Raw genomic sequence first — 57,671 nt, 5'->3', positions numbered from 1 at the left:
CACCAATCTTTTTACTTTCAATGGCATCGATAAAATCATCTGTATTTATAAGTGAACCTCTAGCTGTATTTATAATAAATACACTATCTTTCATTTTCTTTATTGACTCTTTATTTATAAGATGATAATTATCCTCTGTTGCTGGGGCATGCATAGTAATAACATCGCTATTTTTAAACAATTCATCTAAAGAAACATAATCCACATATTTCTTCATTTTTTCGTTTTCATATATGTCGTAAGCTATTATTTTACAATCAAATCCACTTAAATTTTTAATTACAGTTTGTCCAATTCTTCCTGTTCCAATAACCCCTATAGTTAAATTATGTAATTCTTTGCCTTGAACGCCTATTAAAGAATAATCCTGTACTCTACTTCTCTCCATAATAGGTTTCATTTTTCTTGTAGCCATAAGAATAAGCATAGTGGTGTAATCAGCAACACTCCTTGGAGAATATGTAACATTTCCAATATGCATCCCCAATTCCTTAGCTTTCTTAATATCAATATGATCGTATCCTATTGTTCTTGTTGATATGAATTTAACCCCAATTTCATAAAATTTTTGCATTAATTCAGCATTAATAGGTGTAGTTATAATACTTAAAGCATCAAACCCCTTTGCCAAATTTACAGTTTCTAAATTTGGTGCTTCCTCCGTAAGTGTTAAATCTACATTATACTTTTCTTTAAATTTGTTAAAATATTCTGTCTCATCTGACCTATGGCTATATGCCAATATTTTCATGGTCTAAGCCCCCTTCTTATAAATATAACTAATACGTAATAGTTGTCAATTCTATTATATCACCTTTTTAATGAATAAATCTTAATTTATTCTATTAAAGCCAAGGTTTTAAATAAGCTTCTCTGTTTTAATGCACATCATTTTTTACACTTTTTATACTCAAAATTATGCCTAAAATAAAGGTTATAATTAAAACAATTTCTCCAAGTGAATAATTAGTGTAAGTTCGTCCATCTAAGTGAGGACCCAATATAGTTGGAACTGTCCATGGAAATAAAGTATTAAACGGAGTATTTAATATTAAAAGATTAACACAAATTGAAGCAACTCCAAGTATTAAAGAAGGAATCATGCTTTTATTGTAAATGCTTAAAAATGCCATTATAGGAACCAATGCAAAATGCATGATAATCATAAGCACATATGCTTTGCCATATGCAAGTAAAATATTTGCAGTAAGCGGTTCATGTTTTATAATAATTCCCGAAGTCATCAATAAAACAAATGAAGTTATAGTAGTAATTGAAATCAAAATTAACATTACAATCAATTTTCCAATAAAAAATTGAACTCGGCTTATTGGATATGTGAACATAACATTCACTGTATTTTCGCCATATTCTCTTGAAAATATAAATCCAGCTATTAAAGCAAAAAATCCAACTGCCATAAGTAAATTAAAAAATGTAGCAGCATTTGAAACATATTCATTCCAATCAACTATTGGATATTTTTTATTAAATGCATACATAGAAAATATTAAAGCATCTGGCAAAATAGCACACAATGGAATGCACCATAAAATCTTACACTTTTTTAATTTTATAAATTCTGTACTGATAACAGCTGGCAAACTCCAAACCTTATTCATTTTTGTCACCTCCAACCAAGTTAAGGAAATAACTTTCAAGACTATCTCTCATTAATAATATTTCTTTAACCTCAATGCCATTTTGTATAAGCGTTTTATTTATATTGGAAGTTTCATTAAGCTTCTCATAAATTTTAATTTCTCCAGCCTTTGATATTAAATAATCTTTTATACCTAGCTTTTGCTCCAATATAACAACAGTTTCCCTATCATTAGCAACTTTTAAATCTATATAATGCCTGTTCTTCTTCTTTAAAGTTTCCGAATCCACCTCTTCTAAAAGTTTCCCTTTATGCATTATGCCAAGTCTTGTGGCAAGCTGCTGGACTTCACTTAAAATATGACTTGATATTAAAACAGTTATGTGCCTTTTTTTAGATAAATCAAGTATAAGATTTCGTATTTCCATTATTCCCATTGGATCTAATCCATTGGTAGGTTCATCCAATACTAAAAATTCTGGATTATGCAAAAGTGCTCTTGCAATTCCAAGCCTTTGCTTCATTCCAAGTGAAAAATCCTTTGCCCTTTTATTTGCCGCTTCTGTAAGCCCTACAATTTCAAGCACTTCTTTTATGCAGTTTTCCTCTGGAATACCCATAAGCTTTCTATGAATATTTAAATTTTCTACAGCAGTTAAATTACCATAAAAACCAGGGAACTCTATTATTGATCCAACTCTTGCTAAAATATGCTTTTTGCCTTCCGTTAATTTCTCACCAAATAGTTCAACGCTCCCGTTTGTTGGTTTTATAAGTCCCAAAATCATTCTCATTATAGTTGTTTTGCCTGCACCATTTTCACCCAAAAGTCCATAAATATCACCCTTTAATATATTCATGTTTAAATTATCAGCTGCTGTATTTTCTTTATACTGCTTAGTTAAATTACACGTTTTAAGTACACTCTCCAACTTTAAAGCCTCCCAACTTTAATTCTTTTGCCTTATTACATAAAAGATAATATAACTTAACTTTTAAGCAGCTTTTACAAAAACCTTACAAAAGTCTTAAATCTAATATAACGGCAGTGAAAAGGAAAAGGTAGTTTTCTCATTGCTGCAAACCGAAACTTCTCCATTTAACTTTTCTACAAGACTTTTAACTATAGCAAGCCCCAGTCCACTTCCTTTAACTTCTTCGTTTCTTGAAGGTTCTGCTGTGTAAAGCCTATCAAAAACATATGATATATCCTTTTGTGGAATGTTTTTCCCCATATTCCATATCTCAATCCAGGCATTAAGTTTTTCCTTCCGCATTCTTATGCCAATAACTTTTCCATCTGCTCCGTATCTAAATGCATTGTTCAAAAGATTAGAAAGTATTCTATCAACAGCCTTTACATCCGCTAAAACAAATAAATCCTCTTTAGGCAGCTCAATACTAGGCTCAATCCCCCTATTTACAAATTCTTGATAAAAGCTAGCTATAGCTTCTTTAACTGTATCTGTTAAATTAACTTTTTCTTTCTTAATAGCTATGTCTCCAGCATCCAGCTTTGACATTTGAAAAAAATCTTCAAGAAGCAAATATAATTTTTTAGCTTTTGAGTATGCTATCCCCCAATATTTGTTTTTTTCTTCTAAGCTTAAGTTCTCATCTTTTTTTACAGCCTCTAAATATCCTAGTACCGAAGTTAATGGTGTTCTTAAATCATGTGATATATTAGCTATCATTCTTTTTCTTGATTCTTCAAGATATTCTTTCTTATCATAAATTTCTTGAAATTCTTCCATAATTGCATTCATATTAATTCCTAGTTCTTTTATCCTCCTGTCACCTGAATAAAAACGCAGCCTGGCATTAAAATTTCCTTTTCTTATAAGGCTCAAAGTTTTATTAATCTCGTTTATTTGACTTGAAATATAAATATCTCTTAAAATTAAAATCATACAAATAATTCCTATCAAAATTGATATACATATATTCAAAATTTAAGCTTCCCCCTTTTAATCACTTAATTTATATCCTATACCCCAAACAGTTTTTATATATTCATGCTTCTCTGTATTTTTATTTATTTTATTTCTAAGACGGCTTATATGAACCATAACCGTATTTTCATCAGTCATATATTCTTCCTGCCAAACAACATTAAAAATTTGTGATTTAGTAAATACTTTATCTGGATATTGCATAAAAAGCTTCAATATTTCAAATTCTTTTGCAGTAAGCGTAATATCTATACCCTTGACTGTTAACTTATATGTACTTAAATTCAATATAAGTTCTTCATACTCCAAAATTTCATTTTCTTTAACTTCACCCTTATTAAATTCTATATACCTTCTTAACTGTGCTTTAACCCGGGCTAACAATTCTCCTATTTCAAATGGTTTAGTCATATAATCATCGGCTCCAAGTTCTAAACCAAATATTTTATCAGTTTGTTCATCCTTTGCTGAAAGTATAATAACCGGAATTGTATACTTATTTCTTATTTTTAAAAGAACCTCTCCGCCACTTAACTTTGGCAGCATTAAGTCTAAAATTACTAATTGATATTCTTCATTTTCTAATTTTTCCACAGCTTGTACCCCATCGAAACTGCATTCTACATTGTAGCCTTCTTTTTTTAAATAACTTGAAATCAGATAATTGATTTCCTTATCATCCTCAGCAACCAAAATATTAACTTTAATCACGTTATCCCTTCATTTCTTAAGTAAAATATTATATTTTATATTCTATTCTTACTTTGTATTACATTCAATATAAAAATATCGCAGAATAATAATATCTTCTAATACTATTATCCTGCGATTACTGTTATTATTAAAAAACTAAAGTTAAAAACTACTATCACTCAGCAATTTTTCAATTCCAAGTCCAGGTCCTTCATTTAACGTAATGCCGCTGTTATTATAAATTGCTCCTCCCACAACATCATCTCTGCTGCATAAAACCGGGCCATCAAGATCAATTTTTGTTATTACTTTTTTAGCCGCTGCAAGATGAACCGCAGCAGTAACACTGACTTTTCCCTCAAGCATGCATCCAAGCATACATTCCATTCCATAAACTTCTGCTAATGAACATATCTTTAATGCATTGTATATTCCACCAGTCTTCATAAGCTTTATATTTATTAAATCTGATGCTCTCATTTCCATTACCTTTGCTGCATCCTTTGGCGAAAATACACTCTCATCCGCCATAACTGGAGTATCTACATTATCTGTAACCAGCTTTAGTCCCTCTAAATTTGAAGCTATCACGGGCTGTTCTACAAGTTCTATATCCACAGCTGCATCTTCAATTTTTCTAAGTGTCCTTACAGCTTCTTTAGGCTCCCAGCCTTGATTTGCATCTATTCTAAGCTTAACATCATAGCCAACAGCTTTTCTTATAGCCTTCATTCTTTCTATATCAAGCTTTGAATCCTTTCCAACTTTTATTTTCAAAGTTTTATATCCAAGTTTTACAGCTTCTATGCTATCCCTAGTCATTTCTTCTGGGGAATTAACACTTATTGTAATATCAGTTTCAAGCTTATTTCTGCAGCCCCCAAGAAGCTTATATAATGGTGCTTTATAAAGTTGTCCATATAAATCATAAAGTGCAATATCTACTGCTGCTTTGGCACTCGTGTTTCTTACAATGCAGGAATTTAATTTTAAAAGTATACCTTCTAAATTTTCAATATCCATTCCAACTATAGCTTTTTTTATATAACTTTTTATGGCACCTTCTATGGATTCTGTTGTGTCGCCAGTTACAAGTGCTGTAGATGCTGCACTTCCAAAACCAATGTTTCCTGTATCTGTAATTATCTTAATAATGACATCATCTACGCTATTTACACTTCTAATAGCCGTTTTAAATGGCTTTTTTAACGGCACAGACATATGTCCTATAACTATATCTTTAATAATCACACTACGCACTTCCTTATCGTATTCTTTTCATTCTTGTCGACATCCTTGTATTTTCAAGAAACTCTTTTACATCCTCAAACATACATCCAGCTACTGAAGTAAATAATATGTCTATAACATTTAATTGAGCTATTCTTGAAGACATGGCTCCACTTCTAAATGTGATTTCTGGAGACAAGACAAATAAATTTATGTCACATAAATTACTTATAGAATTGCTTCCAAACTTAGTTACACTTATTGTAGTTGCCCCTGCATTTTTAGCAACCTCAATAGATTCAAAAGTATCCCTTGTTTCACCAGAATATGAAATAGCAACAGCAACATCATCTTTTTTAAGGTTCGATGCAAATTCCATTTGTAGATGTGTATCAGAAGTGGCTCTCACATTTTTGTTTATTCTTGTGAACTTTTGAAATGCGTCTAAAGCTACTATATAAGATGCACCTACACCATAAAAATCTATTTTATCAGCTTTTGAAATAACTCTAATAGCTTCTTCTAAAGATTTCTTCGATAAAACCTCCATAGTATTATCTATAGATTTTTTATTATTATAGCTTATGTTTTTTATTATAGTATCTATGCTGTCTTGCGGATTTATATCAGTATACATATCTTCATCTTTATTAACTGTTACAGTATCTTTCGCTATAGTTATCCTAAACTCTTTATAACCCTTGTAGCCTAAAATTTTACAAAGCCTTACTACGGCCGATTGAGAAGAATTACTTTTATCAGCAAGATCTTTTATTGATAGATCAGATATTTCCTTGGGATTAGTTAAAATATAATTAGCTATTTTCTTTTCTGATGGATTTAAATCGTTAATTATCTCTTTTACACGAATTAGACTCCCGTACATCAAATTATCCTCACTTTTGCTCTTATTTTTAGTCTTTATTTTAAATAAGCATTGGTTTCTACTCTTGTTTAAAACAAAGTTTCATCATAAATCTTTATTAAAATTCTTTTAAAAAATAGTTTGCTTTTTACAACAATAATATCATGTTTTAATTCACAATGCACTATAAAAAAAGCCATATACAAGCTTTGAAAGCTTTCCTATAATATCCTTTGAAATATAATTAAATTCCGAATTTCGTACAAATATACCTAGTATATATTCGTTATCATTAATATTAAAAATTCCAATGTCATGATTCAAATTATCTAAATCTCCAGTTTTGTGAGCACACTTAACATCACTTGGTAAATACCTTAGCAGCATTTCATGATCAGTATTTTCACTCAAAATTTTTATCATTAAGTTGCACATCTCTCTGTCTAATATTTCATGGTTATAAATTTTTTGAAATAAAATCAGCATATCAGAAGCACTTGTAAGGTTTTCTCTACCACTTTTTACTGCAACTACATCCATCATTTTTCTTTTTAAAATAGTAGTTTTTAATCCTATCTTTTTAGCGTAGTCATTTATTTTTTCCATTCCAAGCAAATCTATGAGTATATTTGAAGCAGTGTTATCACTGGATATTATCATGAGAGTTAAAATATCAATAAATTCATAAGTACTGTTTTCAAGACATGTTATTATACTATAAGGAGTTCTATCAGAAGCTTTTACCCTAATTTTCTCATGTAAATCATGTACACCGTTAATAACTTGATTTAAGGCTTCTGCCATTATAATTACTTTTATTGTGCTTGCAGAGGGAAAAGTTTCATTTTCATTAATGTATACGTAATTTGAAGTATTTTTGAGATCTAAAAAAACCACAGAAACATTTTCTTTTCTTAAATTTATAAACCTTTGTATACTCTCCTTTAAGCTTTTAATTTCATACAACTTACATCACTCTCTCTAATATAAATGATACCTTTTCTTTAATTTTTTGAACTTTACAACTTCTTCCTGCCACTGCTTATATATCTTATTAACATCTATTTCATTTTTCCTAAGAATGCTATCTCCAGCTAACAAATCAATTCCATATACTAGTTTTTTTCCTTCAAATGTAATAAACTGAAACTTATTTTTGCTTTCCTGTTTTATAATCTTATAAAGAAAAAGTGCTGTTTTAACAGGCTTATATGTTTTTCTGTCCGTCACATGAATTTGCACTCCTTCACAAAGTTTACCTGCATATTTTGAAAAAGTTGGGGTAAAAAATATTGGTCTAAATTTAACACCGTCAAGTTTTAATTCATTCATTATATTTGCAATTTTAAAGCCATCAAGCCATGGTGTTCCAATAATTTCAAAGGGTCTAGTTGTTCCCCTTCCTTCTGAAATATTTGTTCCTTCAAAAATGCAAGTTCCAGGGTAAACTACAGCTGTATCAACAGTTGGCATATTAGGTGATGGCATTATAAAACTTAGTCCAGTAGCTTCATAATACATTTCCCTTCTCCAATTCTTCATAGGAATAACCTTTAATTTACAGCCTATTAAAAACTCTTCGTTAAAAAGCTTAGCTGTTTCTCCTATTGTAAGACCATATCTTTGAGGAATTGGATATCGACCAACAAAAGAGCTGTAATTTTTATTCAAAATATTACCTTCAACATCATTTCCATTGATTGGGTTGGGTCTATCAAATACAACAAATTCCTTATTAAACTCCTCACAGCTTTCCATAGCATACGACATAGTATAAAGGTATGTGTAAAATCTTGCGCCCACATCTTGAATATCAAAAGTAAGTACATCAACATTTTTAAGTATTTCTTTAGATGGCCTTTTGTTTTTTCCATACAAGCTGTACACCTTTATTCCAGTTTTTAAATCAATATAACTTTCAACTTCTTTTCCTGCCTGTATATCCCCTCTTATCCCATGTTCTGGTGAATAAAGTGTTGTTAAATTTGTACTTTTCCTTAAAATATCTATTGTGCTTTTAAATTCACTATTATATCCGGTATTATTAGTAATGAGACCAATTCTTTTATCTTTAAAAATGCCTATATACTCATTTATATTATCTATACCAGTTTTAACTTTTTCCATTTACAATACCTCTTTAGATGCCTTTTTATATTGCTTCCAGGGCATAAAATTAAACTTTCCATAAAAATCAAGCAAATCTCTATCAACCCAATCTATAACCATTTTATTTACATGCCTTTTTTGTAATATTTCAAGTGATTTGCAGAGTATAAGCATACCAAGCCCACGTTTTCTATAATCCTTATCTACTCCTATAGGGCCTAATCCACCATAATTTCCACCAAGAAGTCCTCTCCAGTATATAGACGGTCCAATAAATTTGCTTTTGTTGTCATATATATGTGCAAAGCCAATTACAGTGTTTTTGTCTTTTAAGACCACTACATCCCTATCTTCCATTCCTATATCAAAGAATTCCATAAATTCCTCATACCATCTTCCAGAAAAATTTTTTTCTAAAAGAGCCATAAGACTTTTTCTATCATCAAATTTTAAAATATTTACTTTGTAACCTTCAAAATCGCTTAAAGCTTTAAATTTTATTTTAGATATATCACATATTAAATCATAAAAACTATCTTCTATTTTATAATTTCTTTTCTTAAAAAACTCTTCCGAAACTAAACATTCTAGAGGAATTCCAGGAAAAAAGTGATAAGTATCGCTGCCTAAACGTATTATTTTAACTCCTAAATTAATTAAATCTCTTTCTGCCATATCCAAAAGTTTGGTTCCTATTCCTCGATTTCTATAATTTATATCTACAATTATCGAATTTATATATCCTATTTCATCATTTGGATTTAATTTGCCGCTTTTATAGCTCCACTGTTTATATATTACAAAACCTATTAAAATTTCATTTTCAAAAACACCTAATATATTTTTGCTTTGTTTGTCATTTTCATAGTTCTGCTGAAAAAGTTTTAAATCCATGGGATATATAGCTTCCATATTTGTATTCCACAATTTTACAACATTCCTTAAATCATGAACTTTTTCAAACTCCATTTAATCACTCTCACCTCTTGCTATAAGTACAGCTCCAAAAGCAGAATCATTTTTCATAGGTATTACACTAATTTTAGGATAAAATTCATTTACGTTGTTTTTAAATTCGTCATATAAATATTTAATATTGTTAATAGCTCCTCCTGCCGTTGTCAAAAATATACTTGTATTACCCATATTAAGCCTATTTATAACTGCTTTCACACTTAAAAATAGTTCCTTTGCCGCATATTTAAGTATTTTTTTAGCCACCTCATCTCCTAACTCATATGTGTTAGCTACGACCTTTGTAAGACTGGCTATTTCCTTCTTTCCAGCACCACTTCTATATATATAGTCTATTAAATCCTCATGATATTTTAAATTGAAATGCTCTAATACGCTGCTTTCAAGAATAGTTTTTGGTCCTCTGCCATCATAACTTTTAAGTGCTGACTTTATTGCATTTATCCCTATATCATATCCGCTTCCTTCATCACCTATAATATGTCCCCAACCGCCTGAACGGCAGCTCTTTCCTTCTTCTGTTCTACCATAACAAATAGACCCTGTTCCGCTTATAACTATAATACCACTTCTTTTGCCAATACCGCCTGCCAACGCCACTTCAGCATCATTAACTACTATAACCTTTCCGTTATATCTCATATCTTTTATCATATTTTCTATTATGATTTTATCTTCATCTCTATCAGCTCCTGCAGCACCAATACAAATTGCACTGCATTCACCCAAAGATGCTCCTATGCTTCTTATTCCTTCATATATTAAATCCCGAAATGCTTTTTTAACCTCTTCCTCCGCTGCAGAATTTATATTTGATGGTCCTTTAGTACCTTCTGCAAGAATATTTCCATTCAAATCAGAAAGTTTCATATGAGTTTTAGTTCCTCCACCATCTATTCCTATTACATATTTCATAAACTCACCTCAATCACTTATAGTTTAACTGGCGATACACCTTCTGCCTTTATTTTACCTGTTAAAACTTTAATAGTGCTTTCTATTGATAATTCAGTATATTCATAGGCATTTATATAAGTAGAAATTTCTTTAAAACACAAAATGTCATATGGATTTCTGAGAGAAACCAACACTACGTTAGGATTTATTTCGTTAACTCTTCCCACAAGTTCTATCTGATTTTTATTTAAATGTGCATTGTAACACCCTATTACGACTCTATCGGCATGCGGGCATTCTCCCATTATAGTATCAATTAAACTCTCATCTGGATTCATTGGAATTTGAAATTCAACGCCTTTACATATGCTGTTTAATTTATGGCAAAAAGAAGCAGCAACTTTAATCTTATCATCGGCTCCTGTAAGTGCAATTGCTCTTGGTGATATAGAAACCACTTTTCCTTTAAGAGGTATTAATTTTCTATGATCCTTTAGAACAGTTATGCTCTTACTGCTTATTCTCTCTGCAAAATTTCTATTTTTTTCACTGCATGAATTTTGCTTCAAATTACAGGAAATATTATATTTATCCTTTATTTTCAATATCTTTTTTACAGATTCATTTATTCTTTCTTCTAAAATCTCTCCACCTAATACAGCTTTTTTAATAGCAGCAATACATTTTTTCTGAACATCTTTACTATGAGATATACAAATCAAATCGGCTCCAGCAATAATTGCCTTAACGGCTGCATTATCACTCCCATAAAAATCTGCTATTGCCTTCATTTCCATACAATCTGTAATTATAAGCCCTTTAAACCCCATTTTATTCCTTAGTAGTTCTGTAAGAACGTTATACGAGAGAGTAGCAGGAAGTTTTTTCGGCTCTACCTTAGGTAAAAGAACATGAGCCGACATTATAGCATCAACTCCTACATTGATTGCATTTTTAAACGGCAAAAGTTCAACTTCCTGAAGCCTTTTAATATTATGATTAACTACAGGTAAACTAAGATGGGAATCTACAGAGGTATCTCCATGTCCAGGGAAATGCTTTGCTACCGCAATTACCTTTTTTTCTTTAAGTCCTTTTATGATATCAATTCCAAGCTTAGAAACATTCTCAGCATCGTCCCCATAAGAACGACATCCAATAACGGGATTTTCAGGATTGCAATTAACGTCCATAACAGGAGCTATGTTCATGTTTATGCCAAGGCTTCTAAGCTCTTCTCCTTCTATCTTTCCCTGAATAAAAGTACTTCCTTCTTCTTTTGCCGCTGCAAAAGCCATATTAGAAGGAAATATTGTAACCCCTTGATGTATCCTTGTTACCATTCCACCTTCTTGATCAGTAGAAATAATTCCAGGTATTCCAATGTATCTTTCAAGGCTTTTTTGAATATTGTCTGTAAGTTTTATAATTTCATCTTTATTTCCTATATTATCTGCAAATAATATGAAATTCCCTATTTTTTCATCTCTAATTAACTCTTCTATATTAGCATCATAATACTTCGAAGAAAAACCAGCTATTATCATTTGGCCTATTCTCACATTCAAGGGAAGCTTTTTTACATCCATCATATAAACTCCTCCTTAACATATATATAGTAAAACTTTGTACTCTAACCAAGTGTGGCCAGCACAGCATTACTAAAAAGCCTTCTAAATCTTATTATATTAAGATTATCCCTCGTAGGATGAACTCTATTTGTTAAGAGTATTATATATATATCATTTTTTACATCAACCCAAAGTGAAGTCCCCGTAAACCCAGTATGTCCAAAAGCTTCTGGAAATGCTATATCTCCTGCTGAAGAATTTTTATCTCCTTTGATAGACCAACCATATCCCCTATTGTCTTCAAGGCCAAAAGTATGATTAGTGGTCATAGCCCTAAAAGAGGCATAAGATATAAAATTATTTCCCTTATTTATAAGCATATTTGAAAATTTACATAAATCATCTATGTTAGAAAATAATCCAGCATGACCTGATATACCATCAAAAAATCTTCCATTTTCATCGTGACAGATGCCAATAAAAGGCTTTTTAGTGCTGCCATCTATTTCTGTTGCAGCTATATTATCCCCTTTAGGATTAAAGGCTGTATCTCCCATTTGAAGAGGTTCAAAAATATATTTTTTGCATAAAACATTAAGCCTTGCACCGCCTATCTTTTCAAGTATATAGCCAAGTAAAATGTAGCTAAAATCGCTATATATGCATCTTGTACCAGGCTTATAATCAAGTTCAAGCCAACATATATAGCCTATAGCATCCTCGTAATTACTGCAGAGCTCATAAAGTGGCTTAAATGGTACAAAACCAGCAGTATGCGTTAACAAATTAAATATAGTTACATTCTCCTTATAGGTTCCTTTAAATTCACTTAAATAATAATCTACACTATCATAAACCGAAATAAGTCCTTTTTCTAAAAAAATCATAAATAAAGTATTCGTAGCCACAACCTTAGTCAAAGAAGCTAAATCAAACAGAGTGTCTTTGCTCATAGGCAATTTTTCTGGGTATAAGCACCTGCTTCCAAAGTTCTCCACTTTTATTATACCTTCTTTATTTCCTACAGCTGCTACTGCACCTGGAAAATCTCCTTTTAAAACTCCATCGTTTATAAGCTCAAAAGCTTTATTAAGCTTATCCATATTGATAAACATAAAATTCACTTCTTTCTTTAAAGTCACTCTTTATTTCACCCAAAATTTCATAAGCAAAAAGGCCAATAATACGAATACCGCAAAAATAGCTAAAAAAATAGGTACCAACACTTGGATTGACGCAATAGTCAATGCTAAAAAATCTTTAAAATGAATTTTTATTTTATTAATGGGTATATCCTCATTACTCATACTTTTTTCAGCGTTTTGAATTTTAATAACAAACACCTCCTAATATAAATGGCATGCTACAAAATGATTTTTATCAATTTCCCTATATTCAGGAATTTCATTTGAGCATCTATCAGTAGCATAATTGCATCTTGTGTGAAATTTACACCCAGAGGGAGGGTTTGCTGGACTTGGTATATCACCTTTAAGAATTATTCTATTTCTTTTAAATTTAGGATCTGGAACTGGAACTGCTGAAAGAAGAGCTTTAGTATACGGATGCAGTGGATTTTTAAATAATTCTTCATTTTCTGCAAGTTCAACCATATTTCCTAAATACATAACTCCAACCTTTTGGCATATATACTCCACAACACTAAGATCATGTGATATAAAAAGACACGAAAATCCCTTTTCCCTTTGAAGTTTAATAAGTAAATTTATAATCTGCGCCTGTATAGAAACATCTAAAGCCGATACTGGTTCGTCTGCAACTATAAATTTAGGATTTAGTATAAGTGCACGAGCTATTCCTATTCTTTGTCTTTGACCACCAGAAAATTGATGTGGAAATCTTTTTATATGATATGGAGCAAGGCCACATGCTGTTATTATTTCTTTAACTCTTTCATCAACTTCACTTTTTGAACAAAGTCCATGATCTAAAAGTGCCTCTCCAACAGTTTCTCCTACAGTCATTCTTGGATTTAATGAGCTGTATGGATCTTGAAATATCATTTGCATTTCAGGTCTCAATTTTAGTATACTCTTCTTATCCATACTAAAAATATCCTTGCCATTATATAAAACCTCTCCCCCTGTTTTTTCCATGAGCCTTAGTATAGTTCTACCTGTAGTTGTCTTGCCGCAGCCCGATTCACCAACTAAACCCATAATCTCATTTTTTCCAATATCAAAAGATATATCATCAACACTCTTCACATATCCCGTAGTTTTTCTAAAAAATCCACTCTTGATTGGAAAATATTTTTTTAAGTGTCTAACTTTTAAAACAGCCTCTTCCAATTATTTTCCCTCCCCATAAAGCCAGCATGAAACGCTGTGTCCTTCTCCAACTTCCTTTAAACTTGGTCTCTTCTTTCTACATATGTCTTTTGCCATTTTACATCTTGGATTAAAATAGCAGCCTTCAGGCATTTCCAGCGGATTAGGTACTTGGCCTTTAATAGAATATAGTTCACTTTGTAATTTATTTATCACAGGTTTCGACTTTAAAAGTCCTATAGTATAAGGATGCTTTGGATTTTCGTAAAGTTCAATAACGGGTGCCTCTTCAACTATTTTCCCAGAATACATTACAACTACATAATCTGCCATTTCAGCAACTACTCCAAGATCATGAGTTATTAACATAATAGATGTATTTATCTTTTCTTTAAGTTCCCTCATAATATCTAATATTTGTGCTTGAATGGTAACATCTAATGCTGTAGTAGGTTCATCTGCTATTAAAAGTTTAGGATTGCAAGCTATTGCCATAGCTATTACCACTCTTTGTCTCATTCCACCGCTTAACTCGTAAGGGTAACAATCTACTATTTCCTCAGCCCTTGGTACCCTTACCATTGAAAGTAATTTTATGGTCTCCTCTCTTGCTTCTTTTTTTGTAAGCCTTTTATGTAATATGAGTACTTCTTCAATTTGGTATCCTATAGTAAAAACTGGGTTTAATGAAGTCATTGGTTCCTGAAATATTAAAGATATTTGATTTCCTCTTACATCTCTTATATCATTTTTATCCATAGTAAGTATATCTTTACCTTCAAATATTATTTCTCCGCTCTCTATTTTACCTATAGGCTTTGGAACTAATCGCATTATAGACATTGCAGTAATACTTTTACCACATCCTGATTCTCCGACCACTGCCAAAGTCTCTTTTTTCTTGATTTTAAAACTTACATCATCAACAGCCTTTACTATCCCTTCTTCCGTATGAAAATATGTTTTAAGATTTTTAACCTCAAGCAAATCTTTTGACATTCTATCTCCTCCTATCTTTTTAGTTTTGGATCTAAAGCATCTCTAAGCCCATCACCAAAAAGATTTATAGCTATAACAGTAAATAATATACATATACCTGCCGGCATCCAAAGCCATGGATAATGTTGAAGCTTATATAAATCACTTACTGATTGAACCATATTTCCCCAAGATGGTGTTGGTGGAACAACTCCTAAGCCCAAAAAGCTAAGAGAAGATTCTGTTAAAATTGCACTACCAATATTAAGTGTAGCTGATACAATAATTGATGGAATTGTATTTGGAAGAAGATGTTTAAATATTTTCTTTCTATCCTTAAGTCCTAAACAGTTTGTGGCAAGCATAAATTCTTGTTCTCTTAAGGTAAGTATTTGCCCTCTTACAATACGGCTTAATCCAGGCCAAGAAAGTATTCCTATTATAAACATTAAAAAAGGAACTTTATATTGAGATTGAATCTTTAAATCACTAAAAAGCGCCGCAAGAGTAATTAATATTGGAAAAAATGGAACACACATGAAGATATCTGCTATTCTCATAATTATGTTATCTATTATTCCGCCGTAAAATCCAGAAATAGCACCAAGCGCACTTCCAACAACTATTTCAACAACAACAGCAGCTGCACCAACTGCCAATGATATTCTTCCTGCATACATAAGTCTTGTAAGCACATCTCTCCCAAGTTCATCTGTTCCAAGTAAATGTTTAAGACCTGGGCCCACAGTTGGATTATTATAATCCATAGTTTCAGTAGTATATGGAGATATTATAGGACCTACAACTGCAAATAAAATCATAAATATAATTATAAACAACCCTGCTAACGCAAGTTTATTCTTTTTTAATCTATTCCATGCCATTCTTGCAGGGCTTATAATTTTATCATCAACGTTTACTGTTTTTATATTAGCATTTACTTTACTTTCCACTACAATACCCCCTTATTCTTCAAGCCTAATTCTAGGATCAACAACGGCATAAGTAACATCTGCAACTAAATTTCCAAGAAGAGTAAGTACTGCAATTAGCATATTAAAACCCATGAGGAGAGGATAATCTCTATGACTTACTGCCTGAAGTGCCACTCTACCGATGCCCGGCCATGAAAATATTTGTTCTGTTATTATAGCTCCACAAAATAATCCTGGAATCCACATTCCAAGTATTGTTATTACAGGAATCAAACTATTTTTAAGAGCATGTTTATATATAACAATGCTTTCCTTCAACCCCTTTGCTCTAGCCGTCACTATATAGTCCTGTCTTATAACCTCAAGCATACTTGTTCTCATATATCTCATAAGACTTGCAACGCTTTCAAAGGTAAGTACTATAAATGGTAAAAACATATGGTAAGCTATATCTCCTAATCTTTTTATACCTACAGCATTGCTGCCAGAGGTTGTCATCCCTGATACTGGAAATAAATTAACATCAATACACAACCATTTTATAAGAAGTAAACCTGTAAAAAATGCTGGTATTGATATTCCTATAAGGGCTATAACTGTAAAAACAGAATCAAAAATTGAGTACTGCTTAGTAGCAGATATAATTCCTATAGGTATTGCAATAAGTATAGCTGCTATAAAAGCTGCAAAGGAAAGAGCAAATGAGTTCCATATATAGCTTTTTATAACTGTACTTACAGGTTGTCTATAATCAAGTGAATATCCGAAATTTCCGGTTAAAGCCTCCTTTAGCCAATACAAATACTGCATAGGTTTTGACTGATCAAGATGGTACAAATGCCTTAATTGAGCTGCTTTGGCTGTAGTCATATGACTATTTACACCCATATTATCAACTATGTCTCCTGGTGCAAGTGAAAATACTAAAAATATAAGTATTGAAACTCCTATAAGTATAGGAATCATTTGAAGCAGCCTTTTCACTATATATCGTAACATTTATAATCCTCCTTTTTATTCTACGTGCTATTTTAATATGTAAAAATCTATGTAATTTCATCCTAAATAATAAATATGTTTAAGCAGCAAGCAATAGAATGTTTATAAATTTTATTACTTGCTACTTAAAAAATGTTCTACTTTACTTCTGCTTTAAAGAGGCTATGAGGGTAAGATTTATAAGGTAAAAATTTAATTCCACTTACTCTTGAATTACATGCCCATACGGTTTGTGGTTGGTAAGTAAATATAAATGGTAAATCCTCGTTAATAGTCTTGAATATCTTTTGTTCAATAGCAGTTCTTTTAGTTTCATTATTTTCTTCATAATCCTGCCCGATAAGTTCATCTACTTTTGAGTTTGAATAGGACATATTGTTACTTGGAGCACCTGTTTTAAAGTTTGCAGCTAAATTTGAAGATAAAGCATCAGCTCCCAAGGAAGTTCCCATTAAGTATGCTTCAAAATCTTTTTTATCTGTTTTGCTTAAAAGTGTATTAAGATCCATAAGCTGAGGCTCAACATCTATGCCAAGCTTTTTATAATTATCCTTTATAATTGGTATTTCTAGTTTGTGCGCAGCATTAGTTGATGAAGACATCAAATGAATTACAAATTTTTTGCCATCTTTTTCTCTTATACCATCAGAACCTTTTTTCCATCCTGCTTCATCAAGAAGTTTATTTGCCTTATCAACATTATAATTGTAGTTATTAACATCTTTTGTGTAAGATGGATTTGCTTTAGACTGTGGTTCATTTATTATATAAGCATTTCCTTTGAAAACTGTCTTAGCCATTTGTTCTCTATTCAATCCATATTCAAGTGCTTGACGTACTTTTTTGTCACTAAACTTTGGATCTTTACAATTTACACCTATATAAAAAATACTTGAAGAAGGAAAAGTTGTTAAATCAACAAATCCCATTGATTTTAACTGACTTATATTTTCAGGAGTACCATCAAATGTATCTATATCAGTTTCCCCAGAAGCTAAATTCTGCATTTTGTTTTCTTCAGTTGTGGCTTTAAATATCAAATTTTTAATTTTAGGTGTACCTTTCCAATAATACTTATTAGCTGTAAGATCAACTTCCTGTCCAGGTACATATTTAGTAACTTCATATGCGCCACAGCCTACAGGATTTTGAAGTTTTGCTTCAACTCCTTTAGTATTTCCTGGTGTATAATCTTTGCCAAAATAATCCTTTGAAATAATGGTTGTACCTATGAGATATAGTATTGATGAATTAGGTTTTTCAAGTGTAACCGATATTGTATATGGATCTTTAACTTTTATCCCTTCAATATCCTTGGCAGTTCCTTTATTAAAGACTTCTCCACCCTTAATTGGTATCGCTGTGTGATCTACTGCCCCTGAGAAACTAGGATCAAATACTAATTGTAAGGAAAACTTAACATCTTCAGCTGTAAGTGGTTTACCATCACTAAATTTAACATCATCTCTTAAATGAAAAGTATAAGTAAGCCCATCACTTGATATATCCCATTTTTTAGCTATACCTGGAATTGGTTTTCCATTATCATCCCAATCTACCAAACCATCAGTAACAGCATCACTAATATAAGCATCAGTAAGCGTTTGAGCATAAAAGCTTACAAAATTTCCTCCTGGCACTCCATTTCCTATTATTAAAGTATCCTTTCTTTTCTTGGCTGCTTCAGGAATTTTACTCTTATCTGAAGCTTTAGTTACTTTTATAACATTTTCCACCTTAGGTTCAGCACTATCCTTTACAATAGTAGTCTTGCTTCCACATCCGGTAAGTGCTATCGAAGAAATCACAGCTGCAATCACGGAAAAGGCAATTAATTTATTTTTCATATTTTTCCCCCTTAATTTAATTGTTTTAGTATTTATATAAATGCCTTATTTAAAATATGCTTCTATGGCTTTTGTCACAAATCCATTTTCTTTTTGTAGTAATTCTTTAGACTTATCCTTCTCTTCACCAGTCTTTAACATTACAATGGCAATTTTAGGATTAAAATCTGATTTTTCTAAATATTCTTTAGCCTTCTCGCTTTTTACATTTGCAGCGTATTCAATTATTCTGACTGCTCTATCCAACAACTTTTTATTGGTAAGTTGAAGATCAATCATAAGATTTCCATATACTTTTCCAAGTTTCACCATCGAGGCGGTAGTTATCATATTAAGAATAAGCTTTTGTGAAGTTCCAGCTTTCATTCTTGTGGAACCCATAATAACCTCTGGTCCTACAATAGGATTAATTTTAATGTCCACTTCTTCATTTATCATGGAATTTTTATTATTACTTATTCCTATAGTTGTAATTCCATTTCTTTTAGCCGCTTTCATAGCTCCAATTACAAAAGGAGTTCGTCCACTTGCTGTTATTCCTATTACAACATCTTTTGAATTTATGCCTCTTTCTTTTATAATACTTTTTCCTTTATCCTCATCATCTTCAGCTCCTTCAATTGATGTAAAAACAGCATTACTTCCACCAGCTATAATTCCTTGTACTATTTCTGGATCAGTACTATACGTCGCGGGACATTCCGAAGCATCCAAGATTCCAAGCCTTCCACTAGTTCCTGCCCCAATATAAAAAAGCCTTCCATTATTTTTTAATTTTTCACTGACAATATCAACAGCCTTAACAATACTTGGGATTTCCTTCTTAACAGCATAGGCAACTTTAATATCTTCATTATTTATGGAATTAAGTATTTCAATTGTACTCATAGTATCAATATTCTTAGTGCTGCTGTTTACTTGCTCTGTGATAAGACTCTCTAAATATGAATTCATTTCTACACCTCAAACCCTTTTAGATAATTTTGAAACTTTATTTTATAATTATATTATCATTCATAAAATAAAATGTCAACATTATTGATAAAATTATTGCTTATTTCTTAACAATTTATTATCTAAATTGCTTTATAATTATTAATATAGTGCAAAAATAACATTTTTACAAATTTTCCCAAAATATTTACTTCAAAAAAATTGCAGGTAAATTATTTTACCTGCAATTTTTTACTTTAAGTTATTGTACTTCATTAATGACATGAATTTTTATGAACATTCTTTTAAAACATAGCTTAATTTTTTTAGATACTGTCCTTAGCTAATAATAGACACCCTGTAATACCTGCATTATCACCAAGTGCTGGAGGTACAATATATTCATCTAAATTAGGCATAGAAACATAATTGGCCATAAGCTTTTCCAATTCTTTTCTTACAAGTGGAAATAATTGAAGCTGCTTCATTACACCACCACCTAAGATAATACGTTCTGGGCTCAATATTAGCGTATATGTCATAAGAGCTTGTGCAAGATAATATGCTTCAATTTCCCATACTTCATCTTTATCTGTTAAATCATATGCTTTTTTGCCCCATCTTGCTTCTATGGCTGGACCAGCTGCAACCCCTTCTAAACAAGTCTCATGAAATGGACAATTTCCAGCATATTTATCAGCTTCATGTTTTCTAACCAATACATGTCCCATTTCTGGATGACCATATCCTTCAAGGAGCTTACCATTAACCACTGCTCCCCCACCTATTCCTGTTCCAACAGTTAGATAAATACAACTGTCTAGTCCAACAGCAGCACCTTTTTTTAATTCTCCTAAAGCTGCTGCATTAACATCTGTAGTCCAACCTATTGGTACATTGTATCTTTTCTTCATAGCCCCTACAAAATCATAGTTGGCCCAGCCTTTTTTTGGAGTGTTGGTTATATAACCATATGTTTTAGACTTTTTATTTACATCAATAGGACCAAAAGAGCCTATGCCAACCGCTTCCACTTTAAATTTGTCAAAAAATTCAAACACCAAATTCATAGTTTCTGCTGGGACTGTTGTTTTAATGCTTACTCTTTCCAAAATATTTAATTTTTCATCACTTACAGCGCAAACAAATTTTGTTCCACCAGCTTCAATAGCTCCATACATCAAATTAATTCCTTCTTCCATTAAATTTTCGTTTTTGTTTATTATTGATTGAATTCTATCACTTTTAAAATACCATCTTGTCTAAACGTTGTCAATAAAATTTACAAAGTTTCATTTTATAATAATTAATGATATAATTATTTATTGTCGTTAATTAATGACTAATAAAAAACGTAAGGTGAGGATATTAAAATGCGAAATGAAAAATTAGAACACTCCATAACTAAACTTGATACTGATATTGCCGCACTAAACATTGCTAGAAACTACTTATCAAATGTAGAAGAAATAAATAAAGTAAGAGATACTTTAAATAACAAAAGACAATTATTAGCTAATGAAATATATCTTGAAGATCATAAATGTTATTCAGAATGCCATGAAGCTATAGAAAAAATCCTAAATAAAGAGTTAGAAAAAGAAGAACAAGTAGAATTGCTTGAAATGATAAGAGAAAGTTTTGGTAGGAAAGCACCAAATGTAAGCAAAAAAAGCAGTGGTCTTAATGCTTGGTTAAAAGAACTTAATATTGAGCATAATTGGATTCCCGATGAAGAAACTGATTGGGATAAATTGATTATAACTGGATTTGGATTATATAAGCAAAGCTAAATAAGGCTGAATTATGAATTAATTCTAATAAAATTCTACTCTCTACTCTGTTACAAATTTTAATTTAACAGGATACATTTGGTACTTATAATTTCTATGTTTCAAAGTGGTTTATCTTTATAGATAAACAAGCTGAAATGTTTAAATTACCAATGCCAAATTTATCCTTGCAGACCACAATTTGTCAAGCTGAGTGAAGGGTTTTAATTCGCCCTGCTCATTAAAAAACTAACTTTTTCACTTATGTGAAAAAGTTAGTTTTTTAACAAACGAAGTGAGTTAAAACCCTTCACTATAGTGCTCGACAAATTCCAGTTTATCAGGATAAATTTGGAGATTGCAATTTTAAAGTTTCAAGTTGTCTATCTATAGTGAAACTACTGCGAAACTTGAACTATATTAAATTTGCTGCTTATTAAATATTGAAATAGAACCTATAACACAAACTAATATTAACACACCTGATATAAAAATTGGATAATATAGCTCTGATATCTTTACTGAATTAGTAAGTAAAGCTACATTATTAGAAGAAAGAGAAAAAGGATTGTACTTTTGCATTTTAGGAAACGCATTAAGAATCATCAAAATCACAGCAGCTGTACCTGTTATAAAAAGGCATCCATAACTGCTTTTTGCAAGAACCCCTCCTAATAAAATTACTGCTAATAAAAACACTCCAAAGAGCCATAGACAAAATATTGAAAATAACAAATTATGCATTTGATGATTTTTAAATAAATATGCTGTATATATGAAAGCCATTGTAAAGGCTAAAGCATAGCTTGTAGTCCAAATTATTATCATAGCAGTAAATTTTGATATTATAACTGTACTTCTATTTAAACCCTTCGTAAGCATATTTATTAAAGTCCCTCTAGACAGCTCATTTGCTAAAACTCCACTAAATATTAAAGCAGTAACAATTATCCCCATCCCCGAAATATTCTTAAAAAATTGTTTCCAAGAATCAATTGCAGCTGGCTCTGGCATAGATATCTTCATTCCATCCTTTTGTGCATAAGAAATAAGCTTTGGCATTAGTTTTGCTGCAAGAGGACTCATCATTCCAAAAGCAAAAAAAACAGCTATAATAACAAAAAACTTGTATGTCCTAACACTTTCGAGAAGCTCTTTTTTTAAAAATGCAATATAATTCCTCATTTTACCACCTCCATAAACAAGCTCTCCAATGTTGGTTCCATCATTTCAAATTTAACAGGTGTTATTTGCTTTTTTGATAATAAGTCAATAAAAAATTGACCACCATTTTTTATATTTGAAACCTTAGCTATAATCTCAGATCCATCTCTTTTTAGCTGTACTTTTAAAGCTTTTAATTCTTCACACTCATAAAAACAAACCGCATCCTTCTCACTTATGAAATCTATAATAAAAGAATCTCTTCTATACTGCTCTTTTATCTCCGAAAAAGTACTTGAAAGTGCAATTTTCCCTTTATTTAAAATGGCAACATGATCACAAATACGCTCAACATCAGAAAGAATATGCGTTGAAAATATTACTGTAGCTTTTCCTTTTACAGACAGCAAAATATCAAGAATTTCCTTTCTACCAATCGGATCAAGTGCCGAAGTAGGCTCATCACAAATTAATAGTTTGGGCTCATTTAAAAGTGCCTGTGCAATTCCAAGCCTCTGCTTCATGCCGCGGGAAAACTCTCCAATTCTCCTATTTACATTTGAAATTCCAACTAAAGAAAGGAGTTTTCCGCTTCTTTCCTTAATTTGATTTTTTGATAAGCCAGTGATTTCACCACATAGCTTAAGATATTGCATAGGTTTCATATATCCATAAAATTCAGGTACATCTGGAAGATAACCTATATTGCGATTAGTTTTTGTTTCTCCATAACTGACTTTTTCACCGCACACGTAAATATTTCCACTATTAGGCCTTAAAAGTCCAAGTATCATTTTCATTGTAGTTGTCTTTCCTGCACCATTTTGTCCCATGAAACCAAATATTGAATGTTCTGGCACCACTAAATTTAGGTCATTTATTACTGCATTGCTTCCAAAACTTTTATAAAGTCCGTTAATCTCTAAAACATTCATTATTCATCACCTCTACCTATTGTAAAATAAACAATAGGACCTATAAATTCAAGAATTAGCACTACAACTATCCACATTACTTTATTTCCAAAACGGTAATTTGGGTGTCTTAGTACATGAATAAGAGCTGTAACTGCCAAAACAATTTCTATAATAGCAAGTGGGATTAAAAAAGGTAAATATTCTGAAAGATTACTCATATTTATGCCTCCTCGCAATTATTTTTTAGTTTTTTTACTATACTTTTAAAGCGGGAACTCTCCTTAAGCACTGCAAAACTTGGATTACATATTACAGAATTCAACATGTTTTGTTTTATAGTTTTTTCATTCGTTACAGGATTTACTCCTAGATCAAGCTGCAAAAGCCAATCATCTAATAAGTCAAAGAAATCATCTCCATGGAGTTTAATTGGATAAATATCGCCTATTGAAATTTCTGTATATTTATTTAGTATATCCAGGGCTTTATCTTGCTCTCCCAAACTTGCATAGCCTTGAGCTGCATATATATAAATCTTTAATAAAAATGTTGGGTGAAGTTTTTCCATATTAAAAACTTCTGTAATTGCAAACACCCTGCGGAATATTTCTTCATATTTTTCTTTATCATTAATATAAAAAGTACTGTAAAGATCAAAGGCATCAATTAAACTCAATATATATTGATACATGCTAATTTGCAAAGTTTCTTTGGCATTTTCATTTTTACCAAGCATTTGATATGCCATTGCTGCTAAGGTTTCATTAGGTATCATTACCCTATCATTTGCATCCTCTAACAGTTCAAGTGCAGCTTTAGGGTCAGCAGTATATATTAAGCAAGCTGCTTCTAAATTTAATGCCTGTCTAGTTAACTCTATATCCTCACTTTCCACCTTTACTCTTATAAAAAGCCCCTTTGCTTCCTTCAGCAAAGCCATTTGTTCCTCTCTATCCTTTAAAAGCATACTGTGATTAAGTAAAAGTATACCCATTTGCAATAACAGCGGAAAACATGAATAATATTTTTTTATAATTTCACGGCAGTGTTTTATAACCCCATCAAAAGGCTTTTCTACAAAATCAGCGGCTAATTTATGATAAAGCTTTTTTATATCCTCCTTTGTCATTTGCGGCTCATATCCAATTAGCTCGTCAACACTGATGTTAAAATATGCTGCAAGCTGCGGCAGAAAAACAATATCAGGATAACTTAAGCCTGTTTCCCATTTTGAAACAGAAGCCTTTGAAACACCAATATAATTTGCAAGCTCTTCTTGTGTTATTCCCTTTTCTCTTCTTTTACTTACAAGTACTTTTGCTAAGTTTATTTCTTTCATAGGATCTCCTCCTTCTTACATCTATATTGTATGCAAAAAAAATCAACCACTCAATGGATTTGTGGTTGATTTAAGTTAAAAAAGTCAACTGTGGGTAAATTTACATACAGATTTCTCACTTCACTTATTTGCCCTAACAGCAAAATTCATCCATACTTCTTGTATTTTTTCTACAAGCCCTTTTTCACTGTGCTCCTGGCATAATACAGCACCTATATTATTTTCCTTAAGCACATCAAGAGTTATAGGTCCAATAGCTATGGATATCTTCTCCTTTATTTTTTCTATTCCTACAAGTTCTATCATATTTCTAACAGTGCTAGGACTTGTAAATAAAACTATATCCGTTTCGTCAAAGGCTCTTGTATTTTTAACTTCGCCTACTATTGTTTCATAAATATTAACCTTATCTACCTCTAAACTCAATTTACTTATTTCTTGAGCTAAATAATTTCTAGCTTTTGAGGAACTAGGCATAAGCACCTTTTCGCCTGGCTTAAGTATAGGTTTTATAATCTCAAATAGTCCCTCTGCTTGAAATTTCTCTGCTACCTTTAAAGGCATTACGCCTTTTTCTTTTAAAGCTTTTGAGGTAGCCTTTCCAACAACACTAAACTTTGCCTTAAGGTTTCTTATATCATAGTTTTGTTCTTTTAAATACTCAAAGAAAAAATCCACTCCATTTACAGAAGTAAATATTATATGATTATAATGATTAAGCCTTGATAAGTATCCTTTTAGATTGTATGTAGTTGATTTAAATTTAATGGAGTTTATTTCTGTAACCTCTGCTCCCAAATCCTTTAAAGTATATCTTATGCTAGAAGCTTGCTTTTTTGACCTCGTCACACAAATATTAGCTCCAAACAAAGGCTGGCTTTCATACCAGTTTAAACTTTCATTAAAATTAACAACTTCTCCTACAACGATTATACACGGAGATTTAAGCTCTGCTCTTTTGCTTTTCACTTCTATATTTTCTAAAATTCCCACTACTTTTTTCTGCTTTGAAGAGGTTCCTCTCATTATTATGGCAGCTGGCGTGCTTTTATTTTTACCGTTATAAACTAAATTTTCTACTATTTTCGATAGATTTTCCAACCCCATTAAAAACACCAAAGTACCTGTTTCTTTAGCCACAGCTTGCCAATTAACCTTTTCACCACTAGCAGACATACCAGTTATTACATGGAAGCTTTGGGAAATTCCCCTTTGAGTTATTGGTATACCTCCATAATTTAATACAGCTATAGCAGAAGTTATTCCTGGGATCACCTCAAACGGAATGTTTTCTTTAACTAATTCTGAAGCTTCTTCTCCTCCTCTGCCAAAGACATATGGATCCCCACCTTTAACCCTTCCTACTATATGACCTTCTTTAGCCAATTTCACTAATATCTTATTTATTTCCTCTTGGGTTTTGTAATGTGCACCTGGTTCCTTTCCACAGTAATAAACTTCACAGCCTTCACTTACATAATTCAAAATATTATTTCCAACAAGCCTATCATAAAGCACAGCTGTACATTCCTTTAGTTTTCTTACGGCCTTCAAAGTTATAAGTTCTTCATCTCCAGGCCCTGCTCCAATTAAATAAACTTTTCCCATACTCTTCTCCTTAAGCCTTTAATATTAACTTAGCTAGTTCCTTACCCAGCCTTACACTATCTTCTTTACTTCCAACCAAATCCTTTTTTATCACCTTTCCATTAACCTCATATGTTCCCAATAAATAAAGTTCTGAACCCTCAAGTTCACTATAGGTTCCTATTAAAGAATGACAATCGCCATTCAATTCTCTCATGAAACTTCTTTCAGCCTCCAGCTTACATCTCTCCTCCTTATTGTCTAAAGTATCAAAATAATGCCTTTTGCTGCTGCTTTTCTTAACTTCTATAGCTAAAGCGCCCTGTCCTACGGCTGGCAAAAACTCTTTTGGATCTAAATAAGTTGAAATAATGCTTTCTAAACCCAATCTTTTAATACCGGCAGCTGCTAGTATTATTCCATCCAATTTTTCCTCCTTCATCTTTTTGAGCCTTGTTTGAACATTACCCCTTATTGGTACAATTTCTAAATCCTCACGCTTCTTTTTAAGTTGAACTGCCCTTCTTATGCTACTAGTACCTATTTTAGCTCCTTTTTTTAATTCCTCAAAAGCTATTCCTTCTCTAGTGATAACTGCATCTCTAACATCTTCTCTTTCAGGGATAGCCGCGATTTCCAAAGCTGGATCTAACGCATAAGGTACATCCTTCATGCTGTGAACAGCGGCATGGGCTTTTTCTTCTAGAAGTGCAATTTCAATTTCCTTAACAAAAACACCCTTCCCACCAATTTTATCTAAAGTAACATTTAGCTTTTTGTCTCCCTCTGTAGTTATTAATAACTTTTCACTTTCTATTCCATGTACCTTTTTTAACAAATCCATTACTATTTCTGTTTGAATTTGAGCTAATTTACTTTTCCTTGTAGCAATAATCAAACTCATATTTTTACTTCACCTCAATCAAATAATTCACCTATTACGTCTTCGGGAAAAAACAGCATTAAAACTTCTCTAGCCTTCCCTTTTTCCCACATAAATTTATAATCTTTTGTAGCTATAAAATTAATTATTTCCGTTTTATGCCTATGAAATTTCTTTGCCTTATTTCTTAAATTATTTATGAAACCTATAAATATATCATAATCTTTTAAACTATGTTTAACTTCTTCTTTTAACATAACTGCTGCTTTAGGATTGCCACCTTTAGTATTCAAAGCAAAGCTTATATTTTCTAAAGAAGCTTGAGCTGGAACTGTTCCCATACCTCTTTTAAAGTCACTTAAAGTAAAAAACAGTTTTGATTTTTTATTGCAGTCAGCAATTATCTCTTCTTCAAGTTCTCCCTTTTTCACAGCTATGATTATAATATGCTTATCTTCTATAAATTCACTTTTATATTCACCTTGAATTATTTCTACACCACTTAAACTTTCAAATTCTTTTATGAAATTCCTAGCCACAACTTGCACCTCGCAGTTGTGATAAATAAAACTGCGAGCCTTAATATAAGCTCCTCTTCCACCACCTATTATTCCAACTCTTACCCTGCTTGGGATAATAGAAATAAACATAATATCATTTTCAAGCATTCCTCATCACTTCCATATAACTTTTAACAGTTTTACAGTTATAATTTTACTTCATTATATTAATATTATATCAATTACGCTTAGTTTTAAAGTTTTTTTATTTCTTTAAAATCAGTGTAATTATACTATGATTTGTATATAAATGCTATTTTATTATTCTCATCCTGCTTTTCTTTAGAGAATCCATGGCTATCACTCCATCTTTAATTTTTATAACTCTATCTGCCTTTTCAGCAATTTTATCATCATGAGTAATTACAACAAAGGTGGTTTTTATTTTCTTATTGATATCCCTTAAAAGATCATATATATTCTCTGTTGCTTCGGAATCTAAATTACCTGTAGGTTCATCTGCCAGTATAATTTGGGGGTTATTTATAAGCGATCTAGCAATAGCTGTTCTCTGCTGCTGCCCACCAGACATATCATTTACGAGATTGTTTTTAACTTCTCCAAGACAAACTAGTTCTAAAAGTTCATTAGCCCTTCTTATTACTTCTTTTGAAGGTTTTGAATTTCCAATCATATAGGGGATTAGAACATTCTCAATAGCAGTAAACTCAGGAAGTAAATAATGAAATTGAAATACAAAACCTATAGTTTTATTTCTAAGTTCAGCTAACTCATCTTTATTCATAGTATCTGTTCTTATTCCATCTATATAAACTTCCCCCTCCGTAGGTCTGTCTAAAGTTCCCATTATATTTAGTAAAGTACTTTTCCCACTGCCAGAAGCTCCAATGATTGAATTAAACGTTCCCTCTTCAAAAGAAAGATTTATACCCTTTAAAACTTTTGTCTTTATCACCATGCCATAGGCTTTATTTATATTATTTAATCTTATTATATTATGCATTTCAATCACCTCTATTGGATTTAATTTTGATGAACTTTTATATAGTTTTAATGAAAAAACTCTTTTATAAAAGGCCCCTATAACCTATTATAAAATCTTGTGTTATAGAGACCTTAACAATATACAGTATGTACAAAAAAACTTACTTATGATGACTTTTTATAGTGAAACTACTGCGAAACTTGAACTATTTATGTACCAAAATACCACTCTTAAAGGGATTATGGTACACATATAATTTGTAGTTAAGCTAGTTTCACTATATTATTCTGCTTCCAAAAGTAATAATTGCATAAATGCCGCTGGCAAATAAAATTGAATCTTCTGGTACATTAAAAATAAATATCTTAGGAAAACCAGTTAATGCCCATATAATTAGCAGCCCTACTAAAAATAGGTTTGTTTTTTTAGGGCATGAACAAAGCAGAGCCAGTGAAAAAACGGTCATTGGGCACGGCATAATACTAGTACTTATTGATGGGTATCTCTTTCCAAATAGCATACTTATAACCGGATATAAAAGCCATAAAGCATAAAATATGCAGGTAAATATCATTTGCTTTTTTTCAAATACAAAATCAATCTTTTTCCATAAAACATCTATGATCCATAAAATTCCAATTATAACAAACAAAGATCCTGTTAAATATTTTTTTGCTTCTGCAGATCCATAAGTATAAAAGAAAACTATTCCAATCCATAGAAAAATAATTCCAACATAAAACTTAATAAATTTTTTTAAAAATGGTGTTGGTTTTAAATACAATGATATTGTAAGTGCTATGCATACAATCAATAAAATAATTTGAATAATCCACGTATTCAAATTATAATTTGCTATTGTGTTCCAAAATACATTACTCATTTATTTCTCCTTTTCCTATTTAGACAACTTAATTACTTTAGTGAATGAATTCATTCACTAAAGTAATTATAATTTATAAATCCATTAATGTCAAAAAAAGCATCATGGTATTTCCACAATGCTTTTTAATTATTTTAACTTTTATAAATCATCCCAATTAGCTCCTATATTTTCATCTGTTGATTGCAAAACATTTTTGCAAATAGTTTTAATCACATTAGTAAAAGAGAGAATATGATCTTTTATATTTTGTTCAGGCATATCATGATGAATAATATTGACTAATCCAAATGTTAAAAATCTTACCGTTGTTGGAACATCCGAACATTCAAAAATTCCTTTTTCAACGCCTTTATTAACTATAGGTATCATCAATTCTACAACCTGATCTGTAATTCTTTCTAAACGTGCTGCACTTATTTCTGGTTCTTTCTTAAAAGCCGCTTCAAATTCTTCATGCTTTACAGCATACTCAAGCATCCTTAATATTATCAAATTAAAATTATCAACAATATTATCATTTAACAGTGGTGCCTTAATGTGATCTACAAAATTTAAAGCATAATAATCAGAAGTTGCAGCAAATATCTCTTGCTTAGATTTAAAATATCTATAGCATAATCCCTGTGCTACATTCATCCTTCCTGCTATATCTTTAATAGTTGTATTTTCATATCCCTTTTCTTGAAATATCTGCAGTGCCGTTTCAATAATTTCTTGTCTACGTTCTTCCGGCGCTTTTGTTATTCTTGACATAATAACCTCCATAGTGTTTAATATGAACTTATTTACTCTACTTCAACTTTAACCACTTCAATATTATTTTGTCAATAGCCTGCACATCCGTTTTCACATATTCTTTAGATTACATTATAACGCTTAAGCAAATCTTCAATGATTGTTCCTTGAATCTTCTTTAAAGCTTTGCACCATTCATCTTGGCATCACATTTTTTATGACTATTGAAGTTTATCAAAAATCACATAGATTACCGCCTAAATCTCAATATTATATTGAATCAACAATACTGTTGGCAATGGCCTCCATTGAGTCCACGTTATCTTCCTTCATAGCTGAGCTTACTGTCACGTCACTATCTAGAATGGTCATTTCTTTCATCTCATCCAAAAGTTCACGCATAAGCTTACCAGCTTGAGGAGCCCATGAGCCATTTTCTATAATAGCAAATATGCGTTTTTGAAGATTTAGTGCCTTCATATCCATTATATAGTTAAGCATAGGAGGATAAATCTTTAAATTATAAGTTACAGAAGCAAGAACTACATGACTATATTTAAAGGTTTCAGAAATCAAATATGATACATGCGTTTTTGAAACATCATACATAACTACATTCGTCATCCCCTTTTTAACTAATCTTGTTGCCAAATCACTAGCGGCTGACTCCGTGTTTCCATACATTGTTGCATAAACAATCATTACGCCCTTTTCTTCCGGTTCATAACGACTCCATTTGTCATACTTATCTAGCAAGTATACAAAATCATTACGCCATACTGGTCCATGAAGTGGGCAAATAAACTTAATATCAAGATTACTTGCTTTCTTTAAAAGAGCTTGAACATGAGGACCATACTTACCTACAATGTTTGTATAATATCTTCTAGCATCATCAATCCAATCACGGTCAAAATTTACCTCATCATTAAATAGTTTACCATCCAAAGCACCAAAAGATCCAAAAGCATCAGCAGAGAACAATACACCATTTGTAGTATCATAACTAACCATAGCTTCTGGCCAATGCACCATTGGAGCAGAAACAAATGCGACCTTATGTTTTCCAAAAGACATTGTATCTCCTTCTTTGACTTTTATTGCCTTATCATCAATTGGAAATCCAAACTGATGCATAAACATAAAAGCCTTTTCAGTACATATAATTTTTGCATCTGGATAACGAAGAATAATCTCTTCAATGCAAGCTGCATGGTCTGGTTCCACATGATTAATTACCATATAATCTAAGTTTCTGTCATTTAAAACTGCTTCAATATTCTCAAGAAACTGACGGCAAATTGACCAATCTACTGTATCAAATAACACAGCTTTTTGATCTAAAAGTACGTAAGAGTTATAGGAAACACCTCGTGGAATGGGATGAATATTTTCAAACAATGCAAGGCGGTGATCATTTCCACCAGCCCAATAAAGATCTTCAGTTATTTTTCTAACACAATACATGGCCTTAATCCTCCTTTACGCCAAAAGCATATTCTTATAAAAATTAAACTTCTATAAACATGTCCTTTTCTTCACCACAAGCAGGACAAGTCCATTCTTCTGGTAAATTTTCAAAAAGTGTACCTGGAGATATTTCCCCTTCTGAATCTCCTACACCAGGATCATATTCATAACCACATCCGTTACAAACATAGTGCTTCCAAACTTTAGCAGCTTTCTTTGGAACTGCTCTCCTCATCTTCTTCATTGGTGGAGCCTCCTTCTTCGGCTGCCCATTATCTAAAGCTTTAGTTAGAAGTGGCAATATTTCTTTTAAATCACCAACGATACCGTAATCTGAGTTTTTAAAAATCTTAGCATTAGGATCAATATTTATAGCAACAATTGTAGTTGCATCCTTTATACCTTTCAAATGCTGGCCTGCACCAGAAATTCCACAGGCAACATAAAGGTTACCATTAAATTTTTGACCCGACATACCAACATAACGGTTGAGCGGCACATATCTAAGCGTCTCAGCTACAGGACGAGAGGAACCTATAGCTGCACCAGCTTGAACTGCCAAAGCTTCTATTAACTTCATATTTTCTTTTTCTCCTATGCCTAAACCTGCACTAACCACTCTTTCAGCCTTACTTATAGGAGTATCCAACGCAATCCCAACTGTGAAATCATAACCATCTTTTTTAAGAGCTTCTACAAGAGCATTAACTTTCTCTTCCAAAGTTCCATCCTTAAAAATCACTTTTTTACGATAGCCAGTTGCAGATTCTCTCTTATAAGCTCTACCTGAGCTCTCACTCTTCGACATTTTACCAATTATATGAGCAGCAATAACTACACGCTGAATTTCATTTGTTCCCTCATATATTGTACAAATTTTAGCATCTCTATAAGCACGTTCAACCTCCATTCCTTTTAAATATCCACTTCCTCCAAATATTTGAAGTGAATCGTTTACAATCTTAAGACAAACATCTGAAGCATATTGTTTTGCCATAGCAGCTTCCATACTATAATGCTCATGATTCTCCTTTAATTCTGCAGCACTGTAAATAAGTAGTCTAGCTGCTCTAAGCTTTGTTGCCATATCTGCTAACTTAAAAGCAATGCTTTGCTGCTGACATATAGGTTTACCAAATTGAATTCTTTCTTTTGAATATTCAAGTGCATGTTCATAAGCACCTTGAGCAATACCAAGAGCCTGAGCTGCAATGCCAATACGTCCACCATCTAAGGTAGCCATAGCAATTTTAAAACCTTCGCCTTCTTTGCCTAATAAATTTTTTTTTGGTACTTTTACGTCATTAAAAATTAGTTCCGCAGTAGCAGAAGAACGAATACCCATCTTGTCATAATGTTTGCCAAAACTAAAACCTTCATAGCCCTTCTCTACGATAAAAGCACTGATACCATGAATACCAATATTTGGTGTAGTGACGGCAAAAACAACGTAAATATCAGCCTCACCACCATTAGTAATAAAAATCTTTTCCCCATTTAAAATATAATAATCGCCTTCTAAAACAGCAGTAGTCTCTGTGCCACCAGCGTCACTACCAGCATTTTCTTCAGTAAGACCGAAAGCACCAAGCTTCTCTCCTTTTGCTAGTGGAACTAAGTATTTTTGCTTCTGTTCCTCTGTTCCATAGGCAGCAATAGGATATGTTCCCAAAGATGTATGAGCAGAAAGAATTACACCTGTACCACCATCTACCTTTGATAATTCTTCAACAGCAATTGCATAGCTGATTACATCCAACCCTGCTCCACCATAATCCTTAGAATATGGAATTCCCATCATTCCTAAATCTTTTAACTTATGAATTGTTTCTGCAGGAAATTTATTTTCCTGATCCAACATAAATGCAATAGGTTTAACTTCTTCTTCAGCAAACTCCCTAATTTTTGTCCTAAAAATTTCATGTTGTTTTGTAGTTGTGAAATACATAAGAACACCTCCTTTTAATTATAGATATACTACTATTTGTAATAAAATACTAAGAACACAGAATTTTGATACAAATAAGTTTTAAAATTGTAACCCTTAATATGGTTTAATGAATACCTTTTTACACCAATCATATTGTAAAAAATATTTCTTAAATGTATACCCAAATCGTATACATTTATTATATACCTTATTGGTATAGTTTTCAATACTAATTACAAAATTTATCCAGTATGTATTCAATTTCAAATAACATCATATGTAAAAATATGTTCATAGTACGAATACGCGGACATAAAAATAATTAACTAATTGTATTTTTATAATATCGCTCCAAAAATAGGACTAAGGCATTTCTCTCCTTAATCCTATTATCCAATCATTTATCTAGTTGTCTTCTGCTGAATCATATTTTTTACTTCTTCTTGTGTTAAACCACTAGCGTTAATAACAGGTATCTTAGTAGAAGTATCACTAATCCCCATCATGTCTGTGTTGCGATCTGATGTAATAATTGCATCTAAATTTTTGCACTTGCAAACATTACCTTCAATATCTGGTCCTAAAGTTTCTACTGAATAACCCTCAGTTTTTAAATAACTAGCAATGTTAGATAATCCTTCTTCTACGCCAATTTTTTTCATAAGTTATCACCTCGTTTTTATTTTTTCCACTCATAGGTGATGATATACGTGCTTATTCTAGTAAAAATTTTCAAATAAAATTACATTACAACCTTCTTCTAAGCAATGATAAGTGCTGCGAAATATTTCTTTTTGACACAAAGTCATATGAATCTTTAAAGCCCATATATGATAAAATTATTAATAGTGGATATACTGGATAAATATATCTAGATTTAATTTCCCACAAAATATAGAATGCAATAAATCCTAAAATTATTAGAATTAAAAACACTTCCCCAAATCTTTTAACTTTCATTTCATTTATTAATCTAATAAAAATGAAACAATACATTAGAAAATTCATTACATATAATATCCAAAATAGTCCACTCCTATATTTTGAATTTCCTTTAAATAATTTTGTGGCAAAAGTATAGTAGCTATAAGGTTGTTGTATAATGATCCTTTTCTGATTTAATTTAAATATTCTTACATTACCAATACCAAATGTATCAATTTGATATGTTCCTTCCGTCCAAATCCATATAATCTTTTTATAATACATTTTTACTAAGTCACTAAAACTTGCATTAGAAAATTTATTTTTAATTTCTTTTTTAAATAACTCTGTACTTTTTTCTTTATTATACTTTGCTTTTACCTGATATATATTGTAGCTTTGCATATCGTCCCAAAAGCCAAACTTGTCCTTATTAATCCCCATATTAAGCCACATAGATATAGGTGCAGAATTTTTCGTGATGGATTGATTTACAACATGGGTTGCCTGTAAAACAATATTTTCAGTCCATCCTGGAATATTAAATATCAGCCCCATTACACAAAGGGATATCATTGCCTTCTTAATTCCAAGCTCTTTTGTATTTAGTAAAACGTAGATAAGCGCCGCTATTAAGAAAATAGCTCCTATTCCTCTAAAGTAATTACCGATTGATAAAAGAATTGATGCAATAATAATATACTTAATATACTTTTCTTTTACAAGTCTTACAAAAAAATACACAGCAGTAGTAAGAAATGCTGCAGCTATAATGTCATTATATATATAGTTACTCATAAATAATGATGGTATATACGTCGCAGCAAATATTAAAACACCATAGTCATTTTCTTTTGACCTATAGTTTACTTCTTTATATATTAAGTAAATCATTGAAGTTGTAACAAGGGAAAATAATATATTAAAAATTTTTAAAATCAAATAGCTATTTGGAAATATAGATAATAAAATTTTTATATATAATACCGTTGAAAAATTAAAAGGAAACATATAAAGATATCCACCGGTTTGAAATGAGGAATAATCATTATTGTATAACATTTTTAAAGCCAATGAAAGTACCTCATTAGAGTCATCTGTAGGTAACTTAGGAAATATAACTATAATAACCATTTGAATTATAAAACTAGCTATGAGAGTTAATGTAATTACATCTCTTCTACTATATTTATTAAGCTTTAAACACAACCAATACAAGACTATGCTTAATAAGATTAGTATCACTATAAGTAAAATAAAATCACTAAGCTTTTGTCTTTGGAAAACTGCTCTATCTCCATATATAAAGTTGTTATACTCTGCTCTAACAAAAAATGAAGACCCTATAAAAAGCCCAATAAAAAAAATAAGTATAAAATATATTATCTTTTTAATAAACCCCAACATATAAAAGCCCCTTTATGATAATTGTTATTCTTTTAACTAAGCTTGCACTATAAAAAGCTTCATTATCCTCCTATTATTAACTTATTTTACATTAATTGTTTATATTATATTATTATGCTTAATAAATTCAAAAATTTTTATTACATAACATTTATAGGAGGTTGTGAAAAAGGTATTCTATAGGTTTTACTACACCACGCATAAAGCATTATAAGCGGTCCGTAAAAAGAATACCTACATTTTTCACATCCTTATTTTTTATGAAGGTAATCCTTATTTAAAATCATCAATAAATGTGCTAATCTTATCAATATCAAAATCACTATATACAAGGGGTTTTCCATCCTTTAAGAAATTAAGTTTATCGTGAAAGTCTTCCTTTTCTTCTTCATAAAGAATTCCAACAGGAATCTTATCTCCCCATTCCATAGCTTTTTCCATGGCCTTTAATTTATTGGTTTTATCATAGCTTTCATCTAAAGTATAAATTCTCTTTTTATACCATTGATAAGTATTAACCTTATTAAAGCTTACACATGGTTGAAGTATATCTACCAAGGCATATCCTTTATAATTTATGGCCGCCTTCATTATTTCTTTTAGTTGTTCTTTATCATTGCTAAAAGCTCTTGCAACAAAACCTGCTCCTAAAGTAATTGCAAGAAGTACAGGATTCATTGGAATGTTATTTGATCCATAAGGCTGTATTGATGTAACTTGACCCATATCAGTGGTTGGAGATGCCTGACCTTTTGTAAGTCCATAAATTTGGTTATCGTGAACAAAATGTGTTATATCAACATTTCTCCTAATATTGTGAATAAAGTGATTTCCTCCTTCACCATAAGAATCTCCATCACCAGAATCAACAATTACAGTTAAAGCCTTGTTTGCAATCTTTGCTGCCGCTGCTGCTGGAAGAGCTCTTCCATGAAGTCCACAAAATCCATTAGTATTTAAATATTGAGGCATTTTCGCAGCCTGACCAATACCGCCAACTAAAAGCACTTCATGTGGTTTTTTATTTAACTCTATGAGGGTCTCCTTAAGCGCGTCCAATATTATAAAATTTCCGCATCCAGGACACCATGCAGTTTCTAAAGCACAAAATTCCATTTTATTTATCCTCCTTTACTTTTTTAATTATATCTTCTGAAGATAGAGGACTTCCGTCATATCTTAAAATCTTAGCATCAAATTCTATTCCAGTGTTTTCTCTTATAAGTCTAGCAAGCTGTGCCGTTGCATTTTGTTCAACATCTATAAGTGTCTTTACCTTTTTTGCCTTTTCTCTTATAAGCTTTTCTGGAAGAGGCCAAACATCTCCAAAAACTAAAGCTCCATATTTTACTTTTCCTTCTTTATTTAAAAATTTAACCGCACCTTTTATAGGGCTGTAAAGTGAACCCCATCCAACAAGAAGTGTATCTATTTCTTCTCCTCCTATATATTCAGGTTCCAAAAGTTCTTCTTTTAAATGTTCAATTTTTCTAAGCCTCTTGTCATTCATTTTTATTCTAACTTCACTGGATTCAGTTATATGTCCAGATTCATCGTGCTCATCACTGTCTACAAGAACGGATGTTCCAGGTATCTTTCCAGGTGTTATTCTAGGTGAAACTCCGTTTTCTGTAACCTCATATCTTCTATACTCCTTACCACCTGCAATTTTATCATCACTTAAATACCTTTCGATTTTTACTTTATTAAAATCAAATGGCTTTACTGTCCTTAAATTATCTGCAAGAAATTGGTCTCCAAGTAAAATTACTGGTATTTGATACTTGTCTGCAAGATTAAAGGCTCTCATCGTCTGATAGAAAGCATCCTCTGGACTTCTTACTGCAATAACCATTTTAGGTATCTCTCCTGGCGTACCATGAATAACAAAGCTTAAATCTCCTTGTTCAGTCCTAGTAGGTAGTCCTGTTGTTGGGCCTGGTCTTTGTATTTCCGCTATTACAATAGGAACCTCCAGCATGCTTGAAAGTCCTACCGCTTCAACCATCAATGCAAAGCCACCTCCAGAGCTACCAGTCATTGCCCTAACGCCTGTATAGGCTGCACCGATTGCCATATTAATAGCAGCAATTTCGTCTTCTGCCTGCTCTACAACTATTTCAGCTTCTCCCATTTTTGATGCCAAATAAGTCATAATACTTGTAGATGGTGTCATTGGATAAGCCGAATAAAGTTTGCAGCCTGCAGCAAGAGCTCCTAGTGCTATAGCATCATTAGCATTAATTAAAATATTATCGTTTTTGCCGTTTGATACTGTATAGTATTTAGGCAAAACCAATTTTGCACCTTCTTTAAAGGCCTCTAGGTTTTTAACAGCAATTTCAGCCTTAAATTTCCTATTTAATACATCCGCTACAGAGCTCAAATCTTGATTAAATAATTTCAAAATTGCTCCCAAAGCAGCACTTCCAAAAACCCTTGAATTGCCTATCTTTTTAGCAATCTTTTTTAAAGGCAATTTATATATTCTGGCATCTTCATAATCTACTTCTTCATCACAAATTACAAATCCTGTTTCTTTTAAATCTCCTATATGAAGTTTAACTGTATCACTATTTAACGCTAATATTCCATCAATTTTTTTAGAATGAGAGTATATTTCTTCATTTCCAAAACGAATTTGAAAAAAATTATGTCCACCTCTAACTCTAGACATATAATCTTGAATTGAAAAAGTTCCAAATCCCTTTTCTTTTAAGATTTTTTCTAATATAGAAGCAAGAGTCTCCATACCTTGACCTGCTGCTCCTCCAATGAGAATATTGTAAATCATACTCAAAACCCTCTTTTCTTTAAATTTTCAAAATATTATTTATCTTACAAATTAATCATATCACTCCAGTTATTATTAATCAATATTAATTATTAATAAGTAATTATTTTTGTTAAGTATAAAAAAGGATATTCACTAAATAATACTATCATTTAGTGAATATCCTTTTTCTTTAAATATATCTTTATTCGTATCCTCTTTTTTTATCTGCTGCTTCATCTTTAATTTCTGATCTTAATTCATTTAACGATTCTTCTCTTCTACAATTTTTTGCCTTTAAATCTTGTTTAGTTTTTTCATTATCTTCATTTTTAATCATTTCATTTGCTTGATGAATATTTTGAATAGTATTGTCTATATTTTCTTGAATTCTATCCACATTATCTCTTCTATCATCTGGATTACTTCTCATAACTACACATCTCCTTTAATAAAATTTTAAAATTGATTTTGACTCAATGCTTATTATGTTCAAGAGATATGTGTATTATTCTTTTATAGACCAGCTAGGGTAAATTATATTTAAACAGTTTCTATTTATACATGTAATCTCTAGTCCACTCTAAATCGTTATTTACGCCTTTATTAAATAAGAATTGATGGATAGTTATATTTCCACAATTAAATGATGCTGCACAAGAATTTAAATACAATCTCCACATCCTTATAAAAGTTTCATCTTTAGTTTTTCTTATTTCAGGCAGTGCATTTTCAAAGTTTTCCGCCCAGTGTTCCAAAGTTCTTCCATAGTGCAATCTTAAATTCTCTACATCAATTACGTTAAAATTTCTTTCCGACATACAGTTAATGAGTTCTGCAATTCCAGGAACGTATCCTCCTGGGAAAATGTACTTATTTATCCATGTGTTGTTTCCTCCAGTTTTTATGCCTGTTATGCAATGAAGTAAAGATACACCCTTATCATTTAGTAGTTTATCTATAGTATCAAAATACTCAGAAAGATGATCTTGTCCTACATGTTCAAGCATGCCTACACTGACTACTTTATCAAACTTTCTATTTTTTAATTCTCTATAATCTACAAGTTGAACTTCAACTAAATCCTCTAAGCCTTCATTTTTTACTCTTTCCTTAACTTTATTAAGTTGTTCAGAACTTAAAGTTATACCCATAGCCTTTACTTTATATTGTTTTGCTGCTGAAATAATCAATTCTCCCCAGCCGCAACCTATATCAAGTAAAGTCTCTCCTTCTTTCAAATCTAGTTTTTTAAGAATATGCTGTACTTTATTTTTTTGAGCTTGATTTAAAGAATCGTCTTTAGACTTAAAGTAACCACAAGAATATGTCATAGTATCATCTAACCATAACTTGTAGAAATCATTTCCTATATCATAGTGAAATTCGATATTTTTTCTGCTATTTTTAATATTATTTGTAGCCATCTTTAATAAGCTTGCATATTTATCACTGTTGGATAAAAAACTTTCTTTATTGTTGTATAGAGATTCTATAACCGTTTGAACGCTTCCTTCAATATCTATTTTTTTAGTCATATAAGCTTCTCCAAAGGTTAATGAAGGATCTTTAATAATATCAGCTTTAGGAATAGGCTCATTGAAGATTATTTTAAATTTTACTTCTCCTTCTCCATAAACTTCAGAACTTCCATCCCATAATTTTAATTCAAAGGTATCTGAAAATAATTTTTTAAACAATGTTTTATAAAATATTTTGTCAATAATCATGACTGTCATCTCCCTCTACTTAAATTGATATGTTTCTACTAAAAGTTAATTCTCTTTGCCTTTTGATAAATAATTAAGTAATTCATTATAATTTTTTTCCGCTAATTGTTCCCTATTTTTTGAATTTTCTATTTTATTATTATGTACATCAATATTCTTTTTAAAATTTTCCAAAGTATCAATGATAGCATTTTTAAAAAGTGGGATAGCATCAATTATTTTTTTTATTCCATACACATATTCATCATCGCCGAGACTAAAACATTGAAATAATCCAGAAGTTAATCTTCCATCAGAAAATATGTAAATATATCTATCTCTCATTTCGTCAGATAAATCAACTTCAATTTTATGCTTGTATAATCTAAAAATTATATCGCCATTCTTTATAAATATAGGGAATATGCTAGAAAAAAGTTCTGTCATATTATTATTTTCCTCATCAATTAAACCAGAAAAGTCATTTTCGTTAAGTTTTATTAAGATTTCATTAGTAAATATATTGTTTTTTATTTCTTTGCCAAGTTTTAATTTTAATCTTTGTTCTCTTTCTTCAACTAATAAATTATCAATTGAATCAAATAACTTATTAAATGCACATATGCTTTTTTTAGAATCACTTTTATTATCAGTCACATTAATACCTCCATAAATTACTTAATAAAAAACGCTGAAAATAAATTCCACAATATGGGTGCTATAATTACTGTCATAATTCCAGAAATAGCAATAGTTAAACTGCTCATAGCCCCTTCAGTTTCCCCTATTTCTATAGCTTTAGCCGTTCCAACAGCATGCGATGCACTACCCATAGCTATTCCCATAGCTACCTTATCATTTATTTTTAATATTTTGTACAAGAATGGTCCAATAATAGAACCTAATATTCCAGTAATTATAATAGCAACCACAGCTATAGATGGAATTCCCCCTAATTGTCTAGATAATGCCATTCCTATGGGTGTTGTTATAGATTTAGGTATTAATGATTTTGTAAGTTTATCTGAAAGATTGAATAATTTTGAAAGTACAATTACACATATCATTCCGGAAATAGCACCACATAAAATACCTACTATAATAGGTAATGCATTTTTTTTAAATAAGGAAAACTTCTTATATAAAGGTAACGCTAAAGCCACAGTAGCAGGAGCCAAAAAGAAAGAAATTACTTGTCCGCCTTTATCATAATCATTATATTTAATATTAAATTTCAACAAAAATACAATTAAAATTATTATTGCAATAAGTAATGGATTAAAAATTGATAACTTGAATTTTTGCTTGATTAAAGCACCTATTTCATAGGCAATTATAGATATTAACACACCAAAAATAGGTGAAGTTGCTATAGCCCTCATCTTTAGCACACCTTTCTTAAAAATTTAACAACATAAGCAGTTACAACCCAGACAACAACGGTAGAAATAAAAATAATAATAGAAAATGCCATAACTTTACCTTTAAGCATACCAAAAGATGTCATTAAGCCAACACCAGCAGGAACAAATAAAAATGACATACAAGATATTAAAACTTCACATATGTCCTCAATCATTTCAACTTTAACTATCTTAAAATATAAGGCCAAGAAAAGTAGTATCAAACCAAGAACTGTGCCTGGTATAGGCAAGTTAAGAGCTAGCTGTATAATCACCCCTAAAAAATATGCGGTCAAAATAATCATTAATTGCTTTATATGCTTCAAAAAATCACCTCTTTTGTAATTTATCATTGGTGTAGTGGTCTGACCATATGGCGCTAATATATCATATATTTTTTATTAGTTCAACTAACGTATTCTCAACTATGACCACTTTCGCTGTAATCTTATCGTTTACTTAATTATTTGCTCATGAATAGGCGTTATTATACAGCAAAATAATATAAATTTAAAGGCATGAATAAAAAATATTTTTTTAATACATAATATACAGTAAATATTATAAGGATGTGTTTCTTATGTATGGTAATTATAATAATGGATTTAATGGATTTTGGAATTTTCCAGTTCTTTGGAATAAATTTGGCGGAGATGATTATAGCTCTAAAACAGCTCATGATTTTTACGATATATATGTAAATAAAGATTATGTTGGCAAAAAAGTATTAGCAGCTGAAGGTGAAAGAGTTGAGGATATAAAAAGTTTTTTAAAAACACAGGGCTTTACTGAATTTAGTTCTGAGCTTATAGGAAATGAGTTTAGCATAACCTGCAGTGAAGCTGCAAAAAAACATGTAAAAGAAGCAGTAGATGTGTATATACACAATAGATAGTAGATTAAAGATAAACAACTTGAAAGGTTAAAATTAGCAAGATTTTTTTGGTAACATTTAACTTATTTAAAATCAATGCACAATGAAGAATGATTTATCTTTCTCTCGCCAGATAAATCTAAAATTATATAAAAATGCAATGTTCAGCTGGCAAAGCGAGCTAATATGGATTTATCTCAAATTGGCGTCAGCAATAAGTTTTAAATTTTCTGTAACAAAGCGAAAGAAAATCATCCTTCATTGTGAACTGTGCATTGTGAATTGTGAATTAAAAAAACATTACTTGTAAAACTTACCAAACATATTTTAAAGCTTTCAAGTGGTTTATCTATGATAACTATCCTCTAACTCTACCTCCATGCACTACTCTACCAACTACATTGCCTAGATTTCCATCTTCCTCTTCATTATTAATCTTTAAAGCCCAAAAAACAGGAAATCTTTCACTTATTTCTGTTTTTATAATTTCTGGTGCTGCAAAGGCTATAATTTGGAAATTAAGCTTGTTTGCTATGGTAAATATAGGGTCTAATACATGAGCTCCTGAAGCCTTGCCAAAAGGATTGTCCAGCATTAACACAGTCCATGGATTTTCATTGCCTAAGGTTCTCTTTTTATAATTCATAAGCATCATAATTATAAAGGTATTTATAGACAGAGTTTGTCCCCCGCTGCCTTCTGGTGAATCTCCTTCTCCTGAATTCACTGCTCCCCAGGTTGCGTAATGATAATCCTGTGGTTTTGCGTATAAAAATTCATTCTTCTCTGACATTTTGTATACTTCTAAGCTGGGATATTTCCCCCTCAGAGCCTTTGAGAATATTTTTTTATCGCTCATAAGCTCGTTTAGTTCCTTGTTATCAAGATTATCAAAATCCACGCCCTTCTTTTCTAGCTTTTCAATGCACTCAATAAAGTATTCATTTAAAAGTATATTAATATCACTTTCTTCTTTAGGCAAAAGTTCTTCTCCCTTAAGTCTTACAAGCTTAAAGGCATAATTATTTTCATTAACATATACCATTTTATTTACCATTTCCTTTAAGCACTCTGATATTTTAATTGCCTGTCTTGCAGCTCTAGAAACCCACTGTTCCTTTGCCTCTTCCGCTTCAAGTTTGTCAGTTTTTATTTGATTTATTTCTCTTTCTGCGTGTTCCTTCATACTTTTAAAAGAATCCTTGTTGCTTGTAAAATTGCCTATATTCGTCTTATCCCCTATAATTTCTTTGATTTTGTGTTTTAAAATTTCATCTTTTATATCATTTTTTAAAGCCTCTAAAAAAACTTCAAAATTCTCCTCGGCATTTGTAGTATGATTTTTTATACTTTGATCTATGTTCTTAAAATCTTGTATCCATTTGTCTACTTCATTCTTTTCATTGTCTTTTATCTTATTCATATCGTACTCTGAGGTCTTTCCTTTTAGCGGATCAATTTCAAAGTATTTAATTTCTGAAATACAATTATTTATATTTGCCTTTCTAACCTCTAAAGCTTTCAATATATTTTCTGTTCTAGCTAAATATTTGCTATTATCCTCTATCCCACTTTTAATTTTAAATTCCTTTTCTTCTAAATTTAAGTTTTCCCACACATTAGCTGCTTTTTGGTGTTCTTCAAGTATTTTATTAGCTTGCTTTTCTATGTCTTTAATTACAGCTTCTATAAGACCTTCAAGCTTGCTTATGCTTTGAGACTTCTCTTTAGCCAACTTTTCTTTTAATTTTATTTTCTTAGCTAAATTATCAAATTCCATTTCAGCAAATTCCAAGGATATGTTTTCTACCTTATAGTTTTTCCAATTCAAATCAATTTTTTTAAGCATTTTAAGCTGCCTGTCTATATTTTCTTGAATATCCTCTGCATTCTTTTTCAAAAGAGCAATGCTATTATTTTTGCTTTCAAGCTTTGTATTTAAACTCTTTCTGTAGGAAATACTGCTGTATATCTCATCTTTTTTTGAAGCTTCATAATTTGGAGCTGTGCTGCACTGTAAATTATCTTTAGGATTTATTTCCTTAAATTCCGCTTCCTTTACAACCTCCCTTATGTCCTTAAGTCCTGGCTCAACAAGTTTAACCTTCCATCTTTCATAGTTTAAATTCTCATCATTTATATTTTTATCTAAAAGCTCTTTTTCTAGTTCTTTTTCACTAAGCTTAGAAACTAAATTGTTTAACTCCTGCATCGCTTCTTTTTCTTCTTTTAATTTTTTATCTATTTCATTTTTAAATTCTATAAAATTCACAAGTTTTTCAATTTGATAAGAAAGCTTTTTAATATTTTCATCCACATTTTCTCTATTTTTTTTATTAATATTAAGTTTTTCTGTAGAATTATTTATGCCAGTCTCCGCTGCACTTATCTCACTTAAATTTTCATTAATATTAAGCTCTATTTGTTTAAGTTTTTGGTCTAACGCTGCAGAGCTTTCAGTTTTAAGTGCAAGACTAATAGCATTAAGAAGTTCTACTATTTTTTCTGTAGAGCCTTCAACTACTCTAATAGTTTCTTTTGCTTCAAGTTCTTTTTTACTTAAGCTTTCCTTCCAAGATACATAACTATCATAATCCTCTACAAACTTTAAAGCTTTGTGGTCTATTAATTTATAGTTAACACTTTCAACCTTATTCATTTCTGTTCGAACATAAATTGGAACTAAAGCTCTTAGAAAACTTTCTTTATCTATGTTACTTTCTATGGTTTTCCATTCATTAACATTAGATATAACTAAACCAAAAGGCAGCATTGGGTAATTTGAAAGCATGTTCTTTTTTTGTTCTTCATGAAGAGCATATAAAAACTGAGTTCCATAAATAACTTTTATTCCTAAAGCCTCTATTTTATCTTTCACACTATTTACATCGTTATTTGCTATCCAGTATTCTTCTGTATTTAAGCTTAAATCAATACTGTTTTCCCATAATTCCTTGTAAAGCTTCTTTTCTTGAAGTTCTTTTTCTTCTTTAAGCTTCTTCACCTCAAATGCCTTATTTTGAAGCCAATTTTCCGAATAAGTTTCCATCAAAGGATCAAGCTTACAAACTTCTAAAACTCTTGCAAAAAGCTTTTCTTCCTCCTCTTTCTTTTCATTATACTTTTTTGTAATATCTTTTTTACTATCCCCATATTGTTCAAGTTTCATTTTAAACTCAGCTATTTTTAGCTTTAGGCTATTTATTTTTTCCTCCAGCTTTTCGCACTTGCTATTTAAAGTTAAAAGTTTTTTATCCTCTTCTTCCTTTTCCTTTTTAATATCTTCAAGCAATAATTCTGGATAAACTATCCTAAAAGGATCAAACTCCGTGCCAAGTTCCTTTTCTTTTTTATCAAATTCTTTCTTTTTATCTTCAATTGCCTTTAAATTAACCTGTATACTCTGCTTTTTTTCATTTAAACTTTTAATTTCCACTTTTAACTTTGCTTCTTTATTATTTAGAAAAGCTTCATAAGCTTTATATTGGCTGCTTATATTGCTCCATTTTTCCTGTGTAATTTTCCATTTATCTTTAATTTCTTCTTCTACCTTATTCATTTCCCCATGTACATCTTTTAAAGCTAAAGAATTCATGAGCTTTTCTATTTCTTCAAGAGTAGATTTTTTCTTATATTCATCTTTCTCCATAGGAATAATAAGCTTATTTATTTCATATTTTTTCTTTTCCTCATTCAAATCATCTATTTCGCTGTTTATATAGTCAAATTCTTTTTGTTCAAAGGCCTTATTCCCTTCATAATCCTTTTTTGCTCTAATTTGTTTTGCATACTCCAAATTATCCTTTTCAAAAAGCAGCTCACGTTTTCTTGTTTCTGCCTTACTTTTTTCTTTTTCCCAGGTTTCTATTTCATTTAGCACATTATTTTGAATACTGTTTAAACTACAGTAAAGGTTATTTCCATTTATAATACAGCTATTTTTCTTATCTTCATAAATAATTCCCTGCTCTGCATCTCGTATTAACGGATCTAATAATGAAGATATATTTTTATAATCTACTTCTCTATTTATAAGTATAGGAAGATTTTTAGTTATAGAAATATTGCTTTTAAACATATCTTTAAGCACATTCTTATTTTCTTCAAATTGACTGTTTAAATTTTCAGAAATAGCTGGAATTATGTATTCATCAAAAATACCTTTATTATCTTTTGCCTTTGAAAAATATTCCCCAACTCCGCCTTCCACTTTATTTATAAGCTTTAAAATAGACCACTCTGAGCGGTATATTCCAAGTCCCGATAAATACTGATAGTATTCGGAGTTTGTACTTCTGGAATCCGACTCAGAAAATTTTCTAAAATCCCTTTTATTATCTCCTAAAAATTCTTCTAATGCTTTATAACTCACTGCTTTTCTTTCATCTTTTAAATAAAGAGGAATATTTTCTACTATATAAGGGTCATCAACATAATGCTCATGAGTATATAAAAAATACTTTACACCTATTTTTTCTTCTTCCTTTTCCTCCTCCTTATTATCAAGCTTTTTTACCGCAGTGATGCAAATACCTGTCATTAACCATTTATCCGGCATTGTATCCAGTTTCCACTCTAAAAGCACATGAAAAGTGTAGGGTTTAAATTGATTGTTTCTATTTAAAAACATGCCAGCAATCTTATTTCCATCATTTTTACCCCATCTCGTATTTGGAAGCATTATCTGAGATATAAGCTGCATCAGTACTCCCTTACCACTTCCGTTATTTAGAGTAAACAAAGTATGGTCTGGTTCTCCCATCTTTGTCAAATCAAAAATACTATTGTCGTGACACTTTTTAAAATTATCATACTTATTTCCTACTATTCTAATTTTAGTTAGTCTCGGCATTGCTTTTTTCCTCCTTTGCAGCTTCTATAAGTTTCATGAATTCTCTATATCTATCTTGATTGTGATACAGCTTGTCTAATCTTTCGTATAATTCTAATTTTGGAATCAACTTAAGTTCTTTAGTATTGTTGTAAATAAGCTTTTGATCCGCTAAAGGTTTTAACGCCTTATAAATAAAATTAAATCTATTATCCGTAGTATTTACCACATCTATGCTGCCTTTAGTTTTACTGTTTTTCATTGGTGAAAAGTCTTTATTCCACACCTCATCAATTTCCTTAAGTGCTATACCCCAATCTTGACTAAAGCTTTCCTCCTTTTTTTCTCTTGCAATCCAGGAATTTATGATTCCATTCACCAAGTCTTCAAGCTTAGCATAAGATATACCTTCTTCTTCCCATCTAATTCTTATGTTATTTTCTTTGTCCACTTCAGATAAAAATACGCATATTATCAAATTAGCCAAATAAAAGTACTTTTTGTTTTTTAACTCCTTATACTTTTCCTTCATTTGAGTATAAGAATTTGCAAAAATAGATCCATTAGCAGAAGAAACTAAATGAAGATTTTCCATGGTTTCTATTATCATAAGATCTGCTTCCGCTGCCATAGTTTTTACTATTTGCCTCATTTCATTATCATTTGAATATTCTTCTGCAAGAGGCTCTTTAACAGATACAATATTTTCTTTTAAAAGCATGAAAAATAACGCAGATGCTTTTTGTATATTTTCCGTTGTATATGCCATTACTAATCCTCCAAATTATTTTTAATATATATTTTATATGGTGATATAAATAAATTTTGCAAACTTAAAGGTTTCTTTTCTTCTTCTAACTTTGAAGCAACTGTTTTTCCAATAAGTTTTTTATACTTTTCATCCTTTTCACACAATTTATTAAACAAAATCATTCTTTCATCCATTTCATCAAATTCTTCAGTTGTCTCACTAAAAGTAAGCCCCGTAAGCACAAACATCATAAATATTTCTGTATTCTTTTTTTGGCTTAGCCAGCTTTCCTTAATAATAACATCCATATTTTCAAGTTCCGTAATACTAAAACCTTCACCATCTATAAATTTATCAAAAATTGGCTGCCAAAGATCTACTATAAGTTCCCAGTCTACTTTCTTTTTATTTATAAATTCTTTTTCTTCTTCCTCACCTTGTACATCTACATTAACTTCTTCATTTTCCCTTATAGACTGCTGTTCCTGCCATGCCCAATCTAAAGGATATATAAATTCAAGCTTGGGAGACAAAAGCGGCGTCACTAAGTTCTCTAACAAATCAAAACTTGGCAGTCCATTTTTAACAATTACATTTTGCCATATATCTTTCTTAAAAGATACTCTAGATGTTGTCCAAAAGCTTTCTGGATAATTTACTCTTATTTTCACTTCAAAGGCCATATTGTCTACTACTATTTTTGCAAGTAAATTGTGAAGTACTCTAGCCTTTTCTACTTCTTCAAAAAGCTTTTCTCCATCTTTTCTTTTATCCTTAGGGAAACTTTCAAGTCTGCTTTTCCAGGAAAGCATATCCTCAAAAGTCTTTTTTTCATCTTCAAATTGACTTTTTATTTCCTGATCCGTTTTTCTTCTGTCCCTTTTGGCATCAAAAAATATTACCTGAGGATTTCTCATAATATCATGTCTATAATCTTTTTCCCTACGTATTAAATTTCTAACTCTTCCAATTAGGTTATTTACGCTGCTTAAAGCTTTATTAAAGTTTCCACTTTTAATTAATTGAAGTGTGTAAAACTGCTCCACATCAAAACCAAACTCTTCAAGCATTTCCCGTGTTATAAATATCATTTCCTCCGCTTCTTCTGTAAGCATATACACTGTACTGCCGCCCTTTTCCCATCTTGAATGCTCTCTATCAGGTTTCAAATATCTAAATTTATATATCTCATGTTCTCTTGTTTCTTCATTATATATTGGACAGCTAAATGGATCCTGTCTATTAGAGTCTTTATACCACAGCACTCCATCAACAATTCTCTCTATATTCTTATCAGAAGTAGAAATTTTCATTTCCCTTAAAATATCTGAAACAATGTATATCATATCGTTACGTGTTCTATTAGGGTTTTCCGTAATTTCTCTTCTAAATATGCTTAGTAAAAGATACAGGCAAATTTCATGAGCATAATTGTTTAGCTCACCTATGTCCATGCCTGTACCAAGCATTCTTATAACATTGATTTTTTTCAGCCTGTCCATCATTCCAGTTTGAACTAAATCCATCTTTCTATATTCCTCCTTCCATCTCTAACAAATATTCATAAGTAATAAATTCTTGAGGAATTCTACAATTTTCTTTCCAAAGCTCTACTACATAATCCTTATACCTGTCATAATTCTTTTCCTCAAATTCTTTCAAAATACACTTTAAACATTCTTCATTTTTCTGCTGATTCTTGCTTTTATATTTTTTATGTACCTTTATAAGCTCCACATAAGCCTGTACGAGTAAACTTATATTTACATCATTATACTTATCTTTCAATGCTTTATATATAAAATATCCATCTGGATCCATGTCTCCAAAATAATATACCGTAACTTCACTTGGCTTAGCTATTTCATCTAGAAAAGAAAAACTCTTTATAATTTTTTTCCCATATCCAAAAATAAGTGCATCTGGCGCTATTCCAAATACTTTTATACCCTTTTGCACTGCCCTCTTAAAAGAAAAAAATGTAGAGTGATTTTCCAGAATTATTAAAGTTTTGATTTCACTGACCCCTCTATTCCAGTAGATAAACTGTTCACCATACTGCTTAGCTTTTATATCCTCAAGACTTAAGGAAAGCCTTTTGAGCACTTTATTATCCTTTTTGCCATTATCACTGTCTGTCAAAAATTTTTCATCGTAAAAAAGCTCTAGGCATCTTTCCTCAACACTATCCCACTTCCTGTTTTCCCTTTCCTTTAAAAAATTGTATATATTTTTTATGTACATCCATTCTTTTTTAGTTTGATACTCTGGATGTTTAATATAAGTTTTAAAATTTAGCATATCAGAATACTTAATAATATCTTCATCTTTCCAAGAGCTTTCTACCTTAGAAGTAACTATAGTCCACTTTAATTTCATAGGCAATTTAGCCCTATTGCTTTCTGATCTTGCAATTTCTCTTATAATTTTTTCTTCCTTTAACTTTTGCATTTCCTTATAAAAAGCCTCATAACCGCCAAGTTCATAGTAGTTACTTTGTCCACCGCATTTTTCTATAATAAATTTTTCTAAATCAACAAGTTCAAATTTTTTATTGTTTTTGCATTTATTATCAAAGAAAAGCTTTATATATCTACGCATTATATCTTTCCCTTCAATTCTGTATATTCTTACAAATTATTATAACAAAAAAAAGAAGCATAATACTTCTTTTCTCTTTGTATTTTATTAATTTTCATATCTAACATATACATAATCTGATTTACGATGTTGCTAGATATGCTCAACATATTCCACTATTATGCCATCAAGATGTTTTACTGTCATATTTGTTCCAGATAAAACTTAATACAATAATGATATGGTTAAATGTACAAATTTTCAAGTACGCACATTTTTGTTATATACTAATAAAAATAGTACTAAAGGAAATAAAATTTATGGCAAGAGCATTAAAAGATCCTGAGCTCGATAGTTCATGTCCACTGGCAACTGAGGAAAAACTTATATAAAGCTTAAAAAGCAAGCTAGCAAAATTTGATAACTTGATAATTTGCTTATACAAAAATCTAAAATATTAATTTAGCTGTTTTTTAATTTTAAAATGGCACCATTTATCATGCCTCTAACCTTCTTAACCTCACTGCTTTGCCATTTCATTAAAAATCTTATAGTGCCAATATTTTTGCTTTCTCCGATTTTTAATAGTAAAAGCTTAATTACCTCTCTATTAGTTCCTTTAAGTCTTTCTACAAGGTCATCTTGATTAGGTTCATCTATATTCACATTTAAAATGCAATTATATAGCTCTTCTACATAAACAGGCTTATAGGTTTCCCAACCTTTCTCTGAAAAAATTATCATAGGAAGCCTTCCATTATAATCAATATCTAAATAATCATTCACAAGCATCCAGTCTATAATTTTAGTGATTTTTTCGAGAGTTAAATCTTTGTAATATCCATAACTCGGGCAGCTGTCAAGATGACTTTCTAAAACTTTCTTATCTTTAGATCCCTTTAGTATTTTTGCAAGCATTGACCTACCTGCAGTAAAAATAATTTCATCTGCAGCTCTAAGGATTTTTTCTACATCCTTTTTTGATGGTGCTGTTTGATCTTTTAAATCACTTAAGGTATAGTGAACTCTTGGTTTTCTGCTCATATTAATCAACTCTCCCGTATTATAACAGTGATTCTTTATCTCATTTTACTTAATTCATCTACAAATGCTGGTCTCTTTTTATATAAAATACTCAACTCATTTTTTAATTGTACTTGTTTTTCTTTTCCCGCTACCTTTTTGACTATATCCTATTTTTGTCAATTAAATTCAATCCTATGTTAATAACTTTCCTTCCTTATAATTTTTTAAGTTTTTCAACAACCAATACGTCCGCCGGCACCCAATTAAGTTTGTCAAGTTCTTCTAATGGCACCCATCTAACTTCATTATGAGCATTTAAATGCAGCTTTCCTCCGCATACCTCACACAAGAAGCAGTGCATTGTAAGATGAAAATTGGGATAATCATAGTCAATTGTAGTTATGTATTTAGAAATTTTAATATCCAATTCTAATTCCTCTTTAATTTCACGGATGAGTGCCTCTTCTCTTGTTTCTCCAGGTTCTATTTTGCCACCTGGAAACTCCCACATATCTTTAAAATCTCCATAACTACGACAGGTCGTAAATATTTCGTTGTTGCGTTTTATAATTGCGGCTGATACTTGAATTGTTTTCATTTTATGGTCACCTCTTTGGTATAGTTATTACATGAATTTTAGCATCAATTAATCGTTAATTCTAGATTTTCAAGCAAGTAAAATTTACCATTGACCCTAATTTTATTTTCATCTAAAATTTCTATCACATTATTGTTTACTATATATTTATCATTTTCTTTTCTAATTTTCCACTGCTTTTCCTTTGCTACATTTTTAAGCTTTTTATATACATTGATTTCAAGATTGCTTTTTAATTTTAGCTCATGCATATTTTCAGCGTTCAATAATAAATACAAAGTTGTATACGTTACTAATTGAGTTCCAGCTTGTATTGGCTCAACCTTTTTTATTTCCTTAATATACTCTAAATTTATTCGTGTATAAATTTCATCTCCTGCAGCTTTTCTTGAAGGAAGCTCTATACATTCTTTTCTTTTATATTTATCTATGGTTTTTATCCTTCCAAAATACTTTATGCCAGCTTCATCACCAAATGATTTTTTAGACTGATAGAAGGCTAAATATTCAACTCCTAGCCTAACATCTTTTAAGTGTTTCTCTGGAATATGATAAAATAAATATTCTTTGTACACCTTAAAATGTTCTTTGTCTTTAACATTCACAACCATAACATTTTCCAGCTTAAATTTAGCATAATCATCATATTCATCAATAAGAATTCTTTCACTTTTAGCTTCTAAATCTGATTGATTTATGATATTTTGTAAATGCCTAGTTATTAATTTAGTGCTGCCAGGAAGCATTGGAAAAGCACCTATATTTACCTCTTCTATGCTTTTATAAAATTTATTAGTAATAAACTTCTTCTCATCACCATAAGGAAACATTACATAGGCACCAAAGGTCTCATATTTAAATTGAAATGAATTATCTAGTTTTGATACTATAGCATCTCTATACCTATGCATTACATTTATATCTTCCTCCATAGGTCCTGCATTTCCATTAGAATCAACATTAACCCTATATTTTGCATCAAAAATATAAATTCTGCTATCCTTGCTATTCAATTTTTTAATGCAAAGCACAGTATCCGGTCGTTGTCGTGTCGTCGGTGAACTATAAGATTTGTTGTACCACAATTCTAGTTTGTTTTTGCTATTAGAATAAACCATTTTTGCTTTCTCATCCTGCAATAGTGAAAAGTAAATTCCATTATCCCTATATTTTAAAATGCCATATTCTTCTACCTTATAGCCTAGCTCCTCCAATATATTATGTATTTTTATATAACACCATATTTCATATAGAGAATATAATTTTTTAGGTGTAATTTTATACAAATCTTGTCCTAATGATAAGCCTTTATTTAGCATCATATACTTTTTATATAATTCCTTATATCCAGGCGCCATTTGAAAAACCAAACTCATTGTTTTTTTCCCTTTAAGATCATCTATATTTCTAAAATTAATCCTAAGATGTTTTTCTAATAACGTTCTCTTCTCTGCAACAAAGGAAAGGTATGAAGTATTTTCATTATATACAGTAATTATATTCTTCTCAATATTTTTAAGCCTCTTAATAATTCGCTTTATAATGTACTTTGCAAATTGATTTTCATATATATTGGTAGTAGTTCTTTTCCTCTCTTCTATTACTTTATTTGTAATAAAACTTCTATCTCCAAGCTTTATAAATCCACTTTTATCCTCAATTAAAACATTTGGATGCTTTTTTATATATGATATTGTATTTCTCGAAACCCTTTTTGCTTTATATGTATCTGTCACCCTATATAAGCTTTCTAAATTATGCTTAGGATTTTTTTCAATCCTTTTTATTGCTTTCTCCAAATCATCAAATATAACCTTTAGTATATTTATAAATTCTAAATTTGTTTGATGTTTAGTTTCCTTTAGCTTGGCACTTAAATATGTTTTTCCTATAAGTTCAAAAGCTAGCGAACTTATCTCTTCATTTATCTCTCTTATAATTTCCTTATAATCTTTATAGTAATCCAATTTAGAAGGAAACACTTCTATTGTAAAAAATAATATATTCTTTCCATTCTTACATAAAGAAAAAGTAGAATATCCAATGTCTGATGAAAAATCTATTATACCTATAAGGCAATTTCCAACCTTCTCAAAATAATCATTTATTTTATTATCCATATGGAATATTTCATATAAGGAATTATCTTTATTCTCTAAAATAAGCTGATACTTACCATTTTCAAAAAAACATGGCATCATTGTAACACCATCATTATTTACCAATTCTCCAGTTTGCGTACATGTTTTAATTACAACTTTATTCTTATATTCTCCGTTAACCATAAGACGGGCTGGAATATTGAGATTATTATTTAAAGCTTCTGCTTTTTTATCCGTAACATAACCCGTAAGTGTAACTCCAAACTCATCAGAACTTATCTCTAAAAGCTTTCCCCTAAGCCCAGTATGATACAAATCCATCTTCATATCCTCTTAACATCGTTAATATTTTCTTTGCACTATTTGTATACAATGCAGTTTCTAAATTATCTGTAGCTTCCTTTATATAATCGTCAGTATTATCAATTTCTATATTTGGATTACAATATTCATAAAGCTGAATTAATATATCTTTAATAACAGCTTCACTTCCAGTAATAGTTGGAAGCACCTTTTGCATTATTTGAAAATCAAAAGCAACATCTCCATCTAATAATCCATTAATTTTATTTTGAAGCATGTAAAAAATAATTTCATCTCTAACTCTATATCCAAATTGTTTATTTCCTGCAGTTAAGATATTGTTGATTTTTATTATTTTTTTATTAATTTCTGTCACATACTCCTTATTTTCTTTTAATGCATCCTTTATGTTTATAAATTTAGATTTGAGAAAATCGTTGCTTAGCTCTATGCTCTCTACCTTGTTATCATAAAAATCCAAATTTTCTAAGTGAACATCTGAAAATTCAATAGTATTAGCCCTATCTAAAACCTTCCTACTAAAAGCAAAGGTTGTATCATCCATATTTACCGTACCAATTATATAAACATTTTCTGGAATTTCAAGACAGGAATATTCATTGCTTTTATCAAAATATTCGTTGGAGAAGATTTTATCCGTCTTAATACAATTATTCTCATCAAATTTCCTAGATTCAATTACACTTAAATATTCACTTAAATAATATTCTACTCTAGCCAAATTCATCTCATCTAAACAAATAAAATATGACTTTTTTAAATTTTCTTTTTTAGAGGCTTCTAAAATTATTTTGCTCAACTTTCCTGCTATAAATTTATCATTTATATTTTTATAACCAAGTAGTTCTGTACTATCATTCCAATCTGGTTTAACACTAATTAAATTGTACACACCATTTATAGCTTCACTAAACAACTTAACAAGCTTGGACTTACCTGTACCACTGATGCCTGCCAATATAACAAATGGCTTGGTTTTTAATGATAAATAAAAATTGCTTAATTCTTCATAAGAATATATAAACCCTTTATTATTAATGTATTTTTGTATATTCTCTATTACGCTTTTCATACTCAATTTGCTATTGGCCTCACTTTTCATAATAGCTTCATTTCCCATATCTTCATTTTTTAAAAACATCTTATTATAGTACTCATTATATATTTGAATCATATTATTCAAATCTTGCACAAAAGCTTCTTCATTTGTAAGATCATCAACTTTGTATTCTTTATAAAAAATAGTTCCTACTTCATAATCTACATTTCCAACCTTCAAATCATTATCAGTTTCAAAGTTCCTATTGCCTATGGTATTTCTTATATTTTCTCTAGTTTCAATCATTGATTCCTTAGCAGTTTTAACTCCTAAATCACTTTTTAGCTTGGTACAACCTTGATTTAAAGTTAAATAAACTCTTTCCATATCTTCAGAAAACAAATAAACTATGTATATACCCTTTTGAATAGTTTTTGTTATTTCTGTATTATAAATAGCCACCCAAGGATATCTTGTCCAACCTCCAGCACCGCAAGATCCCTTAGCAGAAAGTTTATCATTGTCTGAAATAATTGGATTAATAGCTTCTACAGTTTTATAATTTACCATTTGAAACATAGGATGATTTTTATTGAATTTTCCCTGTTTTGTATTGTCCAAATAATTGTTTAATATTTCTTTAAAAATTTCTGTTATATTCACTTTAACACCAGCTTTATCAATTGTTTTCAAAATGATGTGATATATTTAACCTTTTAGAACTTTAATGTAATTATATCATAGAATTTGGCAATATAATTTAGATTTTTAGGATTAGCAGTTGTCTTTTATTTTTTAAACTGACTTTAGTAAATATGATATGTACATTCTTCGATAGATTTGAATTTGCATAAAAATCATGACCACCGGCTAAGCCGGTGGTTTGCTCAGCCCTGTAAGGGCATATTACTGGCTGGGCTAAAAGCCCTCTGAATGGTCCGCCACCCGCATACTTTTCCGTGCAGTCGCTAAAGCGACTATTTTTTGTTCTTCTTTACTGGCTCACCGGTAAACGGATCAACAAGTTCTTTTATACTCATCTGTTCATATGCCAAATCTTCTTGCAATTGATTTCTTATATACTGTTCTATTTTGTTTTTGTTTTTTCCAACTGTATCAACATAGTATCCTCTACACCAAAATTCTCTGTTGCCATATTTATATTTCAAATTTGCATGCTGATCAAATATCATTAAACTACTCTTTCCTTTTAAATATCCCATGAAACTTGATATGCTTATTTTGGGTGGTATTTCTACTAAC

General features: G+C 30.7%; 52 protein-coding genes (1 of these 52 running past the window's edge). 2 read left to right on the top strand and 50 right to left on the bottom strand.

The genetic code is table 11. The features are described from left to right. From LQK79_RS03305 to LQK79_RS03210, 20 genes are all read right to left on the bottom strand, one after another. Positions 1–751: the 5' portion of a D-isomer specific 2-hydroxyacid dehydrogenase family protein gene (locus LQK79_RS03305; RefSeq protein ID WP_231015536.1), read on the bottom strand. The gene continues 233 nt to the left of window position 1, outside the view; only the first 751 of its 984 coding nucleotides appear in the window; its start codon is at positions 749–751; its stop codon lies off the left edge, out of view. A 127-nt stretch (positions 752–878) separates the two neighbouring features. Next, positions 879–1,622, bottom strand: a complete 744-nt coding sequence (locus tag LQK79_RS03300; RefSeq protein ID WP_231015535.1) for an ABC transporter permease — start codon at positions 1,620–1,622, stop codon at positions 879–881. Further along, positions 1,615–2,535, bottom strand: coding sequence for an ABC transporter ATP-binding protein (locus LQK79_RS03295; RefSeq protein ID WP_053241197.1), 921 nt, complete (start codon positions 2,533–2,535; stop codon positions 1,615–1,617). Before LQK79_RS03295 ends, LQK79_RS03300 begins: the two co-directional genes overlap by 8 nt. 102 nt (positions 2,536–2,637) lie before the next feature. Then, entirely contained in the window at positions 2,638–3,552 is a 915-nt protein-coding gene (locus LQK79_RS03290) for a sensor histidine kinase (protein WP_084756858.1), read from the bottom strand. Positions 3,553–3,570: 18 nt separating this feature from the next. Beyond that, positions 3,571–4,266, bottom strand: coding sequence for a response regulator transcription factor (locus LQK79_RS03285; protein ID WP_053241198.1), 696 nt, complete (start codon positions 4,264–4,266; stop codon positions 3,571–3,573). A 144-nt stretch (positions 4,267–4,410) separates the two neighbouring features. Further along, positions 4,411–5,499: a dipeptide epimerase gene (locus tag LQK79_RS03280; RefSeq protein WP_231015534.1), complete on the bottom strand. Its 1,089-nt coding sequence runs from the start codon at positions 5,497–5,499 to the stop codon at positions 4,411–4,413. 13 nt (positions 5,500–5,512) lie between these two features. Further along, entirely contained in the window at positions 5,513–6,364 is an 852-nt protein-coding gene (locus LQK79_RS03275; RefSeq protein ID WP_053241199.1) for a MurR/RpiR family transcriptional regulator, read from the bottom strand. A 153-nt stretch (positions 6,365–6,517) separates the two neighbouring features. Beyond that, on the bottom strand, positions 6,518–7,309 hold the full coding sequence (locus LQK79_RS03270; RefSeq protein WP_231015533.1) for a serine hydrolase: 792 nt from the start codon (positions 7,307–7,309) through the stop codon (positions 6,518–6,520). A 15-nt stretch (positions 7,310–7,324) separates the two neighbouring features. Continuing rightward, positions 7,325–8,470: an exo-beta-N-acetylmuramidase NamZ family protein gene (locus LQK79_RS03265; protein WP_053241200.1), complete on the bottom strand. Its 1,146-nt coding sequence runs from the start codon at positions 8,468–8,470 to the stop codon at positions 7,325–7,327. Next, positions 8,471–9,421 carry a GNAT family N-acetyltransferase gene (locus tag LQK79_RS03260; protein ID WP_231015532.1) on the bottom strand — a complete coding sequence of 317 codons (951 nt, stop codon included), beginning with the start codon at positions 9,419–9,421 and terminating at the stop codon, positions 8,471–8,473. Then, positions 9,422–10,342: an N-acetylglucosamine kinase gene (locus LQK79_RS03255; protein WP_053241201.1), complete on the bottom strand. Its 921-nt coding sequence runs from the start codon at positions 10,340–10,342 to the stop codon at positions 9,422–9,424. It lies immediately after the preceding gene. 17 nt (positions 10,343–10,359) lie between these two features. Further along, a complete protein-coding gene (locus LQK79_RS03250; RefSeq protein WP_231015531.1) occupies positions 10,360–11,916 on the bottom strand; it encodes a glycoside hydrolase family 3 protein in 1,557 nt (518 codons plus the stop codon). 41 nt (positions 11,917–11,957) lie between these two features. Then, positions 11,958–12,998 carry a serine hydrolase domain-containing protein gene (locus LQK79_RS03245; RefSeq protein ID WP_231015530.1) on the bottom strand — a complete coding sequence of 347 codons (1,041 nt, stop codon included), beginning with the start codon at positions 12,996–12,998 and terminating at the stop codon, positions 11,958–11,960. Positions 12,999–13,241: 243 nt separating this feature from the next. Beyond that, on the bottom strand, positions 13,242–14,207 hold the full coding sequence (locus tag LQK79_RS03240) for an ABC transporter ATP-binding protein (RefSeq protein ID WP_231015529.1): 966 nt from the start codon (positions 14,205–14,207) through the stop codon (positions 13,242–13,244). Beyond that, positions 14,208–15,185, bottom strand: a complete 978-nt coding sequence (locus LQK79_RS03235) for an ABC transporter ATP-binding protein (RefSeq protein ID WP_231015528.1) — start codon at positions 15,183–15,185, stop codon at positions 14,208–14,210. An 11-nt stretch (positions 15,186–15,196) separates the two neighbouring features. Further along, entirely contained in the window at positions 15,197–16,117 is a 921-nt protein-coding gene (opp4C, locus tag LQK79_RS03230) for an oligopeptide ABC transporter permease (protein ID WP_231015527.1), read from the bottom strand. Between the two features lie 12 nt (positions 16,118–16,129). Further along, positions 16,130–17,098 carry an ABC transporter permease gene (locus LQK79_RS03225; protein ID WP_231015526.1) on the bottom strand — a complete coding sequence of 323 codons (969 nt, stop codon included), beginning with the start codon at positions 17,096–17,098 and terminating at the stop codon, positions 16,130–16,132. A gap of 137 nt (positions 17,099–17,235) precedes the next feature. Beyond that, the gene (locus tag LQK79_RS03220; protein ID WP_231015525.1) at positions 17,236–18,945 is read right to left on the bottom strand and encodes an ABC transporter substrate-binding protein; all 1,710 of its coding nucleotides are present in this window, start codon (positions 18,943–18,945) and stop codon (positions 17,236–17,238) included. A 45-nt stretch (positions 18,946–18,990) separates the two neighbouring features. Then, positions 18,991–19,899 carry an N-acetylmuramic acid 6-phosphate etherase gene (gene murQ, locus LQK79_RS03215; RefSeq protein WP_231015524.1) on the bottom strand — a complete coding sequence of 303 codons (909 nt, stop codon included), beginning with the start codon at positions 19,897–19,899 and terminating at the stop codon, positions 18,991–18,993. 305 nt (positions 19,900–20,204) lie between these two features. Beyond that, the gene (locus LQK79_RS03210; RefSeq protein ID WP_456237098.1) at positions 20,205–21,080 is read right to left on the bottom strand and encodes an ROK family protein; all 876 of its coding nucleotides are present in this window, start codon (positions 21,078–21,080) and stop codon (positions 20,205–20,207) included. A gap of 171 nt (positions 21,081–21,251) precedes the next feature. Here LQK79_RS03210 and LQK79_RS03205 point away from each other — a divergent pair, with 171 nt between their 5' ends. After that, a complete protein-coding gene (locus tag LQK79_RS03205; RefSeq protein WP_231015523.1) occupies positions 21,252–21,671 on the top strand; it encodes a hypothetical protein in 420 nt (139 codons plus the stop codon). 399 nt (positions 21,672–22,070) lie between these two features. Here LQK79_RS03205 and LQK79_RS03200 read toward each other — a convergent pair whose 3' ends face one another. The 21 genes from LQK79_RS03200 to LQK79_RS03100 form a co-directional block, all read right to left on the bottom strand. Then, on the bottom strand, positions 22,071–22,835 hold the full coding sequence (locus LQK79_RS03200) for an ABC transporter permease (protein ID WP_231015522.1): 765 nt from the start codon (positions 22,833–22,835) through the stop codon (positions 22,071–22,073). After that, positions 22,832–23,749, bottom strand: a complete 918-nt coding sequence (locus LQK79_RS03195; RefSeq protein ID WP_231015521.1) for an ABC transporter ATP-binding protein — start codon at positions 23,747–23,749, stop codon at positions 22,832–22,834. Before LQK79_RS03195 ends, LQK79_RS03200 begins: the two co-directional genes overlap by 4 nt. Then, a complete protein-coding gene (locus LQK79_RS03190; protein WP_157055676.1) occupies positions 23,749–23,949 on the bottom strand; it encodes a PLD nuclease N-terminal domain-containing protein in 201 nt (66 codons plus the stop codon). Before LQK79_RS03190 ends, LQK79_RS03195 begins: the two co-directional genes overlap by 1 nt. Positions 23,950–23,951: 2 nt before the next feature. Beyond that, positions 23,952–25,070 (bottom strand): helix-turn-helix domain-containing protein, encoded by a 1,119-nt coding sequence (locus LQK79_RS03185; protein WP_231015520.1) that lies wholly within the window; start codon positions 25,068–25,070, stop codon positions 23,952–23,954. Positions 25,071–25,190: 120 nt separating this feature from the next. Beyond that, a complete protein-coding gene (gene cobA, locus LQK79_RS03180) occupies positions 25,191–26,678 on the bottom strand; it encodes a uroporphyrinogen-III C-methyltransferase (RefSeq protein WP_231015519.1) in 1,488 nt (495 codons plus the stop codon). 10 nt (positions 26,679–26,688) lie between these two features. Further along, on the bottom strand, positions 26,689–27,561 hold the full coding sequence (gene hemC, locus LQK79_RS03175) for a hydroxymethylbilane synthase (protein ID WP_231015518.1): 873 nt from the start codon (positions 27,559–27,561) through the stop codon (positions 26,689–26,691). Between the two features lie 14 nt (positions 27,562–27,575). Beyond that, positions 27,576–28,208 (bottom strand): NAD(P)-dependent oxidoreductase, encoded by a 633-nt coding sequence (locus LQK79_RS03170; protein ID WP_231015517.1) that lies wholly within the window; start codon positions 28,206–28,208, stop codon positions 27,576–27,578. A 145-nt stretch (positions 28,209–28,353) separates the two neighbouring features. Next, positions 28,354–29,064 (bottom strand): ABC transporter ATP-binding protein, encoded by a 711-nt coding sequence (locus LQK79_RS03165; protein ID WP_231015516.1) that lies wholly within the window; start codon positions 29,062–29,064, stop codon positions 28,354–28,356. Between the two features lie 259 nt (positions 29,065–29,323). Next, positions 29,324–29,929 (bottom strand): DUF6064 family protein, encoded by a 606-nt coding sequence (locus LQK79_RS03160; RefSeq protein ID WP_231015515.1) that lies wholly within the window; start codon positions 29,927–29,929, stop codon positions 29,324–29,326. A 141-nt stretch (positions 29,930–30,070) separates the two neighbouring features. After that, on the bottom strand, positions 30,071–30,685 hold the full coding sequence (locus LQK79_RS03155) for a TetR/AcrR family transcriptional regulator (protein ID WP_053241447.1): 615 nt from the start codon (positions 30,683–30,685) through the stop codon (positions 30,071–30,073). Between the two features lie 252 nt (positions 30,686–30,937). Beyond that, a complete protein-coding gene (locus LQK79_RS03150; protein ID WP_053241446.1) occupies positions 30,938–32,134 on the bottom strand; it encodes an FprA family A-type flavoprotein in 1,197 nt (398 codons plus the stop codon). 43 nt (positions 32,135–32,177) lie between these two features. Further along, the gene (locus LQK79_RS03145; protein ID WP_084756881.1) at positions 32,178–34,085 is read right to left on the bottom strand and encodes an acyl-CoA dehydrogenase family protein; all 1,908 of its coding nucleotides are present in this window, start codon (positions 34,083–34,085) and stop codon (positions 32,178–32,180) included. A gap of 383 nt (positions 34,086–34,468) precedes the next feature. Further along, positions 34,469–34,729 carry a YkuS family protein gene (locus LQK79_RS03140; protein ID WP_231015514.1) on the bottom strand — a complete coding sequence of 87 codons (261 nt, stop codon included), beginning with the start codon at positions 34,727–34,729 and terminating at the stop codon, positions 34,469–34,471. Between the two features lie 85 nt (positions 34,730–34,814). Beyond that, on the bottom strand, positions 34,815–36,398 hold the full coding sequence (locus tag LQK79_RS03135; protein WP_231015513.1) for a glycosyltransferase family 39 protein: 1,584 nt from the start codon (positions 36,396–36,398) through the stop codon (positions 34,815–34,817). 273 nt (positions 36,399–36,671) lie between these two features. Beyond that, entirely contained in the window at positions 36,672–37,514 is an 843-nt protein-coding gene (locus LQK79_RS03130; RefSeq protein WP_053241445.1) for a thiamine pyrophosphate-dependent enzyme, read from the bottom strand. Between the two features lies 1 nt (position 37,515). Next, positions 37,516–39,192 carry a 2-oxoacid:acceptor oxidoreductase subunit alpha gene (locus tag LQK79_RS03125; protein WP_231015512.1) on the bottom strand — a complete coding sequence of 559 codons (1,677 nt, stop codon included), beginning with the start codon at positions 39,190–39,192 and terminating at the stop codon, positions 37,516–37,518. A 184-nt stretch (positions 39,193–39,376) separates the two neighbouring features. Next, the gene (tlp, locus tag LQK79_RS03120; protein ID WP_231015511.1) at positions 39,377–39,604 is read right to left on the bottom strand and encodes a small acid-soluble spore protein Tlp; all 228 of its coding nucleotides are present in this window, start codon (positions 39,602–39,604) and stop codon (positions 39,377–39,379) included. Positions 39,605–39,725: 121 nt separating this feature from the next. After that, positions 39,726–40,901 (bottom strand): SAM-dependent methyltransferase, encoded by a 1,176-nt coding sequence (locus LQK79_RS03115; RefSeq protein ID WP_053241443.1) that lies wholly within the window; start codon positions 40,899–40,901, stop codon positions 39,726–39,728. Positions 40,902–40,946: 45 nt separating this feature from the next. After that, positions 40,947–41,537 carry a hypothetical protein gene (locus tag LQK79_RS03110; RefSeq protein ID WP_231015510.1) on the bottom strand — a complete coding sequence of 197 codons (591 nt, stop codon included), beginning with the start codon at positions 41,535–41,537 and terminating at the stop codon, positions 40,947–40,949. Between the two features lie 17 nt (positions 41,538–41,554). After that, complete coding sequence (locus LQK79_RS03105) at positions 41,555–42,262, bottom strand: LrgB family protein (RefSeq protein WP_231015509.1); 708 nt, start codon at positions 42,260–42,262, stop codon at positions 41,555–41,557. A 2-nt stretch (positions 42,263–42,264) separates the two neighbouring features. Then, entirely contained in the window at positions 42,265–42,609 is a 345-nt protein-coding gene (locus tag LQK79_RS03100) for a CidA/LrgA family protein (protein ID WP_053241442.1), read from the bottom strand. A 254-nt stretch (positions 42,610–42,863) separates the two neighbouring features. On the opposite strand from LQK79_RS03100, the gene LQK79_RS03095 reads away from it, so the two are divergent. Then, positions 42,864–43,178 carry a hypothetical protein gene (locus LQK79_RS03095; protein ID WP_231015508.1) on the top strand — a complete coding sequence of 105 codons (315 nt, stop codon included), beginning with the start codon at positions 42,864–42,866 and terminating at the stop codon, positions 43,176–43,178. Positions 43,179–43,515: 337 nt separating this feature from the next. On the opposite strand, the gene LQK79_RS03090 is transcribed toward LQK79_RS03095, so the two are convergent. From LQK79_RS03090 to tnpA, 9 genes are all read right to left on the bottom strand, one after another. Then, positions 43,516–48,009 carry a hypothetical protein gene (locus LQK79_RS03090; RefSeq protein ID WP_231015507.1) on the bottom strand — a complete coding sequence of 1,498 codons (4,494 nt, stop codon included), beginning with the start codon at positions 48,007–48,009 and terminating at the stop codon, positions 43,516–43,518. Next, complete coding sequence (locus LQK79_RS03085) at positions 47,993–48,757, bottom strand: DUF6063 family protein (RefSeq protein WP_231015506.1); 765 nt, start codon at positions 48,755–48,757, stop codon at positions 47,993–47,995. Before LQK79_RS03085 ends, LQK79_RS03090 begins: the two co-directional genes overlap by 17 nt. Before the next feature lie 2 nt (positions 48,758–48,759). Beyond that, a complete protein-coding gene (locus LQK79_RS03080; RefSeq protein ID WP_231015505.1) occupies positions 48,760–50,265 on the bottom strand; it encodes a hypothetical protein in 1,506 nt (501 codons plus the stop codon). A gap of 4 nt (positions 50,266–50,269) precedes the next feature. Next, positions 50,270–51,340 (bottom strand): Wadjet anti-phage system protein JetD domain-containing protein, encoded by a 1,071-nt coding sequence (locus tag LQK79_RS03075; RefSeq protein ID WP_231015504.1) that lies wholly within the window; start codon positions 51,338–51,340, stop codon positions 50,270–50,272. A 441-nt stretch (positions 51,341–51,781) separates the two neighbouring features. After that, positions 51,782–52,363 (bottom strand): RQC domain-containing protein, encoded by a 582-nt coding sequence (locus LQK79_RS03070; RefSeq protein ID WP_231015503.1) that lies wholly within the window; start codon positions 52,361–52,363, stop codon positions 51,782–51,784. A gap of 196 nt (positions 52,364–52,559) precedes the next feature. Next, complete coding sequence (gene mutT, locus LQK79_RS03065; protein ID WP_231015502.1) at positions 52,560–52,943, bottom strand: 8-oxo-dGTP diphosphatase MutT; 384 nt, start codon at positions 52,941–52,943, stop codon at positions 52,560–52,562. A gap of 44 nt (positions 52,944–52,987) precedes the next feature. Continuing rightward, on the bottom strand, positions 52,988–55,366 hold the full coding sequence (locus tag LQK79_RS03060) for a restriction endonuclease-like protein (protein WP_231015501.1): 2,379 nt from the start codon (positions 55,364–55,366) through the stop codon (positions 52,988–52,990). Further along, positions 55,341–57,101 (bottom strand): McrB family protein, encoded by a 1,761-nt coding sequence (locus LQK79_RS03055; RefSeq protein ID WP_231015500.1) that lies wholly within the window; start codon positions 57,099–57,101, stop codon positions 55,341–55,343. The genes LQK79_RS03060 and LQK79_RS03055 overlap by 26 nt, the downstream gene beginning before the upstream one ends. Before the next feature lie 284 nt (positions 57,102–57,385). Beyond that, on the bottom strand, positions 57,386–57,671 hold a 286-nt coding region (tnpA, locus tag LQK79_RS03050; protein ID WP_231015499.1), incomplete at its 5' end, for an IS200/IS605 family transposase.

It is taken from the genome of Clostridium guangxiense (assembly GCF_021043395.1).
Classification (GTDB): Bacteria; Bacillota; Clostridia; order Clostridiales; family Clostridiaceae; genus Clostridium_S; species Clostridium_S guangxiense.
This window is presented reverse-complemented; position numbering and strand designations above follow the sequence as displayed.

Excerpts from the sequence above, each read along its gene's own strand:
- LQK79_RS03080 (WP_231015505.1), bottom strand. The coding sequence starts at position 50,265 with ATGGATTTAGTTCAAACTGGAATGATGGACAGGCTGAAAAAAATCAAT.
- LQK79_RS03125 (WP_231015512.1), bottom strand. The coding sequence starts at position 39,192 with ATGATTTACAATATTCTCATTGGAGGAGCAGCAGGTCAAGGTATGGAG.
- LQK79_RS03090 (WP_231015507.1), bottom strand. The coding sequence starts at position 48,009 with ATGCCGAGACTAACTAAAATTAGAATAGTAGGAAATAAGTATGATAAT.
- LQK79_RS03250 (WP_231015531.1), bottom strand. The coding sequence starts at position 11,916 with ATGATGGATGTAAAAAAGCTTCCCTTGAATGTGAGAATAGGCCAAATG.
- mutT (WP_231015502.1), bottom strand. The coding sequence starts at position 52,943 with ATGAAAACAATTCAAGTATCAGCCGCAATTATAAAACGCAACAACGAA.
- LQK79_RS03205 (WP_231015523.1), top strand. The coding sequence starts at position 21,252 with ATGCGAAATGAAAAATTAGAACACTCCATAACTAAACTTGATACTGAT.
- LQK79_RS03085 (WP_231015506.1), bottom strand. The coding sequence starts at position 48,757 with ATGGCATATACAACGGAAAATATACAAAAAGCATCTGCGTTATTTTTC.
- LQK79_RS03165 (WP_231015516.1), bottom strand. The coding sequence starts at position 29,064 with ATGCATAATATAATAAGATTAAATAATATAAATAAAGCCTATGGCATG.
- LQK79_RS03130 (WP_053241445.1), bottom strand. The coding sequence starts at position 37,514 with ATGGAATTTTGTGCTTTAGAAACTGCATGGTGTCCTGGATGCGGAAAT.
- LQK79_RS03135 (WP_231015513.1), bottom strand. The coding sequence starts at position 36,398 with ATGTTGGGGTTTATTAAAAAGATAATATATTTTATACTTATTTTTTTT.
- LQK79_RS03245 (WP_231015530.1), bottom strand. The coding sequence starts at position 12,998 with ATGGATAAGCTTAATAAAGCTTTTGAGCTTATAAACGATGGAGTTTTA.
- hemC (WP_231015518.1), bottom strand. The coding sequence starts at position 27,561 with ATGAGTTTGATTATTGCTACAAGGAAAAGTAAATTAGCTCAAATTCAA.
- murQ (WP_231015524.1), bottom strand. The coding sequence starts at position 19,899 with ATGAATTCATATTTAGAGAGTCTTATCACAGAGCAAGTAAACAGCAGC.
- LQK79_RS03150 (WP_053241446.1), bottom strand. The coding sequence starts at position 32,134 with ATGTATTGTGTTAGAAAAATAACTGAAGATCTTTATTGGGCTGGTGGA.
- LQK79_RS03260 (WP_231015532.1), bottom strand. The coding sequence starts at position 9,421 with ATGGAGTTTGAAAAAGTTCATGATTTAAGGAATGTTGTAAAATTGTGG.
- LQK79_RS03235 (WP_231015528.1), bottom strand. The coding sequence starts at position 15,185 with ATGTCAAAAGATTTGCTTGAGGTTAAAAATCTTAAAACATATTTTCAT.
- cobA (WP_231015519.1), bottom strand. The coding sequence starts at position 26,678 with ATGGGAAAAGTTTATTTAATTGGAGCAGGGCCTGGAGATGAAGAACTT.
- LQK79_RS03140 (WP_231015514.1), bottom strand. The coding sequence starts at position 34,729 with ATGAAAAAAATTGGCGTAGAAGAAGGATTATCTAACATTGCTAGTTAT.
- LQK79_RS03185 (WP_231015520.1), bottom strand. The coding sequence starts at position 25,070 with ATGAAAGAAATAAACTTAGCAAAAGTACTTGTAAGTAAAAGAAGAGAA.
- LQK79_RS03170 (WP_231015517.1), bottom strand. The coding sequence starts at position 28,208 with ATGCTTGAAAATGATATTATGTTTATTTCTATTATCCCAAGCAGGGTA.
- LQK79_RS03220 (WP_231015525.1), bottom strand. The coding sequence starts at position 18,945 with ATGAAAAATAAATTAATTGCCTTTTCCGTGATTGCAGCTGTGATTTCT.
- LQK79_RS03255 (WP_053241201.1), bottom strand. The coding sequence starts at position 10,342 with ATGAAATATGTAATAGGAATAGATGGTGGAGGAACTAAAACTCATATG.
- LQK79_RS03160 (WP_231015515.1), bottom strand. The coding sequence starts at position 29,929 with ATGAGTAATGTATTTTGGAACACAATAGCAAATTATAATTTGAATACG.
- LQK79_RS03105 (WP_231015509.1), bottom strand. The coding sequence starts at position 42,262 with ATGAGGGCTATAGCAACTTCACCTATTTTTGGTGTGTTAATATCTATA.
- LQK79_RS03265 (WP_053241200.1), bottom strand. The coding sequence starts at position 8,470 with ATGGAAAAAGTTAAAACTGGTATAGATAATATAAATGAGTATATAGGC.
- LQK79_RS03115 (WP_053241443.1), bottom strand. The coding sequence starts at position 40,901 with ATGATTATTGACAAAATATTTTATAAAACATTGTTTAAAAAATTATTT.
- LQK79_RS03060 (WP_231015501.1), bottom strand. The coding sequence starts at position 55,366 with ATGGATTTGTATCATACTGGGCTTAGGGGAAAGCTTTTAGAGATAAGT.
- LQK79_RS03075 (WP_231015504.1), bottom strand. The coding sequence starts at position 51,340 with ATGCGTAGATATATAAAGCTTTTCTTTGATAATAAATGCAAAAACAAT.
- LQK79_RS03155 (WP_053241447.1), bottom strand. The coding sequence starts at position 30,685 with ATGTCAAGAATAACAAAAGCGCCGGAAGAACGTAGACAAGAAATTATT.
- LQK79_RS03225 (WP_231015526.1), bottom strand. The coding sequence starts at position 17,098 with ATGTTACGATATATAGTGAAAAGGCTGCTTCAAATGATTCCTATACTT.
- LQK79_RS03145 (WP_084756881.1), bottom strand. The coding sequence starts at position 34,085 with ATGTATTTCACAACTACAAAACAACATGAAATTTTTAGGACAAAAATT.
- LQK79_RS03300 (WP_231015535.1), bottom strand. The coding sequence starts at position 1,622 with ATGAATAAGGTTTGGAGTTTGCCAGCTGTTATCAGTACAGAATTTATA.
- LQK79_RS03275 (WP_053241199.1), bottom strand. The coding sequence starts at position 6,364 with ATGTACGGGAGTCTAATTCGTGTAAAAGAGATAATTAACGATTTAAAT.
- tlp (WP_231015511.1), bottom strand. The coding sequence starts at position 39,604 with ATGAGAAGTAATCCAGATGATAGAAGAGATAATGTGGATAGAATTCAA.
- LQK79_RS03070 (WP_231015503.1), bottom strand. The coding sequence starts at position 52,363 with ATGAGCAGAAAACCAAGAGTTCACTATACCTTAAGTGATTTAAAAGAT.
- LQK79_RS03190 (WP_157055676.1), bottom strand. The coding sequence starts at position 23,949 with ATGAGTAATCTTTCAGAATATTTACCTTTTTTAATCCCACTTGCTATT.
- LQK79_RS03200 (WP_231015522.1), bottom strand. The coding sequence starts at position 22,835 with ATGAGGAATTATATTGCATTTTTAAAAAAAGAGCTTCTCGAAAGTGTT.
- LQK79_RS03095 (WP_231015508.1), top strand. The coding sequence starts at position 42,864 with ATGTATGGTAATTATAATAATGGATTTAATGGATTTTGGAATTTTCCA.
- LQK79_RS03195 (WP_231015521.1), bottom strand. The coding sequence starts at position 23,749 with ATGAATGTTTTAGAGATTAACGGACTTTATAAAAGTTTTGGAAGCAAT.
- LQK79_RS03210 (WP_456237098.1), bottom strand. The coding sequence starts at position 21,080 with ATGGAAGAAGGAATTAATTTGATGTATGGAGCTATTGAAGCTGGTGGA.